Genomic DNA, 55,935 nt, shown 5'->3' with positions numbered 1-55,935 from the left:
GCTGGGCATCGTCTCCGGCGCCGTGGCCGGCCTGGTCGCGGTGACGCCCGCCGCCGGCACCGCCGGCCCCGGCGGCGCGCTGGTGCTGGGCCTGGTCGCCGGCGTGGTGTGCTTCTTCAGCGCCACCCGCCTCAAGCACAAGCTGGGCTACGACGACTCGCTCGACGTGTTCGGCGTGCACGCCGTGGCCGGCATCCTCGGTGGCCTGCTCACCGGCCCGCTGGCCTCGCCGGCGCTGGGCGGCTTCGGCACCGTGAGCTCGCCGCTGGCGCAGCTGTGGGTGCAGGCCAAGGGCGTGGGCTTCACCGTGGTGTGGAGCGCCGTGCTCAGCCTGGTGCTGCTCAAGCTGATCGACTGGACGCTGGGCCTGCGCGTCACCGAGGAGCAGGAACAGGTCGGCCTCGACCTCTCCCTGCACGAGGAGCGCGGCTACAACCTGTCCTGACGACAAGGCCCTCCCCGGCGTGTAGCCGGGGAGGGCCGGATGGGATGGAGCGCCACCGCAAGGCTTCGCCCCATCCGCGGCGGGAGGCATGCGGCGCGCTACAGGCGCCCGTCCACCGCGTCCTGCGGCAGCACCGACTTCACGTCGTACAAGACCGCGCCCGGCTTGCCGTAGGCGCGGATTTTTTCGGGCCCCCACCGCTCGAACTCGCGGTGGGCCACCGCCACGATCACGGCGTCGTAGACGCCCGCGGGGATCTCGGCGACCGGCCGCACGCGGTACTCGCGCTCGGCCTCGCCCGCGTCGATCCACGGGTCGTACACGTCCACCTGCGCGCGCGAGGATTCCAGCTCGCGCACGATGTCCACCACGCGCGTGTTGCGCAGGTCCGGGCAGTTCTCCTTGAAGGCGAAGCCGAGCACCAGCACGCGCGCGTCCACGATGTGCAGGCGCCGCTCGCTCATCAGGCGGATCACCCGGTCGGCCACGTAGGTGCCCATGCGGCTGTTGATGCGCCGCGCGGCCAGGATCAGCTCCGGGTGGTAGCCGGTGACCTCGGCCTTGTGGGTGAGGTAGTACGGGTCCACGCCGATGCAGTGCCCGCCCACCAGGCCGGGCCGGAAGCGCAGGAAGTTCCACTTGGTGCCGGCGGCGGCCAGCACTTCCTCGGTGTCTATCCCCAGGCGGTGGAAGATCAGCGCCAGCTCGTTGACCAGGGCGATGTTGACGTCGCGCTGCACGTTCTCGATCACCTTGGCCGACTCGGCCACGCGGATCGAGGAGGTCTTGTGCGTGCCGGCGCGGATGATGGTGCGGTAGAGCGCGTCCACCCGCTCGGCCGTCTCGGGCGTGGAGCCGGAGGTGAGCTTGACGATATCGGTGACGCGGCGCGCGTGCTCGCCCGGGTTGATGCGCTCCGGGCTGTAGCCGCAGAAGAAATCGGTATTGAAGGCCAGCCCCGAGCCGGCCTCCAGGATCGGCACGCACACCTCCTCGGTGGTGCCGGGATACACGGTGGACTCGAACACCACCACGTCGCCGCGCTTGAGCAGGCCGCCCAGCATGCGGCAGGCCGCTTCCAAGGGCTTGAGGTCCGGCCGCTGCGCCTCGTCGATCGGCGTGGGCACGGTGACGATATAGACATTGCAGCCGGCGAGGTCTTCCACCCGGTCGCTGAAGCGCAGGCGCGTGGCGGCGGCAAGCTGCTCGGCCGACGTCTCCAGCGTATGGTCGCGCCCTTCGCGCAGCTCGGCCACGCGGGCGATCTGGATGTCGAAGCCGACGGTGTCGAAATGGCGGCCGAACTCCACCGCCAGCGGCAACCCCACGTAGCCCAGGCCGATGACGCCGAGGTGGGGGTCTGGGGAAAGGTCCATTGCGCGATCCGATGCAGGCCAAAGCGGCAAGCGTACACGCTGCGGAGCGCGGCTGCGCCGATCGGAGGGGATGAAATGCGCCGCTGCAGGAGGGCCGTATTTCGACTTTGGCAGCAGCGCTTCGGGGGAAGTACGAGCTTTGCTTCCTCTCCCCTCCAGAGCACGCGGGGGCGCCATGGATGGCGCCGGCTTTGAAGAGCGAAGAGAAGACCGGGGTGAGAAACCGGTGCTCGCGATGAAGCTCGCCCGAAGCTGGGGCATGGCGACCGCGTCCCCTCACCCCAACCCTCTCCCCGGCGGGGAGAGGGCGTCAGGTGGCGAAGCGCAGGCCAGGCCGCGCTCCGCCGCCGCGATCAGGCGAGGCTTACGGACGAACCGCCATCACCTCGATCTCCACCAGCGCCGACGGGTTCACCAGCGCGGCCACCTGCATGGCCGAGCGCGACGGCAGGTTGGGCTGTTCCTTGGTGCCGAAGAACTGGCTGTAGCCTTCCATGAAGCCGGCGAAGTCGAGCTTGCCTTCCTTGTTCTTGTCGGCCACCAGGAACACCTGCATCTTCACCACGTCACCCATGGTGAGGTGCATGGCTTCCAGCTGCTTCTTGATGTTGTTGAGCGCGCCGACGGTCTGCGCCTTGGTGTCGAGCACCTCGGCCGGGGCGTTGGCGCCCTTGGCGTCCTTCGGCATGGAGGCCATCTGGCCGCTCAGGTAGACCACGGCCTTGCCCGCCGGCACTTCGACGGCGGCGGCGATCGGGTACTTGCTGTTGGGGATCTTGTAGCGGGTCACGTCCGCCGCGCCGGCGGCGAGCGGCGCGAGCATCAGCAGCGAGAGGGCGGGGAAGGCGAGCTTGCGCATGGGAAATTCCTTGTGTGGGTTGGGGGTGGAAACCGGCCGGTGCGGCGGTCAGTGCGGCGGCTGGCGCAGCGCCGTGACGTCCGCCGTGACGTCCGCCGTGCTGATGCTGTCCGTGTAGCTGTTGCCGAAGTGCGAGCGGATGTAGTTGACCACGCTCGCCACCTGCTCGTCGGTCAGCGTGACGATGCCGAAGGCCTTGCCGCCCGTACCCGGGCGCTCGGCGAAGGCGGGCATGTCGCGGCGCCCGTGCAGCACGGTGAGCGCCAGGTACGGCGCGGAGACCACCGCCGGGTTGCCGGCGAAGTTGGGGTAGCGCCCCGCGCCCACCGCGCCCTTGCCGTCGGGCATGTGGCAGCCCTGGCAGATGTGGGTGTAGATCTGCTCGCCGTTGGCGGTCTTGAGGGTGGAGGCGTTGTAGATGCCGGCGCTGTCCGCCTGCGCCGCCCCGGCCGCGCCGAGGCCGAACGCCAGGCCGAGCGCCAGCGCGGCACGCCCTGCGAGTGAACGGTTCGTCTTCATGCCTTGGCCCCTCCCGCGAGCGCGCGCTGGTGCAGCCGGCCGATGGCGTCCAGCGCGGAAGTCACCGCACCCTCCTGCCAGGCAGGAATATACGACGCATGCTCGCCGGCGAGCACGATGCGCCCGTCGACCGCGCACAGGTTGTCGTAGTGCTTGGCGCGCGCCTCCTCCGACCACAGGCCGAAGCAGCCCAGGGTGAAGGGCGAGCGGTGCCAGGCCATGGCCACGCCGTTGTCGAACTCCTGCTTGTACTGCGGGTGGATCTGGCTGCCGTACTCCACCGCCCGCTGCACGCGCTCCTCGGGCGGCATGGCGGTGAACTCCATTGCGTCCAGGCCCCAGATGTAGGCGCCCAGCAGCACGCCCTTGCCGCGGCTGTGGTAGCCGGTGCTCGGGTAGCTGATGTTGGTGATCGGCAGGTCGGTGTAGCTGATGCCGCCGTAGATGTGCTCGTCCTCTTCCCAGAAGCGGCGCTTGAACTGCAGGCCGACCTTGATCGAGGCCGCGTACGGCACCGCGTTGATCGCGTCCACCATCGGCTGGCCCACGTTCATCGGGATCTGGCCGAGGATGGAGAGCGGGATGGTGTTCACGCACCAGTCGGCGCGGGCGGTGAGCTTGCTGCCCGGCTTGGTGGTGTCCTCGTAGGTGGCGGTGACGCCGCTCTCGTCCTGGTGGATGTCGATGACCTTGGCGTTGTAGCGGATCAGCGGCCCCAGCTCACGCGCGAAGGCCTGGCCGATCTGCCCCATGCCGCCCACCGGCTGGAACAGCGTGGTCTGCATCTCGTAGTTGTCGCCCACCGGCAGCATCGCCCACAGGCCCGAGCCGAGCACGTCCTTGAAGGACATCGGCTCGGATGTCACCGGCCGCGCGGTGAGGCCGCCGCCCGGCTCCTTCTCGTAGCCGCGGCGGTTGCTGCTGGTCTCGCCCTTCACGTAGGCGTAGTTCTTGTCGAGCGCGCCCCACTCGCGCAGCGAGGCGAGCAGCTTCTCCTGGTCTTCCTTGTCGACCAGCTGGTCGAGCTTGCGGGTGTTGGTGGCCTTGGCGAGCAGCTCGGCCACGTGGCCGTGGTAGTCCGCGCGCATGTTGCGGAAGCGCTGCGGCTTGCCGCCGAACGCCTTGCTGCTGTGCACGTAGGCGTTGTAGTTGACCTGCACGAAGGCCTCGAGCGGTACGCCGAGCACCTTGCAGTAATGGAGGATGCCGTGGTGGTGGTAGGGGAGCCGCCACGGACCGGGGTTGATGTACAGGCCCGGATCGAACTTGCAGTGCTGGGTGAAGCCGCCCAGCTCGGTATAGGTATCGCCGCTGTGGATGGTCCAGTTGCGGCCGCCGGCGCGGGCGTTGTACTCGAGCACCTGCACCTTGTAGCCGGCCTTGCGCAGCTCGTAGGCCGCCACCATGCCGGCGATGCCGGCGCCGAGGACCAGTACCGAGGCGCCCTTGGGCGCGCCCTGCAATCCGGCCGGCTGGCGGAAGGTGGATTCCGCCGCAAAACCCAGGCTGCTCATCGCCTGGTACATCGCCGCGCTGCCTGCCGTGACGCCGATCATCCTCAGCAGGTCGCGGCGCGTCATCGAACGACAGCCATCCGTACCCATCAACATGCGCCCCGTTTCAAACGTGCCACTTTTGAACCCCTTTTTGTGTTGAAGCAGCCCCGGCAGGGCCGGGGCTGCGCTGGAACGATACTGCTGTCGCCCCCCTTACCAGTGGTAGCCCACCTTGCCATACACGTAGGCGCCGAAGAAGCCGAACGGCGACATGGTCGGGTACGGCATCTGGTTGGTCTGGTTGTTGTAGTAGCTGTTCTTCTCCGGGTAGGTGTTGAACACGTTGTCCGCGCCCAGCGTGAAGCTCCAGCGGTCGTGGTTGTACGTGGCCGCCAGGTCCAGCAGCCAGCGCGCGCCATAGCGCTGGTCGAACGTGGTGTTGAGTCCGTTCGGATACAGCGGCGTGGTCGTCCTGCCCGCGTGGCCGGCATCGGCGTAGCGGGTCACCGCGCCGTAACGGGTCAGCGTGGCGTTGAACGACCAGGGCCCCTGGCTGTAGTTCTCGTTGAGAACCAGCTTGCTGTTCGGCCCGCCGTGTTCGTACACCCCTTTGATAAGGGAACGCGAATACAGCCGGCTGGTCAAGGGCACGTTGGGGAACTGCGCCTGCACCGCCGCCAGGCTCGGCGGGATGGAGTTGTAGCCGGTGACCTTGTTGCCGGTGACGTTGAAGCTCAGCGTGCTGCGCAGGTTGCCGCCGTTGGCGAAGGCGTAGTCGTAGTCGGCCACCAGGTCCGCGCCGCGGGTGCGGGTGTCGAAGCCGTTCATCATGTACTGCACCGAGGCGTAGCTGGCGTAGTCGCCGTGCTGGGCCAGGATGTTCTGGATGTAGCTGCTGTAGCCCGGGTAGCTCGCCGACACCGTGGGGATCGAGCCGGATAGCGTGATGCGGTCGCTGATGTCGATCTGGTACACGTCCAGGGTCAGGTTGAGGTTGTCGATCGGGCTCCACACCATGCCGAGGGAGTAGTTGTTCGACTTCTCGGGCTTGAGCGGCCGCGCGCCCAGGGTCTGCGCCAGCGCGTTGGTGACCGGGAAGATGCCGCCGTTGTAGAGGCCGGCCACCGGCACGCCCTGCTCCACCGTGTAGCTGGTGGACACCACCACCGAGTAGTAGGACTGCGCCAGCGACGGCGCCTTGAAGCCCGAGGACACCGACCCGCGCAGCGCGAAGTTGTCGGTGAAGTCGTAGCGCAGCGACAGCGCGCCGTTGGTGGTGCGTCCGAAGTCGGAGTACTTCTCGTGGCGGCCGGCCAGCGATACGCCCAGCTTGTCGGTGAGGTTGGTCTCCAGGCTCACGTAGCCGGCCACGCTGTGGCGGCCCCAGTCACCGGCCGACTGCGGGCTGTAGCCCGAGTAGCCCTGGGCGCCGGCCTGTGGCACGCCCGAGTTGGGCGCGGTGCCGCGGGTGGTGGTGGCGTAGTAGGAGGCCACGTCGCCCGCATCCAGGCTATAGGTCTCGCGCAGGTACTGGGCGCCGAAGGCCAACGTCACCGAGTTGGGCAGCCAGGAGAGGCTGAAGTCCTTGGTGATGTCGGCCGTCAGCACCTGCTGCTTGTTGCGGAAGGTGCCGTCGTAGAAGTCGCCGCCGTTGGGGTTGGTGCCGAAGTCCTGGTAGTAGGCGCGGTTGATGCTGCCCACGGTGTACATGGAGAGCTTGTTGCGGCCATAGTTGGCGCCCACGTCCCAGCGCCAGCCGTCGCCGATCTCGCCGCGCAGGCCGAGCACCAGTTCGTTGTCCTGGGTCTTGTTCTCCAGCGCCGGGTTGTAGCCCTGCGGGTACAGCGCCCACTCCGGGTAGCCCACGTAGCCGTTGGCCGGGGAGCCGATCTGCCTGCTGCTGTAGTCCCGGTAGCGCAGGTAGGGGTAGCGGTAGTTCATCTTGGCCACGCTGTCGCGCCAGGTGTTCACCGCCATGAAGTACAGTTCGAGGTTCGAGGTGATGTTGTAGCTGCCGTTGAGGTTGAAGCTCTTGTGCTGCACGCTCGGCGTGCTGCCCTGGCCCGGCGAGCCGATCTCGGGCGCGAAGATGTTCGGCTGGCTGCGGCTGATGCGGCCGTCGTAGCCCTTCTCGGCGTCGAAGCGCACCCAGCCCTTGTCGCCCAGCGGCAGGCCGAAGTTGGCCGAACCGAGGTACTTGCGGCCGTCGCCGGCGCTGTACTGGCCGCCGGTGAAGTCGAGCGCGCCGCCCTTGGCGCCCTTCTTCAGCACCACGTTGACCACGCCGGCGATGGCGTCGGAGCCGTACAGCGCGGCGGCGCCGTCGCGCAGCACCTCGATGTGGTCCACCGCCGACAGCGGCAGGGTCTGGAAGTCCACCGGCGCGGTGCCGTAGCCCTGGCCGCTGGTGTTGATGTAGGAAGGGGTGTGGTAGCGCTTGCCGTCCACCAGCACCAGCACCAGGTCCGGCGACAGGCCGCGCATGGACATCGGGCGCTGCGAGCCGGAGGCGTCCGAGCCCGCGTAGAGCGGGAAGTTCAGCGACGGCTCCAGGCGCGACAGCGCGGTGGCCACGTCGGTGGCACCGGTGCTCTTGAGCGCCTCGGCGGAGAGCACGTCCACCGGTGCCAGCGAGGTGCTGGCGGTGCGCTCGCTCGAGTGCGTGCCGGTGGTCACCGTCACCGTCTGCATGTTGCTGGTCTTCTTCGGGTCGGCCGCCACGTCGGCCTTGTCATCCGCCAGCGCGCTCCCCGCGACGGCCCACTGCGACAGCGCCAGCAGCACCGCCGCCGACAACTGCGAAAAAGTCGGACGTTTCTTCATCTCGCTCCCCACCACGTTGATTCCACTGAAACCAGGCATTCAAAAATTCCCCTCGCAAGCGTTCTGTTCACCAGTTTCGACTGGCCGTCTGGACGGCCATGGCACGAACACCCGATTCCCTCCGGAGCGCTCCGCGCCTCTTGGGCAGGTTCGTCCGACCGCCTGCCCCGTCCCCATCCGCCGCGTCCCCACGCTGGCCCGGACGGGTCGTCTCGCTTGTCCAACCCAGGACGGTTGTTCCGATGCCTTGCCGCGCCCTGCGCCCCGGCGCCGCCGGCACGGGGCGGCTCCTCACCGGCGCTTCGCACTCGCGGACACGAAGGCGCACGCGCCCGCGACCGGCCTTGCTCCGCCGATCGGACTCGTTCCATGACTGGAAAAACGCAGGATTCAAGGCGCCCCATGAGCAAGCCCGGCCGCGAAATGGACGGCCAAACTTGTCAACGTCTCGATAGCGAGATCACCACATTTACCTAACGACTGTCGAGCCGATGCGACAAATCACCACGCAACATCCTGCGAGGCTGCGCCAATGCTTGTCATCACAGCTATAACCGGGTCGCGGACCAAGCCCCGGAAAGACCCCGCGCGACGCCCTGAAGGAATGTGCGATCCGCGACACCGATGCCGATGCCGATGCGCACATGTCCGCGCCGCCGGCGAGGCCCCCGGCCCCCGACGCACGCCCGGCCTCGCGGCACTGCCGCCCATCCGGCGCGCGGCCTGCCGGACAGCGGCCAGACCGGCATGACGGGGCTTCGGCCGTCGTACTAAGCTTGATCGTATCGTCCCCGCTCCCGACCGCATGCAAGCTGCCAACGAACGCGCCACGGCCCGCCTGGCCTGGGCCCGCACCGCCACCGGCGACCCGGCGCTGGCCCTCGAGCCGGCCTCCAGCGACGCCAGCTTCCGCAGCTACTGGCGCGGCGCCAGCCAGGGCCGCAGCCTGATCGTGATGGACTCCCCGCCCGCGCAGGAGGACCCGCGCCCGTGGGTGGAGATCGGCGCGCGCCTGGCCGCCGCCGGGCTGCACGTGCCGGCGATCTACGCGCAGGACCTGGAACAAGGCTTCCTGCTGATCGAGGACCTGGGTTCGCGGCTGTACCTGTCCGCGCTCGACGCCCACAGCGCGGACCGCCTCTACGGCGAGGCCATGGACGCGCTGCTGCGCATGCAGGCGCACGCGGACGTGCGCGGCCTGCCGCCCTACGACTACGCCTTCCTCAGCCGCGAGCTGGAGATCATGCCGGAGTGGTTCCTCGGCCGGCACCTCGGCCGGCTGCCGGACGCCGGCGAGTGGGACGTGCTGGAGGCCGCCTTCCGCGTGCTGCTGGACAACGCGCTGGAACAGCCGCAGGGCTTCGTGCACCGCGACTACCACAGCCGCAACCTGCTGGTGCTGGAGCGCGGCGGCCCGGGCATCATCGACTTCCAGGGTGCGTTGGTCGGGCCGCTCACCTACGACCTCGCCTCGCTGCTGCGCGACGCCTACGTCGCCTGGGACGAGGAACGTATCGACGGCTGGGTCGAGAGCTACCGGCTGCGCCTGAAGGCCACCCACCTGATCGGCACCGAAGTGGACCACGCGCGCTTCATGCGCTGGTTCGACCTCGCCGGCCTGCAGCGCCACATCAAGGTGCTCGGCCTCTTCTGCCGCCTGTACTACCGCGACGGCAAGCTCGGCTACCTGGCCGACCTGCCGCGCGTGTACGACTACGTGGTCCGCGTGGCCAGCCGCCACCACGAGCTGGGCGCCTTCGTCGAACTGCTGAAGCGGCGCGTGGCCGGCCGCGACCTCGGCCGGCCCGACCTCGCATGAGGCACGCCCTGATCTTCGCCGCCGGCCTCGGCGAGCGCATGCGCCCGCTCACCGAGCGCACGCCCAAGCCGCTGCTCGAGGTGGGCGGCAAGCCGCTGATCGCCTGGCACCTGGAGAAACTCGCCGCCATCGGCGTGCACTACGTGGTGATCAACACCTCGCACCTGGCCGAGCAGTTCCCCGACACGCTGGGCGACGGCAGCCGCTGGGGCCTGCGCATCCGCTACGCCTACGAAGGCCCGACGCCGCTGGAAACCGGCGGCGGCCTGCTCAACGCCCTGCCCCTGCTCGGCCCCGAGCCCTTCCTCGCCGTCAACGGCGACGTGTGGACCGACGCCGACTTCGCCGCCCTGCCCGCCGAACCGGCCGACCTCGCCCACCTGCTGCTGGTGGACAACCCGCCCCAGCATCCCGGCGGCGACTTCCATCTCGACCCGCACGGCCGCGTGCACGGCGAGGGCGAGCCGAAGCTCACCTTCGCCGGCATCGGCGTGTACCGGCGCGAACTGCTGGACGGCTGGCGCGAGGTGCTCGGCAACCGGGCCGCCGAGGGCGGCGCGCGACCGCGCTTCAGCACGGTACCGCTGCTGCGCGCGGCGATGGCGCGGGGCGAAGTCGCAGGCACGCACCATCGCGGCGAGTGGACCGACGTGGGCACGGTCGAGCGCCTGCGTGCACTGGATGCCCGGCTGCGCGCGCCGGCGCATTGAACCCCACCAAATTGTAAGGAGCGCGCCTTGCGCGCGACCGACCATCACGGTGACGGGCCGGGTCGCGCGCAAGGCGCGCTACAACAGCCGGCGCGGATCAGGGCGAGGCGGGCGGCAGCCCCGGCGGACCGGCCTCGGGCGCCGGCGAAGCCGGCCCGGCATCGGCCGGACGGATGGCGGGCGGCGTCGGCAGGCCGGCCGCCGGCGCGTCTGCCCGCACCAGCTCCTGCGACAACGCCGCATCCTCCGCCTGGCGGGTCATCACGATGATGCTGATGCGGCGGTTCACCGGGTCGCCCGGGTGCGCCTTGTCGAACGGCACCGAGGCGGCCAGGCCCACCACCCGCGCCACCTTGTCGTCGCGCAGGCCGCCGTCGAGCAGCGCGCGGCGCGCCGCGTTGGCGCGGTCGGCCGAGAGTTCCCAGTTGCCGTAGCCGCGGCCGCCGCCGTAGGGCGCGTCGTCGGTGTGGCCGGAGAGGCTGATCTTGTTCGGCACGCTGGCGATGAAGCCGGCCAGCTCGTGCAGGATCTCGGCCGTGTAGGGCTTGAGCTGCGCGCTGCCGAGGTCGAACATCGGGCGGTTGAGCTTGTCCACCACCTGGATGCGCAGCCCTTCCGGGGTGATGTCGAGCAGCAGCTGGTCCTTGAACGGCGCCAGCGCCTGGCTGTGCTGGATCGCCGCCTTGAGCTGCTGCATCAGCTCCTCCAGCCGCGTGCGCTCCCGCTGGCGCGCCTCTTTCTCGACCTCGCGGCGCTCCCTCGCGGCGGCCACGGCGTTGCGGGTGTCCTGCCCCGGCCCGCGCGGCGGGCTCATCGCGCCGTTGAGCTGGATCAGGCTGTCGCTGGCGCCGCCCGGCCCCATCCTGCCCGGCGGCGCCACGGTGGACTGGCCCGGCGTCATGCTGGGGTTCTTGAAGTATTCGGAGATCGCCGCACGCTGCTCGCGGGTGCCCACGCCGAGCAGCCACATCACCAGGAAGAAGGCCATCATCGCGGTGACGAAGTCGGCATAGGCCACCTTCCACGCGCCGCCGTGATGCCCGCCGCGGCGCGACCGCCGCGCGCGGCGCACCACGATCAGTGGCGGCTCGCCGCCCTCCTTGCCGCCTGCGCTCATGCGCCCGCCCGGGCGCCGTCCAGGTGCGCCTCCAGGTCCTGGAAGCTCGGCCGCTGCTGCGCCGAGAGCGACTTGCGGGCGAACTCCACCGCCACCTTCGGGTTGTAGCCGCGCAGGCTGGCGAGCAGCGCCACCTTCACGCATTCGTAGGCGCGGCCATCCTCCTGCACGCGGCTCTCCATCGCCGCCGCCAGCGGGCCGACGAAGCCGTAGCAGAGCAGGATGCCGAGGAAGGTGCCCACCAGCGCGCCGGCGATGTGCTCGCCGATGCGGCTGGTGTCGCCGTCGAGCTGCGACATGGTGGTGACGATGCCGAGCACCGCCGCCACGATGCCGAAGCCGGGCAGCGAGTCGGCCACCTTCATCACCGCCAGCGCCGGCGCCTCGGCCTCCTCGCGGTGCGCCTCCAGTTCCACGTCGAGCAGTTGCTCGAGCTCGTGCGGGTTGATGCTGCCGCCGACGATCAGGCGCAGGCAGTCGGTGATGAACTCGACCAGGTGCTGGTCCTTGAGCAGCCGCGGGTAGGCGGAGAACAGCCTGCTCGCGGCCGGGTCCTCGATGTGCGCCTCCAGGCCCAGCACGCCTTCCTTGCGCATCACGCCGAAGATGCCGTAGAGCAGCGCCAGCAGGTCCACGTAGTCCTGCTTGCGGTAGGCCGGCCCCTTGAGGAGGCCGAGCGCCTCGCGCAGCACCTGGCGCACGACCTTGCCCGGCGTGGCGCTCAGGAAGGCGCCCAGCGCGCCGCCGCCGATGATCATCAGCTCGTAGGGCTGCCACAGCGCCAGCGCCTGGCCGTGCGCCAGCAAAAAGCCGCCGAACACGCAGGCCAGCACCAGCAAAAAACCGATCACGATAAGCATGCGGACGTCCGCCCCCGTACCTGTACTCCCATCCGGACCGTTGTAACGGCCGCACGGGGCGGATATTGAGCGCCGGACGCAAAAAGGGCCGCCCGAGGGCAGCCCTTCTTGCGCCGGCGTCGCGGACGGCGGATCGCTACTGCTTCACCGCGCCCAGCATCAGCACCTTGAACACGGCGGCCAGCACGATCGCCGCCACCACGCCACCGATCCACAGCAGCACGAACCAGCCGGCCTTGCGCCAGCGCGAAGGTCCGGCCGGCGCGCTCATCAGTGGTACCCCGGGTCGTCGTGGCGCACCTTGCCGCGGAACACCCAGTACGACATGGCGCTGTAGCACAGGATGACCGGCAGCACGATGGCCACGCCCACCAGCGCGAACAGCTGGCTGGTGTGCGGTGAGGAGGCCGACCAGATGTCCAGCGACGGCGGGATGATGTTCGGGAAGATGCTGATCACCAGGCCGCTGAAGCCGAGGAACAGCAGGCCCAGGGTGAGCAGGAACGGCTGGTACTCATGGCGCAGGCGCACCGCGCGGAACACGCCCCACACGCAGGCCAGCACCAGCACCGGCACCGGCAGGAAGGCGTAGAACAGCGGGCCGAACCAGCGCGCGGCCACGCTCGGCTGGCCGAGCACGGTCCACAGGCTGACCACGCCGATCACGCCCAGCAGCACCGCCGCCAGCGGCTTCATCAGCGCGAACATCTTGCGCTGCAGCTCGCCCTCGACCTTCATGATCAGCCAGCCGCAGCCCAGCGTGGCGTAGGTGACCAGGAGGCCCAGGCCGCAGAACAGGCTGAACGGCGAGACCCAGTCGAACTCGCCACCGGCGAAGCGCTCGTCGACGATGTGGATGCCCTGCAGCAGCGTGCCCACCACCATGCCCTGGCAGAAGGTGGCCAGAGCCGAGCCGCCCATGAAGGCGATGTCCCACAGATGGCGCGTACGCGTCGCCTTGGAACGCAGCTCGAAGGCCACGCCGCGGAAGATCAGGCCGGCCAGCATGAAGATCAGCGGCAGGTAGGTGGCTGGCAGCAGGGTCGAGTAGACCACCGGGAAGGCGGCGTACAGGCCCGCGCCGCCGAGCACCATCCAGGTCTCGTTGCCGTCCCACACGGGGGCGACGGTGTTGATCATCAACTGCCGCTCGCGGTCGTCGTCGAAGAACGGGAACAGCAGGCCGATGCCAAGATCGAAGCCGTCGAGCAGCACGTAGATGAACACGCCCAGCGCAATGATCGCCGCCCAGACGATAGGTAGATCGATATGCATGTGTGGATCCTCAGTCGTCGATGGCGTCGTTGGGGCGCGAGATCAGCATGCGGTGCTCCAGCGCCGGATGGCCGGCCGCAACGGCCTCGTGCCCGCCGTGCGCGTCGGCGTGGCTCACGTCCTCGCCTTCGAGCTGCGGGCCTTTGCGCATCAGCTTGAGCATGTAGTAGATGCCGGTGCCGAACACCGCGAAGTAGATCACCACGAAGATCAGCAGCGAGGTGCCGAGCTGCTGCGCGCTCAGCGGCGCCACGCCGTCGGCGGTGCGCATCACGCCGTACACCACCCACGGCTGGCGGCCCACCTCGGTGGTGATCCAGCCGGCCAGCAGCGCCACCAGGCCGGACGGGCCCATGCACAGCACGAAACGCTGGAACCAGCGCGCCTCATAGAGCTTCTGCCCGCGGCGCAGCAGCACGCCCAGCAGCGACATCAGCAGCATCAGCATGCCCAGGCCCGCCATCACGCGGAACGACCAGAACACGATGGGCGAATAGGGGCGGTCTTCCGGCGCGAACTCCTTCAGGCCCTTGATCTCGCCGTCCCAGCTGTGGGCCAGGATCAGGCTGCCCAGGTGCGGAATCTTCACCGCGTACTTGGTCTCCTCCGCTTCCATGTCGGGCCAGCCGACGAGGTTGAGCGCGGTGCCGCCCTTCTCGGTCTCCCACAGGCCCTCGATCGCGGCGATCTTGGCCGGCTGGTGCTCGCGCGTGTTCAGGCCGTGCGCGTCGCCCACGATGATCTGGATCGGGGTAAGCAGCAGCAGGATCCACAGCGCCATCGAGAAGGTCTTCTTCACGCCCTCGTCGCGGCGCCCCTTGAGCAGGTGCCAGGCGCCGCAGGCGGCGACCAGGAAGCCGGCCACGATGAAGGCGGCGATCGCCATGTGGGCGAGGCGGTAGGGGAAGGACGGGTTGAACACGATCTTCAGCCAGTCCACCGGGATCACCTTGCCGTTCTCGATGGCGAAGCCCTGCGGGGTCTGCATCCAGCTGTTGGAGGAGAGGATCCAGAAGGTCGAGATCAGTGTGCCGATGGCCACCATCAGGGTGGCGAAGAAGTGCGCCTTGGGGCCCACCTTGTGCCAGCCGAACAGCATGATGCCGAGAAAGCCGGCCTCCAGGAAGAACGCCGTCAGCACCTCGTAGGTGAGCAGCGGGCCGGTGATCGCGCCGGCGAAGTTGGAGAAGCCCGACCAGTTGGTGCCGAACTCGTAGCTCATCACCACGCCCGACACCACGCCCATGCCGAAGCCGACGGCGAAGATCTTCGACCAGAAGAAGAACAGCTCGCGGTAGACCGGCTTGCCGGTCTTCAGCCACAGCCCCTCGAGCACGGCGAGGAAGCTCGCCAGGCCGATGCTGATGGCCGGGAAAATGATGTGGAAGGAAACGGTGAACGCGAACTGCAATCGCGCCAGATGAAGTGCATCCAGGGTGGACATGGCTAACCTCTGTCGCTGCACGGCTGACGCCGGCGGACGAATCATGGGCGGGAAGGAAGTCGCCGGAGCCGAGTCGCTTCGACGGCCAACGCTTAAATGTTAGTGAAGGCGCTTCACCGTGAAGCTCGCCTGCGACATTGCGCCCGCCCCTGCACGCCCCCCGGAATTGATCCAACGCAAGACGACTATTCGGCAAATGCCGTCAACAAAGTGTCGCGGCGGCGGGTAAAAAAACGGGCCGCTTGTGCGGCCCGTGATGGTGCTTGCGTTCGCTGTCCTGCGGCGAAGCGCCTCAGGGGCGCCGCGCCAGCTCCGGGTCTTCCTTGCTGCGCGGCATCAGGTCCTGCTTGGACACGCCCAGCCACAGCAGGATCGGGCTCGCCACGAAGATCGAGGACAGCGTGCCCACCACGATGCCGATCAGCATGGTGATGGCGAAGCCGTGGACCACCGGGCCGCCGATCAGGTAGAGCGCCAGCATGGTGATGCCGGTGAACAGCGAGGTGATGATGGTTCGCGACAGCGTGTTGTTGATCGAGCGGTTGAGCACTTCCTCCGGCTCGGCCTTGCGGGCCAGGCGGAACAGCTCGCGGATGCGGTCGAACACCACCACCTTGTCGTTGATCGAGTAGCCGATCACCGCCAGCACCGAGGCCAGCACGGTGAGGTCGAACTCGCGCTGCACCAGCGCGATCACGCCCAGCGTCACCAGCACGTCGTGCACCTCGGTGACGATCGCCGCGATGGCGAAGCGGCGCTCGAAGCGCACCCACAGGTAGATGCCGATGCCGAGGATCACGAACACCGCGGCGATGCTGCCGTCGCTGCGCAGTTCCGCGCCGACCTGGGAACTGACCGAGGAGCGGCTCTTCAGCACCGCGTCTGGGCGCGAGGCCTGCAACGCCTTGCCGATCACGGCGGCCACCCGGTCCAGGTCCACCTTGCCGTCCACGTCGCGCATCGCGGGCGTGGGCTGCATGCGGATGGACATGTCGCGGGTGCCGCCCAGGCTCTGCACCACGGCGGTTTCCATGCCGCCCTGGGCCAGCGCCTCGCGCACCTGCCCCACGTCCGCCGGCTGCTGGTACTGCACCTCCACCAGCACGCCGCCGGTGAAGTCCAGGCCGTAGTTGAGGCCGCGGGTGAAGATCAGCGCCAGCGAGGCCAGCACCAGCAGCACGGCGATGCCGATGCTGAGGCGGCGCATGCCCAGGAAGTTGACGTTGGCGTTGTGGTTGAAAATTTCCATCTATGGGTTCTCTTTGCGAAAGTCCCTTTTCGGAGAAAAGCGGCCATCCTGGCCGCACTTCTGAAAATCAGACCGACAGCGTCTTGAGCTTGCGGTGGCCGTGGATCAGCGCGGTGATCGCGTGCGTCACGGTCACCGAGGTGAACATCGAGGTGAGGATGCCGATCAGCAGCGTCACGCCGAAGCCCTTGATCGGGCCCGAGCCCATCGTGGTCAGCGCCAGCGCGGCGATCAGGTGGGTGACGTTGGCGTCCAGGATGGTGGCCCACGCCTTCTCGTAGCCGGCGCGGATCGCCGCGTGCGGCGTCGAGCCGTTGCGCAACTCCTCGCGGATGCGCTCGCAGATCAGTACGTTGGCGTCGATCGCCATGCCCAGCGTGAGCACGATGCCGGCGATGCCAGGCATGGTCAGCGTCACCCCGATCAGCGACATCACCGCCAGCAGCACCACCAGGTTGAAGAACAGCGCGATGTCCGCCACCAGGCCGAACAGCTTGTAGTACACCGCCGCCGCCAGCAGCACCAGGCCCAGGCCCAGCAGCACCGCGCGGAAGCCCTTGCGGATGTTGTCCTGGCCGAGGCTGGGGCCAATCACCCGCTGCTCGACGATGTCCACCGGCGCCGCCAGCGAACCGCCCTTGAGCAGCAGCGCAAGCTCGGAGGCCTCCTTGGTGGTGGCAAGGCCCGTGGTCTGGAAGTTCTTGCCGAACACGCCCTGCACGGTGGCGTCGGAGATCACCTCCTCCGACACGCGCGGCACGCGGGTCTCCTTGCCGTCCACGATCTTGGTGTCGTAGAGCGTCTCCACGTACACCACGGCCATCGGCTTGCCGACGTTGGCGGTGGTGTAGTCGAGCATCTTGCGCGCGCCGGCGGCGGAGAGCGTCACGTCCACCTTGGGCGCGCCGCTCTGCTGGTCCACGCCCGATGCCGCGTCGGCCAGCTCGTCGCCGGTGACGATGATGCGCTTGCTCACCAGCACCGGCCGGCGGCTGCCGCGCTCGTAGTACAGGCGCGCGTCCGGCGGCACGTTGCCGCTGCGGGCGGCCTCGACCGCGCGCGGGTCGCCGGGGAAGCCGATGCCGGGGTGGTATTCGAGCGTGGCGGTGGCGCCGATGATGCGCTTGGCCTCGGCCGGGTCCTGCACGCCGGCCAGCTCCACCACGATCTGGTTGTCGCCCTGCTGCTGGATCACCGGCTCGGACACGCCCAGCGCATTGATGCGGTTGCGCAGCGTGCCCACGTTCTGCGAGATGGCGCCGAGCGCGAGGTCGCGCAGCTTCTCCGGCTTCACCGCCGCGTTGAGCACGAAGCGGTCGCCGGTGGTGGCGCCGTCCTGCACGTTGAGGTCGGGGTATTCGGCGGCAATCGCCGCGGAAGCCGCGTTGCGGTCCGCGGCCGCGCGCAGCACCACCGCCACGCCCTGCCCGCGCTGGCTGTTGCGGGCCACCGAGTCGTAGCGGATGTTCTTCTGGCGCAGCAGGCTGCGGATGTCGTCCGTGTAGCGGTCCTCCTGCTTGTCGATGACCGCGTTCTGGTCCACCGCCATCAGGAAGTGCACGCCGCCCTGCAGGTCGAGGCCGAGCGGCATCGACTTGGCGCCGATCGCGCGCAGCCAGCCCGGCACGGTGGAGGCGAGGTTGAGCGCCACCGTGTAGTTGTCGCCGACCGCGGTGCGGATCACGTCGGAGGCATGCGCCTGCACATCCGCGTTGGCGAAGTCCGCCACCAGGCGGTCGCCGTCGAGGGCGAGGTCGCTATAGGCGACGTTCTGCTGCTTGAGCGCGGCGGCCACCTTCTGCTGCAACGCCGTATCGACGACGGCACCATGGATGGCGGCCACCTGCACCGAGGGCACCGGCGGAAACGCATTGGGCAGCGCGTAGACGATGCCGAACAGCAACACCAGCGCGACCAGCGCGTACTTCCAGCGTGGGAAATCAGTCATGTTCGATCCTTGGGCGACCGTCCGTGATCGCGCGAGCCAGCGGGCGGCCGTCCATGGCCGCACTCTTCGATGAGGATCCCCGTCAGGAGGCCTTCAGCGTGCCCTTGGGCAGCACCTGCGACACGGCGCCCTTCTGCAGCTTGACCTTCACGTTCGGCGCGATTTCCACCGTGATGAAGCTCTCGCCCACTTCTTCCACGCGGCCGGCGATGCCGCCGTTGGTGACCACCTCGTCGCCCTTGGAGAGCGCGGCGACCATGTTGCGATGCTCCTTCTGCCGCTTCATCTGCGGGCGGATCATCAGGAAATACATCAGGCCGAACAGCACGATCAGCGGCAGGAAGGTCAGCAGCGGATTGCCCTGGCCGGCGGCCGGGGCCGCCTGGGCGATCACGATGGGAAGCTGAGAACTCATAGATTTTTGTCTCGCAAGCAATGGCTTAGGCGGGAAAGTCCGCCCAGCATCCAGTAAAAGACCTCCGATTATGCCATGCGGTTCGCGGGAAACGCACCGAACCGCGCCCCGGCGCCGGCGCCCTCGCCGAAGCGCCACGCCTGTCACGAAACCGACACGCGGCCTGCGTAGGGTGCCGCTCGCCACGGCTGCGCAAGATTTTACGAATCCGGCGAAGGGGCTCGCCACACGCGCCAAGGCACCGGGAAAAGACACGGACGCATCCCGGCCGCGCACCGCATCCATGCGGCCGCCCCGCAGGAAAGCCCGCGCAACGCGCCCCCCCTGCCACTGCCACCCAGCGGACCACCCATGAAGAAACGCGCCCTCGCAGCACTCCTTTGCACCCTCGGCGCCGCCACCGGCGGCGACCTGGCCGAAGCCACCGAGCTCGACCTCTACGTCGACAAGAAGACCAAGCAGCTCTTCGCCGAGCCCGGCCCCGGCCGCGTCAAGCTCGGCACCTTCGTGCAGGTGGACGAGCACGGCAAGCTGCCCCAGTCGGCCCTGCCTGTGCCACCCGCGACGGCCCCGGTCGCGCCCGCCGCGCCCCAGCTCGCCCGTGCCGAACCGGCCAAGCCGGCCGCCAGGAAGTGGTACGACCGCATCGGCCTGCGCGGCTACATGCAGATCCGCTACAACCACGAGGTGGGTGGCGACGCCTACGACCTCCGCACCCCGGGCGACCGCTTCGTGGGCGGCAACCAGGGCTTCGGCATCCGCCGCGCCCGCGTGGTGCTGAGCGGCGACCTCAACGACTACGTCTCGCTGTACTTCCAGCCCGACTTCGGCAGCACGCCCACCGGCTCCACCACCTCCAACTTCGCCCAGCTGCGCGACGCCTACGCCGACATCTACCTGGACAGGCAGCGCGAGTTCCGCATCCGCGCCGGCCAGTCCAAGATCCCCTACGGCTGGGAAAACCTGCAGTCCAGCCAGAACCGCCTCTCGCCCGACCGCGCCGACGCGCTCAACTCGGGCCTGCGCGACGAGCGCGACATCGGCGCGCTGTTCTACTACACGCCGCAGGTGGCCCACGAGCGCTTCCAGGACCTGGTGAAGTCTGGCCTGAAGGGCTCGGGCGACTACGGCGTGCTGGGCCTGGGCTTCTACAACGGCCAGGGCGCCAACCGCGCCGAGCGCAACAACAGCCTGCACACCGTGCTGCACGCCACCTACCCGTTCAAGTTCGACAACGGGCAGTACCTGGAGGTGGGCGCCGACGCCTACACCGGCCGCTTCGTGGTCGGCACCGCGCCGGTCAGCCTCGACGGGCGCAGCTTCACGCCCGCCGTGCCCGCCTCGGCCGAAGGCTCCAAGGACCAGCGCGTGGCCGCCCACGTCATCTACTACCCGCAGCCGTTCGGCGTGCAGGCCGAGTGGACGGTGGGCCGCGGGCCGGAACTGGACGTGGCCCGGCGCCGCATTCGCACCAGGTCGCTGCGCGGCGGCTACGTGCAGGCCATGTACAAGGTCGACGGCGCGTTCGGCTCGCTGATGCCCTACCTCAAGTGGCAGACCTACCGCGGCGCCTCGAAATTCGACAACAACGCGCCGCGCATGAAGGTGGACGAGATCGAGGCCGGCGTGGAATGGCAACCCTCCAGCGCGCTGGAGATCGCCCTCGCCTACGCCAACATGCGCCGCACCAACACCACGGCGGCGCCGTACCGGCAGGTCGACGGCGACCTGCTGCGGTTGCAGCTGCAAGTGAACTACTGAAAACCCACCCTCCCGCCTCCGAATGTAAGGAGCGCGCTTGCGCGCGACCGTGGCGCTGCAAGCCCATCGCGCCGGCCGGTCGCGCGCAAGCGCGCCTCCTACAGCAGCGGCGCACCCCGCAAGGAACCGGGGTGGGCGCGGGGCCGCTAGGCGACGGCCCCTTGCCGGCGCGCGTAGAACGCCGCCACGAAATCCTCCAGCGTGCCGGCGGCGATCGCCTCGCGCAGCCCCGCCATCAGCCGCTGGTAGTGCCGCAGGTTGTGCATGGTGGCGAGCTGGCTGGCGAGGATCTCGTTGCAGCGGTCGAGGTGGCGCAGGTAGGCGCGGGAGAAGCCGTTGGCGCAGGCGTAGCAGTCGCAGCCCTCCTCGATCACCCGCGTGTCCATGGCGTACTTGGCGTTGCGGATGCGCAGCGTGCCCTCGGGCACGAACAGGAAGCCGTTGCGCGCGTTGCGGGTGGGCATCACGCAGTCGAACATGTCGATGCCGCGGCGCACCGCCTCCACGATGTCCTCCGGCCGGCCCACGCCCATCAGGTAGCGCGGCTTGTCCTTGGGCAGCAGCGGCAGGGTGAAGTCCAGCGTGTGGTTGCGCTCGGCCTCCGGCTCACCCACCGCCAGGCCACCCACCGCGTAGCCGTCGAAGCCGATCCCCACCAGCCCCTCGGCCGAGCGGCGGCGCAGCGGCTCGTACACGCTGCCCTGCACGATGCCGAACAGCGCATTGGGGTTCTTCAGGTCGTCGAAGGCACGGCGCGAACGCTCGGCCCAGCGCAGAGACAGCTCCATCGAGTCGCCCGCCACCTTCTCGGTGGCCGGGTACGGCGTGCACTCGTCGAAGATCATCACCACGTCCGAGTCCAGCACCGTCTGGATCTTCATCGAGACTTCCGGTGACAGGAACACCTTGGAGCCGTCCACCGGCGAGGCGAAGGTCACGCCCTCCTCGGCCAGCTTGCGCTTGTGCGCCAGCGAGAACACCTGGAAACCGCCCGAGTCGGTGAGGATGGGCTTGTCCCAGCCGATGAAGCGGTGCAGCCCCTCGAACTGCTCGACGATCTGAAGCCCCGGCCGCAGGAACAGGTGGAAGGTGTTGCCGAGGATGATCTCGGCCCCGATGTCGGTGATGTCGCGCGGCGTCATCGCTTTCACCGAGCCGTAGGTGCCCACCGGCATGAAGGCCGGCGTCTCCACCGTGCCGCGGTCGAAGTGGAGGCGCCCGCGGCGGGCGCGGCCGTCGGTGGCGAGCAGGTCGAAGGTCATGGCAGTCATCCGCCCATTATCGCCGGTCGTGGCCGGCGCTGTCCCGGCCGCGCTGACGCACCCGCGCGCTCAGAACCTGCCAAGACCCTCCCCTGCGTGTAGGGGAGGGTTGGGGAGGGGTGAACCCTTGCCTCGCGGCTAGCACCCTCCCGGCATCCCCCTGTAAGCAGGCGTGATGAGTCATGCGACGTCAACGAAGAAGACTTTTGAACAGGTTCTCAGCCGCCTTGCGGCAGGATCAGCATCGCATCGCCGTAGGAGAAGAAGCGGTAGCGCCCGGCCACCGCGTGGCGGTAGGCCTCCAGGATGAAGTCGCGCCCGGCCAGCGCCGAGACCAGCATCAGCAGCGTCGACTGCGGCAGGTGGAAGTTGGTGATCAGCGCGTCGATGCTGGTGATGCGGTAGCCGGGGAAGATGAAGATCTGCGTCTCGCCGGCGAAAGGCTTCAACTCGCCGTCCACCGTGGCGCTCTCCAGCGCGCGCACCACCGTGGTGCCCACCGCGACCACCCGCCCGCCGGCGGCGCGCGTGCGGCGGATCTGCTCGACCAGCCCCGCGCCCACGTTGAGCCACTCGCGGTGCATCTGGTGGTTCTTGATGTCGTCCGCGCGCACCGGCTGGAAGGTGCCGGCGCCTACGTGCAGGGTCACGTAGCCGAAGTCCACGCCGCGTTCGCGCAACTCGGCCAGCATCCCTTCGTCGAAGTGCAGGCCCGCGGTGGGCGCCGCCACCGCGCCCGGCTCGCGCGCGAACACGGTCTGGTAGCGCTCCTCGTCGCTGTGGTCGGCATGGCGCGCGATGTACGGCGGCAGCGGCATCTCGCCGAGCTTCGGCAGCAGCTTCTCCAGCGGCTCGGGCGAGGCGAAGCGCAGCTGGAAGAAGGCGCCCTCGCGTCCCAGCACCACCGCCATGCTGCCGTCGGCCAGCTCGATCCGCCCGCCCGCCTTCGGCTTCTTGCTCACGCCCAACTGCACCGTCGCCTCGTGCGCGCCGGTGACCCGCTCGATCAGGATCTCCACCGCCCCGCCGCTCTCCTTGCGCCCGTAGAGGCGCGCCGGCAGCACGCGGGTGTCGTTGAACACCAGCAGGTCGCCCGCGCGCAGGAACTGCGGCAACTCGCGGAACCGGCGGTCGGCCAGCGCCTGCCCGGGCACGTCGAGCACCAGCAGCCGGCTGGCCGAACGCTCGGCCAACGGCGCCTGCGCGATCAGCTCGGGCGGCAGTTCGTAATCGAAATCGGATTTCTTCAAGACGGGCGCTTCGCGGCTCGGGAACAGTCAGCGAAGCATTATCCCGCAGCGTGGCGTGGAGCGCGAAGTTCGGGAATCGGGAAAGCGTAAAGCGGCGCCCCCACAAAGCGCCGCCCCGCTCTTTACCTATTCCCAACTCCCGATTCCCAGCCCTAGAGCCACCCCTTCTGCCGCGCCAGCCGGTACGCCTCGATGCGGTTGGCCACGCCGAGCTTGCCGATGGCCTCGGAGAGGTAGTTGCGCACGGTGCCGTGGGAGAGTTTGAGGCGGACGGCGATGTCGCCGGCGGGGAGGCCCTCGCCGGCGAGGCGCAGCACCTGGCGTTCGCGGTCGTTGAGCGGGTCGGCCTCGGACCACGCCTCCAGCGCCAGTTGCGGGTCGATCGCGCGGCCGCCGCGGTGCACCTTGCGCAGCGCCTCGGCGAGGTTCTCCGCCGGCGCGTCCTTGAGCAGATAGCCGGCCACGCCGGCATCGAGCGCGCGACGCAGGAAGCCCGGCCGCGCGAAGGTGGTGACGATGACCACCTTCACCGGCAACTCGTGCCGTTGCGCGCGCTGCGCCAGCTCCAGCCCGGTGAGGCCGGGCATCTCGATGTCGGTGACCAGCACGTCGGGCTTGAGCCGCTGCAGCTCGCGCCAGGCCGCCTCGCCGTCGGCGGCCGAGCCCAGCACCTCGATGTCGCTCTCCAGGTTGAGCAGCGCGGACAGTGCGCCGCGCACCATCGCCTGGTCCTCGGCCAGCAGCACGCGGATCATGCGCGGCTCCCGGCAACATGCAGCGACATGGATTCCCCTCTCGCCGGCGCGGCGGCCTGCGCAGGCAGCGGCACGCACAGCGACAACACCGTGCCGCGCCGCGGCGGCGAGTCGATGCGCAGCGTGCCGCCCAGCGTGCGCACGCGCTCGCGCATGCCGCCGACGCCGTTGCCGTGCGCGGACAGGCCGCCGCGCCCGTTGTCGCTGATGCGCATCTGGAAGCTTCCCTCGTCAATGGAGCTTTGTACTTGGGCCACCGTGGCCCTGGCATGGCGATGGATATTGGTGACGGCCTCCCGCAACACCAGCGCCAGCGCCGCCTCGATCGCCTCGGGCAGGTGCAGGTTGTCCGGCAGCGCGCCGTCGAACTGCACGCCGGAGGCTTCCAGCATCAGCCGCGCGGACATCAGTTCCGCCGCCAGGTCGCTGCGGCGCATGCCGGTGACGGCCGTGCGGACTTCGGCCAGGGCGTGCCGCGCCACGCGCTCCACCTCCTCCATCTCGCGCTGGGCACGCGGCGGGTCGGCGAGCGCCAGCCGGCGCGCCAGTTCCGACTTGATCGTCACCAGCGACAGCGTGTGGCCGAGCAGGTCGTGCAGGTCGCGGCCGATGCGCTCGCGTTCGGCCAGCGTGGCGAGCCGGCGCACTTCCTCCTGCGACAGGCGCAGGGCCGCGTCGCGCCGCAGGGCGTGGATGCCGATGGTGCTGCCCAGCCAGCAAAAAAAGCCGACCGTTGCGAGTATCGCGATGATGCCTGACGGCAAAGCCCCGAACCCGGCCACTACCACGGAAACCAGCATGATGAGCGCGGACGACGCCAGCCCCTGTCGCCATGAGGGCAGATGCCCCAGGACCATGCAGGCCATGATCGGATAGAAGAAGGCCGCTGCATTGACGCGCAGCAAGACCAGCCCCAGGACCGTCATGCCGGCCGCATACCATCCCAGCCGGGACAGTGGCCCGAGGTAGGCCTGCGCATGGAAATAGAGGAAGAACGGCAGCGACAGCAGCGTGGGGCCGAACCACGCCCACGCAAAGCCTTTTGCCAGCAGCGGCATATAGATCGCCATGCCCGGCATCAGCACGAGCATCCTCATCTGCCAGCGCAAGGGCAGCGGTGAGCCGAGCTGCCCCATCAGCGAATCCGGCCGCGGTGTCGACACATAGTCCGTCAAGCGTTTCATAGCGCCTGCCCCTCCTGGGACGGCCAGGGAATCGCCTTGCCTGCGATGTCGTCCGCAGGCTTCGGCGACGCATTCTGCGCCGCCTGCTCCCGCATCACCGTGACGGGCACCGGCATCTGGATGCGCAACCGCGTGCCCTGCCCCCGCGGCGAGTCGATCTCCAGCATGCCGCCCAGCGCCCGCACGCGCTCGCGCATGCCGCACAAGCCGTTGCCGTCCTGCGTGATGCCGCCGCGCCCGTCGTCCGCCACCGTCACGCGCAGCGCGGCGCCCTCGCGCGCCCAGTGCACCCAGGCGCGGCTCGCCTCGGCATGCCGCGCCACGTTGGTCACCGCCTCGCGCAGCAGCAGCGCCAGTGCGCGCTCGGTGTCGGCGGGCAGGCCGGGCGGCGGCGGCGCGTAGTCCAGGTGCACACCGGAGGCGCCGAGCAGCAGGCGCGCGGAGGCCAGCTCGGCGGCGAGGTCGGTGGCGCGGATACCGGTAACTGCGGCGCGCACCTCGGCCAGCGCATGGCGCGCCACCTGCTCCGCCTCCTCCATCTCGCGCCGGGCCGCCTCGCTGTCGCGGTCGAACAGCCGGCGCGAGAGTTCCAGCTTCAGGGTGATCAGCGACAGCGTGTGGCCGAGCAGGTCGTGCAGGTCGCGGCCGATGCGCTCGCGCTCGGCAGTGGCGGCGAGGCGGCGCACCTCTTCCTGGGAGAGCCGCAGTTCGACCTCCTTGTCGTTGCTCAGGCGCTCGGCGTTGACGATCAGGCCGACGATGACGGTAGTGATCGGGATCGAGACCAGCGACTGCCAGGCGTAGTGCAGCAGCATGCACTCCGCCCACATCGCGGTGTTCAGCACCAGCAGCCACGCCATGTAGCGCCACAACGGCACGCTGCACGAGCACAGCAGCACGCAGCCGTAGACGAAGTAGGTCAAGGCGCTGGGATACCAGGGCGCCAGCAGCATGCCGAGCAGCACCAGCACGAGCGCGTAGCGGATCACGTAGCGGCGCGGCGCGGCCAGGGCCTTGAAGAACAGCCACAGGAACAGCGGATAGCTCGTCGCGGTGAGCACCGCCCAGCGCAGGCTCCAGCCCTCGCTGTTGAACACCGGCACCACGAACACCCAGAACGACCACAGCAAATGCGCCGACTCGGTCCACATTGAGCGCCCGCGATGCACGCTGCGCGTCATGGCCGAGTCCGGCGCAGGCTTGAACCAACGGGCGGGCAACTGGCGCAGGGTTTCCATGGCGGCGGTTCCCGGGGGCGTGGCGGGCCGCTCAACCATAGCGGCGCAAGCGCCGCGCGGCCACCAGCAGGCACGCCGCGGTGAAGCCGGCCAGGGCGGCGACGTGGCCCCATGCGCTGCCCGCATGGCCTAGGCCCACCGCCTGCAACGCCAACTGGTCGAGGTGATAGCTGGGCCACACCGGCGCGAGCCGCTGCAGCACGCCCGGCAGGATCGACAACGGAAACCACAGCCCCGACAGGAAGGCCATCGGCAGGTAGACCAGGTTGACCGTGCCCGGACCGCCCTGCCCCTTGGCCAGGCTGCCGATCAGCATGCCCAGCGCGCCGAACGGCAGCACGCCCAGCGTGCCGGTGACGAGCAGCCGCACCATCTGCGATGGGTGCAAGCCGGCATGGGCCAGGCAGCCGGCCATTGCCAGCAATAGCAGCGAAACCACGGCCGCCATCAGCAGCGCCATCGCCATCTTGCCGAGCAGGTAGGCCAGCGGCGGCATCGGCATGGCGCGCTTGAGCATGAGCAGGCCGTCGCCCCGCTCCATTGCCAGCGAGACACCGAAGCCGAACAAGCCCGGCGCCATCACCCCGAAGGTGGCGTAGCTGGCGAGCAGGTAGCGCGGCGCATCCGGTCCGTTGGCATGGGCGAGCACGATGCCGAACAGCAGGTAGAACAGGCACGGCATGAGCAGCAGCGGCAGCATGAAGTTCGGCATGCGCAGGTAACGCAGGATCTCGGCGCGCGCCTCCTCCCGGTAGGCGCCGAGCACGCGGCGCCAGGGCATGGCTGCGGCGGCCGCCGCGTGGCCGATGGCAGATGCCTGGGACACGGTGGTGTTCATCGCTCAGGCGACCTCGCGGGTGAGTTCGGTGAAGGCTTCGGCCAGGCCGGCGCGCTGCACTTCCAGTTCGCGCAGGGCCGGGTCGGCATCGAGCAGGCGGCGCACGACCTGCTCCGCCGCCGTGGTGACGATGCGCAGGCGATCGCCGTCGCGCTCGGCGACGCTCACCTGGCTCCAGGCCGCGACGGCCGTGGCGTCGAGGTCGCTGAGGCAGCGAATGCGCGTTCGGGCGACCTGCGCGCGCAGCGCGTCCACGCTGCCCTCGCCGACCAGGCGCCCGCGCGCCAGCACGCACACGCGGTCGGCCAGCGCCTCGGCCTCTTCGAGGTAGTGCGTGGTGAGCACGATCGCGCAACCCTCCTCCGTGCGCAGGCGGCGGATCGCCGCCCACAGCTTCTGCCGCGCCTCGATGTCCATGCCCACGGTGGGCTCGTCGAGGAACAGCAGCCGCGGCCGCCCGCACAGCGCCAGCGCGAACTGCACGCGCCGCTGCTGGCCGCCGGAGAGGTTGCCGTAGCGGCGCCCGAGCAGGTCGGCGATGCCGGCAAGTTCCGCGCTTTCGGCCAGCGGCCGCGGGTGGGGGTAGTAGCTCGCGGCCAGCCGCAGCAATTCGCCCACGCGCAGGGTGGCCGGCAGCGCGGCGCTCTGCAGCATCACGCCGATGTGCCGGCGCGCCGCCAACTGCTGCGGGTCGCGGCCGAACAATTCGACCCGCCCGGCATCCGCGCGGATCAATCCCAGCAACAGCCCGATGCTGGTGCTCTTGCCCGCGCCGTTGGGCCCCAGCAAGGCAAGTATTTCGCCGCGCTGCAGCGCGAGATCGAGGCCGTCCAGGGCGCGCTGCGGACCGTAGCGTTTCACGGCGCCGGCGAGCCGGGCGACGGCGGCGGACGGATCGGGCATGATGGGCTCCTCCTTGCACCGCAGCGTAGGCAAGCGTCGGCGGCGGCGGCAGTTTCCGCCGTCAGCGGCCGCGCATGACAGCCGTCATGCGGGGGTTACGGGGGCCGGACGGCACGGGTATGCTCGGGGCATTCAAGGCCCTTCGCGCCGCCGCGGCACCGGGGCCCGCATGGAATCCTGCGTGTCGCCGGACGATGCGCATCGTCGCAACCGCCGCTGCCGTGCTCCTGTGGCCACGCAGACGGCCCGAGGAGGATGTCATGGGCGTGATCGAACAGCTGCGCGAACTGCGCACCTTCGGCGGCAAGCCGCTCACCGTGGGCCTGGACGACGCCACTATCGAGCGCCTGGCCGCGCGCCATCCCGAGCTCGGGCAGGCCGTCGCCGAGGCGGCGGAGCGCCACCACGCGCTGCGCGCGGAGCTGGGCGCATTCCTCAAGCTGGACGAGGCGGAACAGCTCGCGCAGGCGCAGGCGGGTTTCGTCAATTTCTATCCCGACGATGCGATCAACCCCTACCTGCCGGCCGCCGCGCGCGGGCCGTGGGTCGTGACGCTGAAGGGCGCGGTGGTGCACGACAACGGCGGCTACGGCATGCTCGGCTTCGGCCACAACGAGCCGGCCATCCTCGACGCGCTGGCGCGGCCGCAGGTGATGGCCAACGTGATGACGCCGAGCGTGGCGCAGCTGCGCTTCACCGAGGCGCTCCGGCGCGAGGTGGGCCACACGCGCGGCGGCTGTCCGTATGCGCGCTTCCTGTGCCTCAACTCCGGCTCCGAGGCGGTGAGCCTGGCCGGGCGCTTCGCCGACGTGAACGCCAAGCTGATGACCGACGAGGGCGGCGCCCACGCGGGGCGCCGGATCAAGCGCATCGCCGTGCGCGGCGCCTTCCACGGCCGCACCGAGCTGCCGGCGCTGTATTCGGATTCCACCCGCAAGACCTACCTGCAATACCTCGCCAGCTTCCGGCAGCACAACGAGGCGCTGATCATCGTCGAGCCGTACAACGTCGAGCAGCTCAGGCAGGCCTTCGCCGAGGCCGAGCGCCAGGGCTGGCACATCGAGGCGATGTTCCTCGAGCCCGTGATGGGCGAAGGGGACCCCGGCCGCGCGGTGACGCCCGAGTTCTACGCCGCCGCGCGCGAACTCACCCGCGCCCACGGCACCCTGCTGCTGGTCGACTCGATCCAGGCCGGGCTGCGCGCGCACGGCGTGCTGTCGATCATGGACTACCCGGGCTTCGAGCGCTTCGAGGCGCCGGACATGGAGACCTACTCCAAGGCACTCAACGCCGGCCAGTACCCGCTCTCGGTGCTGGCGGTGAACGAGCGCACCGCCGCGCTCTACCGCAAGGGCATCTACGGCAACACCATGACCGCCAACCCGCGCGCGCTGGAAGTGGCCTGCGCCACGCTCGGCCTGCTCACCGAGGACGTGCGCCGCAACATCCGCGAGCGCGGCCGCGAGTTCGTGGACCGGCTCAACGCGCTGAAGGCGGAACTCGGCGGACTGATCACCAAGGTGCAGGGCACGGGCCTCTTGTTCTCCTGCGAGCTGGCGCCGCAGTTCAAGTGCTACGGGCGCGGCTCCACCGAGGAATACCTGCGCGAGCACGGCGTGGGGGTGATCCACGGCGGCGCCAACTCGCTGCGCTTCACCCCGCACTTCCGCGTGGGCGCGGACGAGGTGGAGCTGGTGATCGCCCACGTGCGCCGGGCCCTGCTCGAAGGCCCCCGCAAGCAGGCCGCCGAGGCGGCTTGAGCCTTCCGCTCCGCGATAGGGCGCCCCCTCGGGTGCGCCTTTTTCGTTGCATGAATGCCGGCCCGCACGCGACAACCTGCGTCCCCGCGCCGGCCGGCGGCAACGGTAGACTCCAGGCGCCGGCGACCGCCGGTCACTTCAAGGAGGGTAACCCTATGTCGCTTCGATTCCGCCTGCTGGCCGCCGGCGCGGCGCTGGTCCTGGCCGCCAACGCCGCGATGGCCGCGGACACCGCGCCGAAGAAGCCGCTCACCGCCCAGCAGCAGCGCATGGCCGACTGCAGCAAGCAGTCCGCCGGCAAGAAGGGCGCCGAGCACAAGGCGTTCGTGAGCAGCTGCCTCAAGGGCGAGGCCGCCGCCGCACCGGCCGCCAAGCAGACCCAGCAGGAGAAGATGAAGAGCTGCAACGTCGACGCCAAGACCAAGGCGCTCACCGGCGATGCGCGCAAGAGCTTCATGAGCAATTGTCTGAAGGGCAGCCCGTCGCCGTAACGCGCCTCGCCCCTGCCGCGGATGCCGGCGCGACCCGGCATCCGCGCAACGCCCCGGGACCACCGGGCGCGCAGCGCCTCCTTCGCACCAACGCACATGGACGACGCGGGCTACCGGGAACCCCGTCCCAGGCCCTAAGCTTCGAGCCTGCCGCGACGCATCACGCGCCGCCCCCTCCGCAGGCACCCAGGCATGAAGATCGTCGAAGTCCGCCACCCGCTCATTCAGCACAAGCTCGGCCTGATGCGCCGCGCCGGCATCAGCACCAAGGAATTCCGCGAGCTGGCCTCCGAGGTCGCCGCGCTGCTCACCTACGAGGCCACCTCCGACCTGGAGACCGTCGAGGAGCAGATCCAGGGCTGGGCCGGCCCGATCGAGGTGCGGCGGATCAAGGGCAAGAAGGTCACCATCGTGCCGGTGCTGCGCGCGGGCCTGGGCATGTTGCCCGGCGTGCTGGACATGATTCCGGCGGCCAAGGTAAGCGTGGTTGGCCTGCAGCGCGACGAGGAGACGCTCAAGCCCATCGCCTACTACGAGAAGCTCACCGGCCGCATGGACGAGCGCATCGCGCTGATCGTGGACCCCATGCTCGCCACCGCCGGCACCCTGGTCGCCACCGTGGACATGCTCAAGGCGGCCGGCTGCAAGCGCATCAAGGGGCTGTTCCTGGTGGCGGCGCCGGAGGGCCTGGCGCACGTGGAGGCCACCCACCCGGACATCGAGATCTACACCGCCTCGATCGACCAGGGGCTCAACGCGCAGGGCTACATCCTGCCCGGCCTGGGTGACGCCGGCGACAAGATCTTCGGCACCAAGCAGCTGCCGACGGACTGACGCGACGCCTCCCCGCAAGACGGATGCCAGCCCATAGCCGCGCGTCTGCGTGCAGCATGCTGCCCGCGCAGCTGGCGCGCCAAACACGCCCTGATTCATGCGTCATTGCGCTCTGGCGCGCTCCTGTCATGCCCGGCTTCTCGGCACAGCGCGAGGCGTCCCCGACACTGCGCGCCGCTTCGCAAAACTGTCGCAAATTCCTGTTAGCGTGCGGGGGTTGGATCGCCAACCATCCTGGGGAAAGGATCATGCTCGGAACGCTCTCACGGCGCGGCCGCTGGCTCGCGCTGCTCGGTCTCTTCTCGTCTTTCGCGGCCCAGGCCGCCGACCTCTCGATCAGCCAGCTCCGCGTGCGCGGCCCGTCCGGCGGCAACGACGAATTCGTCGAGCTGTACAACGGCGGCGCCGCGGCGCTCGACCTCGCCGGCTACAAGTTCAACGCATCCAACGCCAGCGGCACCACCGGCACGCGCCTGAGCTTCCCTGCCGGCACGCGCATAGCGCCGGGCTGCCACCTGCTGCTGACCAACGGCGCCAGCGGCGGCTACTCCGGCAGCGTGGCGGGCGACCTGAAATATGCCACCGGCGTCACCGACGACGGCGGCCTGGCCATCCTCGATGCCGGCGGCGCCGTCGTCGACCAGGTGGGCCTCGGCGCCGACTCGGCCTACAAGGCCGGCACGCCCCTGGCCTCGCTGGGCGGCACCAATGCGGACAAGGGCTACGCGCGGCGCGAGAACGCCGCCGGCGTGCCGCAGAACAGCGGCGACAACAGCGCCGACTTCGTGCCGGTGAGCCCCACCGCTCCGCGCAACAGCGCCGGCGCCTGCGCGGTGCAGAACCTCTCGCTCGCCATCGCCGACGCCACCGCCACCGTGCACGGCGCCGCCGACGTGGCGCTGCCCTTCACCGTCACGCTCAGCCAGCCGGCACCCTCCGGCGGGGTGAGCGTGCACGTGCGCACCGAGGATGACACCGCCAGCGCCGCCGCGGGCGACTACGAGGCGCTCGACACCACCCTCGACTTCGCCGCCGGCGCCACCCAGGCGCAGGTCAGCGTGACCGTGCACGGGCGCACCACCGCCAGCGCGGACAAGACCTTCCTGGTTCACCTGAGCGCCCCCACCGGCGGCGCCACGCTGGCCGACGGCGACGCCATCGGCGCCATCCTCTACGACATCCCGGTGGCCGCCGAGATCTGGCAGATCACCGGCACCGGCCAGACCTCGCCGCTGCTGGGCAAATCCGTGCTCACCCACGGCAACGTGGTCACCGCGGTCGGCCCCGCCGGCTTCACCATGCAGTCGCCGGACGCCAGGGCCGATGCCGACCCGCTCACCTCCAACGGCATCTACGTGTTCACCGGCGGCGCGCCGGCGGTGCGCGTGGGCGACGTGGTGGACGTGGCCGCCAAGGTGGACGACTACTACCACCTCACCGAACTCAAGAACCCCACCGTCAGCGTGACCGCCAGCGGCGCCGCGCTGCCCGCGCCGGTGGTGTTCGACGCGCGCACGCCCTCGCCCGACCCCGCGCAGCTCTCCTGCGGCGCCACCAACTTCCAGTGCTTCGTGGGCATGCGGGTGAAGATCGAGCACGGCCTGGTCAACACCGGCAACAAGCGCTTCAGCAGCCTGCCCTACGCCGAGGTGAGCATCACCGCCAGCGGCCGCCGCTCGCTGCGCCTGCCCGGCGTGCGCTACGGCGTGCCGGTGCCCGCGGGCGTGGAGCTGCCCAACTGGAGCGGCAACCCGGAAGTGTTCAAGATGAACACCGCCGACTTCGGCGCCGTGCCGCTCAACACGCCGTTCAACGCCGGCACCAGCTTCCGCGCCGAAGGCATCGTCTCCTACGACTTCGGCGCCTACACCTTCATCCCCACCGCGTTCGAGGTGACGGACGCCGCACCGATCCCGCGCCCGGTCGCGCCGGTGCCGCCCGCGGCGCTGCGCATCGGCGCCTTCAACACCGAGCGCTTCTGCGACAGCGTGTTCGACACCACCTACACCTGCAGCGGCGACAGCAAGGAGCCCACGGCAGACGAGGTGGCGCTCAAGACCCGGCGGCTCGCCAGCTACATCGGCAGCGTGCTCAAGCTGCCCGACGTGCTGTCGGTGGAAGAGGTGGAGACGCTGCCGATCCTGCAGGGCCTCGCCAAGCAGCTCGGCGACGACTACCCGGCGAAGTACGAGGCCTACCTCGTGCCCGGCCACGACCCGAGCGGCATCAACGTGGGCTTCCTCGTGCGTACCGACCGCGTGCACGTGCTCGCCGTGCAGCAGCTCGCCGCCGAGGAAACCTGGCTGGACAACGGCCAGAGCGCCTACGTGCACGACCACCCGCCGCTGCGGCTCACGGCGCAGGCCGGCCCGCAGCGCTTCGAGGTGATCGCGGTGCATCCGAAGGCCCGCACCAACGTCGACAAGAACGACGCCAGCGCCGACCGCGACCGCCAGAAGCGCTTCGTGCAGGCCAAGTCGATCGCCGCCCAGGTGCAGGCGCTGCAGAGCGCCCGTCCCTCGGTGCCGCTGCTGGTGGTGGGCGATTTCAACGCCTACCAGTTCAGCGACGGCTGGACCGACGTGGTGGGGCTGATCTCCGGCCGCTACCAGGACAGCCAGAACCTGCTCAAGCTCGGCGACAACATCGTGCATCCGGCGCTGTGGAACGCGGTGGAATCGGTGCCGGCGAACGACCGCTACTCGTTCCTCTACACCGAGAACTTCGGCGAGATCCAGGGCTACACCAAGGCCGGCACCGGTAATCCCGGCCGCACGGTGCCCACCGTGCAGGTGCTCGACCACGCCCTGCTCAACCGCGCCGCGCAGCGCCGCTTCATCCGCATGCAGTACGGCCGCGCCGACCTCGACGCCCCGGCGCAGACCGAGGCCGACGCCGCCAGCGCCGCGGACTGGACCCGCGCCGTCGGCGTCTCCGACCACGACGGCTTCGTGGTCGACCTGCTGGTGCCGGCACTGCACGGCTGGCACGGCGGCGCCGACTTCGGCCACGGGCAGGGCCGCGACGACGACGTGCCGAACAAGCGGCACTGAGCGCCAGCCGCCCGACAAACGAAGAAGGCCGCGTCCCAGGACGCGGCCTTTTTTCTTGCCGGCGCGCGGCTTGCGCTGGCGCGACTCAGCCGCGGAAGCGGTCCGTCGCCTCGACCAGCTCGTGCAGGTTGCCCGGCTCGAAGGCGGAATGGCCGGCGTCCTGCACGATGCGTAGATCGGCCTCGGGCCAGGCGCGGTGGAGGTCCCACGCGCTGCGCATCGGGCACACCACGTCGTAGCGCCCCTGCACGATCACTGCGGGAATGCGGCGGATGCGCGCCACATTGCGCAGCAGCTGGTCGTCGTGCTCGAAGAAGCCGCCGTGCACGAAGTAGTGGCACTCGATGCGGGCGAAGGCCAGCGCGAATTCGTCCTCGCCGCTGGCGACGATGTGCGCGGGGTCCTGGTAGAGGTAGCTGGTGGCCGCCTCCCACACCGACCAGGCCTGCGCAGCGGCGAGGCGCACGGCCGGGTCGGGGCTGGTGAGCCGGCGGTGGTAGGCGCTGATCAGATCGCCGCGCTCGGCCTCGGGGATAGCGGCGAGATAGGCCTCCCACGCATCCGGGTAAAGCGCGTCGCAGCCTTTCTGATAGAACCACTCCAGCTCCCAGCGGCGCAGCATGAAGATGCCGCGCAGCACCAGCTCGGTGACCCGGTCCGGATGCGTCTGCGCATAGGCCAGCGCCAGCGTCGAGCCCCAGGAGCCGCCGAACACCTGCCAGCGGTCGAGCCCCAAGTGCCCGCGCAGCCGCTCGATGTCGGCCACCAGGTCCCAGGTGGTGTTCTCGCGCAGCTCGGCATGCGGCTTGGAGAGCCCGCAGCCGCGCTGGTCGAACAGCACGATGCGGTAGACGGCCGGGTCGAAGAACTGCCGGCAGCGCGGGTTGGTGCCGCCGCCCGGCCCGCCGTGCAGGAACACCACCGGCTTGCCGTGCGGGTTGCCGCTCTGCTCGTAGTACAGCGTGTGCAGGGGCGACACCGCGAGGAAGCCGCGGCCGTAGGGCTCGATCGGCGGGTACAGCTCGCGGCGCGGGGCGGCCGTCTGGTTCATGCGTGGCTCCAGGGCTTCAAGGCGCCTCTAGTGTAAGAGCGTCCCTGCCGCCAATGCGCGCGGGGGCATGCGGGAGCGCGCCTTGCGCGCGACCGCGGGCCGGCGGCGTCACCGCTGCGCAGGCTTTTCGCGCGCCGGCGCGCTCCTGCACACACGCCGCCGGCTAGTCGAACAGCTTGCCCGGATTGAGCAGGCCCTTGGGATCGAACACCTGGCGCACGCCGCGCATCAGCGCCACCTCCGCCTCGCTGCGCGTGCTGCCCAGGTAGGGCTTCTTCACCAGGCCGATGCCGTGCTCGGCGGAGATGCTGCCGCCGTGCGCCTTGAGGGTCGCGGCGAGCAGCTTGGTGACGTGCTCGCACTGCGCGATGAAGTCGGCATCGGCGAGGTCGGCGGGCTTGAGCACGTTGATGTGCAGGTTGCCGTCGCCGATGTGGCCGAACCACACCACCTCGAAGTGCGGGTACTCGCGCCCCAGCAGCGCCTGCATTTCATGGAGGAAGGCCGGCACCGCGCCGATGCGCACCGACACGTCGTTCTTGTACGGCTTGTGTGCGGCCAGGCTCTCGGTGATGCCCTCGCGCAACCGCCACAGCGCGGCGGCCTGGGCCTCGCTCTGCGCGATCGCGCCGTCCTCGATCCAGCCCTGCTCCACGGCGTGCTCGAACGCGGCCAGCGCGGCCTCCTGCGCGCGCTCGTCGGCGGCGTCGAACTCGGTCACCACGTAGTAGGGATGCTCGCCGTCCAGCGCGCGCTGAGCGCCGTGCGCGAGCACGTGGCGCAGCGCCACGTCGGTGAAGAACTCGAACGCCTGCAACGACAGGCGCGAACGGAACAGCGCGAACACCTCCATCAGCGCGTCCATGTGCGGCAGCGCCAGCAGCATCACCTGCGAGGGCGGCGGCGGGTCGGTGAGCCGGAGCGTGGCCTCCACCACCACGCCCAGCGTGCCTTCCGAGCCGATCAGCAGCTGGCGGAAGTCATAGCCGCTGGAGTTCTTCACCAGCGCACGGTTGAGCTCCAGCAACTCACCGTTGCCGGCCACCACCTTGAGCCCGGCGATCCACTCGCGGGTGTTGCCGTAGCGGATCACCCGGATGCCGCCGGCGTTGGTGGCGATGTTGCCGCCGATGGAGCAGGAGCCACGCGCGGCGAAGTCCACCGGGTAGATCAGGCCCTGCGCCTTCGCCGCCTCCTGCACCGCCTGCAGCGGCATGCCCGCCTCCACGGTGAGCGTGCGGTCGGCCGGGTCGAAGCCGAGCACGCGGTTCATCCGCTCCAGGCTCAACACCAGCTCGCCGTTGGCCGCCACCGCGCCGCCGGAGAGGCCGGTGCGGCCACCCGAGGGCACCAGGGCCACGCCATGTTCGTTGGCCCAGCGCACGATGCCCTGCACCTCCTCCACGCTAGTGGGCAGCGCGACCGCCAGCGGCGCGGGCGTCCAGCGGCGGGTCCAGTCGCGACCGTAGTGCTCGAGTTCGGCGGGCGCGGTGAAAAGTCGCAGTCCGGGGAGCTGCTCGGCGAGCGAGGCGAGGCGGGGGTCGGTCATGGCGGCTCCGGATCGGGCCATCCAGACTGCCAGCGGGCGCGGGCCGGGTCCAGTACCGCACGCAGCACATCGCGCCATATCTGGCTATAGTTCGCATTCTTCCGTTTTCCACCGCCGTTTGGCCTTCCAAATGAAAACCTCGTTTCCCAAGCAAGACATCAAGGTGCTGCTGCTGGAGGGCGTCAGCCAGAGCGCCCTGGAGAGCTTCCAGCGCGCCGGCTACACCCAGATCGAATTCCACGAGAAATCGCTGCCCGAGGACGAGCTGAAGGCGCGCATCGCCGACGCGCACATCGTCGGCATCCGCTCGCGCACGCACCTCACCGCCGACGTGTTCGCGCATGCGCGCCGGTTGATCACGGTGGGCTGCTTCTGCATCGGCACCAACCAGGTCGACCTCGAGGCCGCGGAGAAGCTCGGCATCCCGGTGTTCAACGCGCCCTACTCCAACACGCGCAGCGTGGCCGAGCTGGTGATCGCGGAGGCCATCATGCTGTTGCGCGGCATCCCGCAGAAGAGCGCGCTGTGCCACCGCGGCGGCTGGGCCAAGTCGGCCGCCGGCAGCTACGAGGCGCGCGACAAGGTGATCGGCATCGTCGGCTACGGCCACATCGGCACCCAGGTGGGCGTGCTGGCGGAAAGCCTCGGCATGCGGGTGATCTACTACGACATCGAGGCCAAGCTCGCGCTCGGCAACGCCCGCGCCGCCATCGACCTCGACGACCTGCTGGCGCGCTCGGACGTGGTCACCCTGCACGTGCCGCAAACGCCTTCCACCAAGCTGATGATCGGCCCCGAGCAGCTGGCGAAGATGCGCCAGGGCGCGCTGCTGATCAACGCCTCGCGCGGCACCGTGGTGGACATCGACGCGCTGGCCGGGGCGCTGCGCAGCGGCCACCTGGCCGGCGCCGCGATCGACGTGTTCCCGGTCGAGCCCAAGGGCAACGGCGACGCCTTCGTCTCGCCGCTGATCGGCCTGGACAACGTGATCCTCACCCCGCACATCGGCGGCAGCACGCTGGAGGCGCAGGACAACATCGGCATCGAGGTGGCGAACAAGCTGGTGCGCTACAGCGACAACGGCTCCACCCTGTCGGCGGTGAACTTCCCCGAGGTGTCGCTGCCGGAGCATCTCAAGAGCCGTCGCCTGCTGCACATCCACAAGAACGCGCCCGGCGTGCTCTCGCGCATCAACGAGCTGTTCTCGGCCGGCAACATCAACATCGACGCGCAGTTCCTGCAGACCGACGCCGAGCTTGGCTACGTGGTGCTCGACGTGACCGCCGACGAGGCGCAGGCGGTGGAGCTCAAGGAGCGGATGGCGGCGATCCCTGGGACGCTGCGTACGCGCGTGCTGTACTGAGCGCCCCGCTTACCGCCGTCGCCGGCGCTCGCCGGGACGGCGGGCAGGCCCGCGGGAAGCCCGCACGGCTCGAAAAGCAAAAAACGGCGCCCGCGGCGCCGTTTTTTTCTGTGTCTTCCGGATTGGTCGGGGTGGCGGGATTCGAACCCACGACCCCCTGCCCCCCAGGCAGATGCGCTACCAGGCTGCGCTACACCCCGACGCCGGAAAGACGAGAAGTCTAACAGCTTACCGCCCGCGGGCGGAAGCCTCGCAAGGCATTCGCCCTCAGCGGCGCAGCAGGCCGAGGATCTCTTCCAGCTCCATGCGCACCTGGCGCACGATCTGGTGCGAGATGCTCGCCTCCATGCGCGCCTGCGGGCCTTCCAGCCGGGCGCGGGCGCCGGTGATGGTGAAGCCCTCGTCGTACAGCAGCGCGCGGATCTGACGGATCATCAGCACGTCGTGGCGCTGGTAGTAGCGGCGGTTGCCGCGGCGCTTGACCGGGTTCAGCGCCGGGAACTCCTGCTCCCAGTAGCGCAGCACGTGCGGCTTCACGCCGCACAGGTCGCTCACTTCACCGATGGTGAAGTAGCGCTTGGCCGGAATGGCGGGCAGTTCGGTGTTATTCCCTTGGTCCAGCATAGCCCTCGACCCGCACCTTGAGTTTCTGTCCCGGCCGGAACGTCACCACCCGGCGCGCCGAGATCGGGATCTCCTTGCCGGTCTTGGGGTTGCGCCCCGGTCGCTGGTTCTTTTCCCGCAGGTCGAAGTTGCCGAAGCCGGACAGCTTCACCTGCTCACCCTTTTCCAGCGCCTCGCGAACCACCTCGAAATAGGCGTCCACGAACTCTTTCGCTTCGCGCTTGTTGAGGCCCACCTCGAGGAAGAGGCGCTCTGCCATTTCCGCCTTGGTCAGCGCCATGTCACCCTCGTAGTCTTGCCTTGCATGCCTTCTCCAGCGCAGAGACCGCCTCGCGCACGCAGCGGTCGGCGTCGTCGTCGGTTAGCGTGCGCGAAGCGTCCTGCAAAATCAAGCCCATAGCGAGACTCTTTCGGCCCTCTTCGACACCCTTGCCGCTGTAGCGATCGAACAGCCGCAGCTCCTTCAGCGCCTCGCCGAGACTGCCGCGCACGGCCTGCTCGATCTGTGACCAGCCGACCGTTTCCGGCACCTCCACCGCGATGTCGCGGCGCACCGACGGGAAGCGCGGCACCGGCTGCGCCCGCGGCAGGCGGCGGGCCAGCAGCGGCTCCAGGGCCAGCTCCAGCACGTGCACGTCCGGCCCCAGGTCCAGCGCCTTGGCCAGCTGCGGATGCAGCGCGCCGAGGTAGCCGGCCGTCTCGCCGTCACGCACGACGCGCGCGCCGCGGCCGGGATGCAGCCAGCCCGGCAGGTCGTCGGCATGCAGCGACCAGCGGCCGGGCTCGCCGCCCCAGGCGATCAGCGCGTCGAGGTCACCCTTGAGGTCGAAGAAATCGAGCGTGCGCGCGGGCTCGCCCCATTGCTCGGCGCGCGCGGCGCCGCTGGCGACGATGGCCAGGCTGGGCGTTTCCAGCGGCGCCGGCTTGGACGTCTGGACGTCCGGACGCCCGTCGCGGCGGAAGACCCGGCCGAACTCGAACAGCCGCACCCGCTCCTGCTGCCGCGCACGGTTGCGCGAGAGCGCTGCCACCAGGCCCGGCAGCAGCGAGGGCCGCATCACTGCCAGGTCCGCCGAAAGCGGATTCGCCAGCGGCACCAACGCCTCGTCGAGCCCCCAGCGCCGCAGCAGCTCCTCGCTGACGAAGGCCAGGTTCACCGCCTCGTAGTAGCCGCGCGCGGCGAGCTGCTCGCGCACGGCCAGCTCGCCCAGGCGCGCTTCCGGCTCGGTCGCCAGGGTCAGCGCGCCGGCCGGCGAATGGGTGGGGATGCGGTCGTAGCCGTGGATGCGGGCGACCTCTTCGATGAGGTCTTCCTCGCGCTCGATGTCGAAGCGGCTGCTCGGCGCGGTGATGCGCCAGCCGTCCGCCGCGGCCTCCACCCGCATGCCCAGCGCGGTGAAGATGCGCGCGACCTCCTCATCGGCCACCGTCACGCCCAGTACGCGCGCCAGGCGCGCGCGGCGCAAGGCCACCGGCTGCGGCGCAGGCAGGTCCTCCGGTCGCTCGGCCACCAGCGCGGGGCCGGCCTTGCCGCCGGCGATCGCCAGCAGCAGCTCGGTGGCGCGATCCAGCGCCCGGCGCGGCAGCGCGGGGTCGACGCCGCGCTCGAAGCGGTGCGAGGCGTCGGTGTGCAGGCCAAGCTTGCGCGCACGGCCCATGATCGCCGCCGGCGCGAAGTGCGCGGCCTCGAGGAATACGTTGCGGGTGGCGTCGGTGACGCGCGAGTGGTAGCCGCCCATGATGCCGGCCACCGCCAGCGCCTCGCGCTCGTCGGCGATGACCAGGAACTCCTCGCCCAGCCGCACCGCCTTGCTGCCGTCGAGCAGGTCCAGCTTCTCGCCCGTCCGCGCGTGGCGCACCACGATGTCGCCGTGCAGCGCGTCGTTGTCGAAGGCATGCAGCGGCTGGCCCAGCTCCAGCATCACGTAGTTGGTGATGTCGACCACCGCGCTGACCGGGCGCAGGCCCGCGCGGCGCAGCCGCTCGGCCAGCCACAGCGGCGTGCGCGCGGCCGGGTCGATGCCCTCGACGATGCGGCCGAGGTAGCGCGGCGCGTCCTTGCCGGCTTCGAGACGGATGCCGCGGCGCGCGGCGCTCTCCACCGCGATCGACGGCGGGGCCGGGGCCTTCACCGCGCTGCCGAACAGCGCCGCCACGTCGTGGGCGAGGCCGAGCAGGCCCAGGCAGTCGGGGCGGTTCGGGGTGAGCTTGAGTTCGATGCTGGCGTCGGGCAGGCCCAGGTAGTCGGCCAGCGGCCGGCCCACCGGCGCATCGGCCGGCAGTTCGAGCAGGCCGGAAGCGTCGGCGTCGAGGCCCAGCTCCTTGGCCGAGCACAGCATGCCGAACGATTCCACGCCGCGCAGCTTGGCCGCCTTGATCGCGATGCCGCCCGGCAGCGTCGCGCCGACGGTGGCGAGCGGCACCTTGATGCCCACCCGCGCGTTCGGCGCGCCGCACACGATCTGCAGCGGCTCGCCCTGCCCCGCGTCGACCTTGCACACCTGCAGGCGGTCGGCCTCGGGGTGTTTCTCGGCGGCGACGATCTCGGCCACCACCACGCCGGTCAGGCCCTCGCCCAGCGGGGTCAGCTCTTCCACTTCCAGCCCGGCCATGGTCAGCGCATGCGCCAGCGCGACACGGTCGGCCTCGATCTCGACCAGCTCGCGCAGCCAGTTCTCGGAAAATTTCATGTTTGGGTCCGGGAATAGGGAATCGGGAATAGAGAATTAGGGACGGCGCGTTGCGGGAGTTCGGGCAGTTCGTGAGAAAGGGTGGACAAGCGGCACGCCGCCTTTCCAATTCCCCATTCCCGATTCCCTGCTCCCGCTCTTCAAGCAAACTGCTTGAGGAACCGCAAATCGTTCTCGAAGAACGCGCGCAGGTCCGACACGCCGTAGCGCAGCATGGCGAAGCGCTCCACGCCCAGGCCGAAGGCGAAGCCGGTGTAGCGCTCCGGGTCGATGCCGCAGTTCTTCAGCACGTTGGGGTGCACCATGCCGCAGCCGAGCACTTCCAGCCAGCGCTCGCTACCGTCCTCGGCGTCCCAGCGGATGTCCACCTCGGCCGAGGGCTCGGTGAAGGGGAAGTAGCTGGGGCGAAAGCGCATCTCGAAGTCGCGCTCGAAGAAGGCGCGGATGAACTCGGCCAGCGTGCCCTTGAGGTCGGCGAAGCTCGAAGTCTCGTCCACCAGCAGGCCCTCGATCTGGTGGAACATCGGCGAGTGGGTCTGGTCCGAATCGCTGCGGTAGACCTTGCCGGGCGCGATGATGCGGATCGGCGGCTGGCGGCCGACCATCGAGCGGATCTGCACCGGCGAGGTGTGCGTGCGCAGCAGGCGGCCGTCGCCGAAGTAGAAGGTGTCGTGCATGGCGCGCGCCGGGTGGTGCGGCGGGAAGTTCAGCGCCTCGAAGTTGTGCCAGTCGTCCTCGATCTCCGGGCCGTCGGCGCGCTGGTAACCCAGCCGCGCGAAGATCGCCGCGATGCGCTCCAGCGCGCGGGTGATCGGGTGGATGCCGCCGCGCTCGCCGTCGCGGCCGGGCAGCGTGATGTCGATGCGCTCCTCGGCCAGGCGGCGGTCCAGCACGGCCTGCTCCAGCGCCTGCTTGCGCGCGGCCAGCGCGTCGGCGAGGCGCTCCTTGACCCGGTTCACCTCGGCGCCACGCGCCTTGCGCTCGTCCGGCGCCAGCGCGCCGAGCGACTTGAGCGCCGCGGTGACGATGCCGCTCTTGCCGAGCAGCCCCACGCGCAGCGCGTCGAGCGACTCCAGCGTGTCGGCCTTGTCGATGTCAACCAGCGCCTGGGAAGCGCGGCTGTCCAGATCGTCCATCGATGCGATTCCTTTGTAAGGCAGGGAATCGGGAATGGGGAATCGGGATCAGGAAAGGCGCGCCACAAGGCTTTCGCGCTTCCCTATTCCCCATTCCCTATTCCCTGGGCCGGTAGGCCCCAAATAAAACGGGGAGGAGGCGTTGGCCTCCTCCCCGCGGATGTTCGCTCTTCCGAGAAGTGCGGCCAAGGATGGCCGCCTCTTGATCTTCGCGATCAAGGATGAGCGCACGAATTACGCCGCCAGACTGGCCTTCGCCTTCTCGGCGATCGCGCCGAACGCCTTGATGTCGTGCACGGCGATGTCCGCCAGCACCTTGCGGTCGACGGTGATGCCGGCCTTCGACAGGCCGTTGATCAGGCGACTGTAGGACAGGCCGAACTGACGGGCGGCGGCATTGATGCGCACGATCCACAGGGCGCGGAACTGGCGCTTCTTCTGCTTGCGGCCGATGTAGGCGTACTGGCCGGCCTTGATGACGGCCTGGTTCGCTACGCGGAAGACCTTGCGGCGGGCGTTGTAGTAGCCCTTCGCGCGGCCGATGATCTTCTTGTGACGACGACGGGCGGTAACACCGCGCTTGACACGAGCCATGGTGGTTTCCTCCTCGCCTTAGACGTACGGCAACATGCGGGCCACACTCTTGGTGTCGCACGCCTTGACGTGGTTGGTCGCGCGCAGGTTGCGCTTACGCTTGGTCGACTTCTTGGTCAGAATGTGCGACTTGAAGGCGTGACCGGCCTTGAACTTGCCGGAAGCGGTCTTGCGAAAACGCTTCGCCGCCGCCCGGTTGGTCTTGATCTTGGGCATGGGAATGCTCCGTATTCGGGTTTCTGACTGATGCGGCGGCGGCCGTGTGCAGGCCACGCTTTCCATCCTGCCGCGATCGGTGCACGACCCTTCCTTGTGGGTCGAACCGGCGATTATAGGGAGAAACGTGACGGGATGCCAGCGTCCGCGACGGGGCCGGAACGGCGACCGCCCCTCCCCCCCCCCCTGGCTGGGAAGGAAACGCATGCCGCCAGGCGGGTTCGCCCCGCGCAAACGAAACGGCGGCCCCGAAGGCCGCCGTTTCGCACCGATCACTTCTTCTTGGGCCCGATCATCATGACCATCTGGCGCCCTTCCAGCCGGGGGAAAGACTCGACCACGCCGGCCTCGCCCACGTCCTCCTGGATCTTCCTGGCCAGGTTCTGGCCCAGATCCTGGTGCGACATCTCGCGGCCGCGGAAGCGGATGGTGACCTTGACCTTGTCGCCCTCCTCGAGGAAGCGAAGCATGTTGCGCAGCTTGATCTGGTAGTCGCCCACGTCCGTCACCGGACGGAACTTCACTTCCTTGATCTCGATCTGCTTCTGCTTCTTCTTGGCCGCCTGGGCCTTCTTCTGCTGCTCGAACTTGAACTTGCCGTAATCCATGATGCGGCAGACCGGCGGATCGCCGTTCGGCTGGATCTCGACCAGGTCGAGCCCCGCCTCTTCGGCCACACGCAGCGCCTCGTCGCGGGTAAGAATGCCAAGCTGCTCCGAATCCGGTCCGATCACGCGCACACGCGGTACGCGGATCTCATGGTTGCGGCGGTTGCCCTTGCTGTCGGTGGTAGCGATACCACTATCCTCCAGAAGAAGTTTCGATGACGGCCGGGCGGCGCTTAGCGCCGCGCCTCGGCCTCCAGACGTTCGATGAAGGCGGCCAACGGCACACTGCCGAGGTCTTCACCGGTACGGGTACGCACAGAAACGGTCCCCGCCTCTTTTTCGCGGTCACCAACCACGAGCAAGTAGGGAACCTTCTGCAACGTATGCTCGCGGATTTTATAGCCGACCTTTTCGTTGCGCAAATCCGCCTGCGCACGGAAGCCTTTGTCGACAAGGGTTTGCGCCACCTGCCGCACGTAGTCGGCCTGAGCGTCGGTGATGCTGAACACCGCCGCCTGCACCGGGGCCAGCCAGGGCGGCAGGTTGCCGGCGTGGTGCTCGATCAGGATGCCGATGAAACGCTCCATCGAGCCGACGATGGCCCGGTGCAGCATCACCGGGTGCTTGCGCTGGCTGTGCTCGTCCACGTACTCGGCGCCGAGGCGCTCGGGCATCATGAAATCCACCTGCATGGTACCGACCTGCCAGCCGCGGCCGATCGAATCGCGCATGTGGTACTCGATCTTGGGGCCGTAGAAGGCGCCCTCGCCAGGCAGCTCCTCCCACTGTACGCCGGCGGCGCGCAACGCGGCGCGCAGCGCGTCTTCGGCCGTGTCCCACACCTCGTCGGAGCCGATGCGCTTGTCCGGGCGCAGGGCGATCTTGAGCGCGATGTCCTCGAAGCCGAAGTCGACGTAGACCTTCATCGCCTGCCGGTGGAAGGCCGTCACCTCCGGCTCGATCTGCTCGGGCGTGCAGAACACGTGGCCGTCGTCCTGGGTGAAGGCGCGCACGCGCATCAGGCCGTGCAGCGCGCCGGAGGGCTCATTGCGATGGCAGGCGCCGAACTCGCCGTAGCGGATCGGCAGGTCGCGGTAGCTGTGCAGCCCGGCGTTGTACACCTGCACGTGGCCGGGGCAGTTCATCGGCTTGAGCGCGTACTCGTGCTTCTCCGACTCGGTGAAGAACATGTTCTCCTGGTAGTTGTCCCAGTGGCCGGACTTCTTCCACAGCGACACGTCCAGCACCTGCGGGCAGCGCACCTCCTGGTAGCCGCTCTTCTTGTACACGCCGCGCATGTACTGCTCGACCTGCTGCCAGATCGCCCAGCCCTTGGGGTGCCAGAACACCATGCCCGGGCCCTCCTCCTGCTGGTGGAAGAGGTCCTGCGCCTTGCCGATCTTGCGGTGGTCGCGCTTCTCGGCCTCTTCCAGCTGGTGCAGGTAGGCCTTGAGGTCCTTGTCGTTGAGCCAGGCGGTACCGTAGATGCGCGTGAGCATCGCGTTGCTGGAATCGCCGCGCCAGTAGGCACCGGCCACCTTCATCAGCTTGAACGCGCGCAGCCTGCCGGTGTTGGGCACGTGCGGGCCGCGGCACAGGTCGGTGAACTCGCCCTGGGTGTAGAGCGAGAGCGCCTCGCTGGCCGGGATCGATTCGATGATCTCGGCCTTGTACGCCTCGCCCAGCCCGCGGAAGAACGCCACCGCCTCGTCGCGCGACTTCACGCTGCGCGTGACCGGCAGCGCCTCCTTGACGATCTTGTGCATCTCCGCCTCGATCTTCTCCAGATCCTCGGGCGTGAACGGGCGCTCGTAGGCGAAGTCGTAGTAGAAGCCGTTGTCGATCACCGGGCCGATGGTGACCTGCGCGCCCGGATACAGGCGCTGCACCGCCTGCGCCAGCAGGTGCGCGGTGGAGTGGCGCAGGATGTCCAGCGCGTCGGGGCTTTTCTCGGTGACGATCTCGACCTTGGCGTCGTGGTCGATCGGGAAGCTGGCGTCCACCAGTTTGCCGTCCACCTTGCCGGCCAGGGTAGCCTTGGCCAGGCCGGCGCCGATGGAGGCGGCCAGGTCCTGCACGGTAACGGGGTGCTCGAACGGCCGCTTGCTGCCGTCGGGTAGCGTGATTTCGATCATGTCCATACCTGAGGAAGGCGCTCTGCGGAGCGCGTTCTTCGTGAAGAGTCCGGCCATGGATGGCCGGCTTTGCTTTCGTCCGCAGGGAGTGCGGACACAAAAAAGAGCGCCATGCGCCCTCGGTGCAACGGCAAGGCGTGGCGCGACCTAGCGATGGAAGGATGTAGTTGCCATGTCGCACACTCGGCCGGCGCCTTCGCGCGGGCCACCTCGTCTCCGGATCCTGGCGGCGAAACGCTACCCAGCATGGCACGTACTGTCAATTCGGGCCATCCCCGGCGGGCGCAGGGGCTAAAATGGCGGTTGCTCCCCCTTTTGCAAGGAAACCCGATGCGCATCCTCGTCACCGGCACGGCCGGCTTCATCGGCGCCGCCCTGGCCGAGCGCCTGCTGGCCCGTGGCGACGAGGTGCTGGGCATCGACAACCACAACGACTACTACGACCCGGCGCTGAAGGAAGCCCGCCTGGCGCGCTTCGCCGACCACCCGCGCTACACGCACCGCCGCGCCGACCTCGCCAACGCCGCCGCGGTGAACGCCGCCTTCACCGAGTTCCAGCCGCAGCGCGTCGCCAACCTCGCCGCCCAGGCCGGCGTGCGCTATTCGCTGAAGAACCCGCAGGCCTACGTGCAGAGCAACCTGGTCGGCTTCGTGAACATCCTCGAGGCCTGCCGCCACGGCGGCGTGGAGCACCTGGTCTATGCCTCCTCCAGCTCGGTATACGGCGCCAACCGCAAGCTGCCGTTCGCGGTGGAGGACGCGGTAGACCACCCGGTGAGCCTGTACGCGGCCACCAAGAAATCCAACGAGCTGATGGCGCATGCCTACAGCCACCTCTACGCCCTGCCCACCACCGGCCTGCGCTTCTTCACCGTGTACGGGCCGTGGGGGCGGCCGGACATGTCGCCGATGCTGTTCGCCGACCGCATCAGCCGCGGCGAGCCCATCGACGTGTTCAACCACGGCCAACACAGCCGCGACTTCACCTACATCGACGACATCGTCGAAGGCGTGATCCGCACACTGGATCACCCCGCCCAGCCCGACCCCGCCTACGACGCCGAAGCCCCGAACCCCGGCACGTCCGCGGCGCCCTACCGCGTCTACAACATCGGCAACGACCAGCCGGTGCCGCTGCTGCGCTTCATCGAGCTGCTGGAGCAGCACCTCGGCCGCACGGTGGAGAAGCGCCTGCTGCCGATGCAGCCGGGCGACGTGCCCGACACCTGGGCCGACGTCTCCGCGCTGCGCCGCGACGTGGGCTACGCGCCGGACACCTCGATCGAGGACGGCGTGGCGCGCTTCGTCGACTGGTATCGCAGCTACCACGGCCTGGGCTGACGCCCGCCCTTCCCCGTCGGCCGGACCTCGCACGCCCCGCCGCACCGCCTTTTTATATCGATTCAGGAGTTCGGCATGCCCCAGAAGATCGTCCTCGTCACCGGCGCCAGCAGCGGCTTCGGACTGGCCATCGCTCAACGCTTCGCCCGCCGCGGCGACAAGGTGATCGCCACCGCCCGCCGGCTGGATCGGCTGGAACAACTGGCCGCAGAGAACCCGAACGTGCTCCCCCTCGCCATGGACGTCACCGATCGCGCACAGGTGGCCGCCGCCCTGGAGACGCTGCCCGAGGACTGGCGCGCGATCGACGTGCTGGTCAACAACGCCGGCCTCGCCCTGGGCCTGGCGCCCGCGCCGCAGGCCAGCCTGGACCAGTGGGACACGATGATCGCCACCAACTGCGCCGGCCTCGCCACGGTGACGCGGCTGGTGCTGCCGGGCATGGTCGAGCGCGGGCGCGGCCAGATCATCAACATCGGCTCCACCGCCGGCTCCATCCCCTACGCCGGCGGCAACGTCTACGGCGCCACCAAGGCCTTCGTGCACCAGTTCACCAACAACCTCAACGCGGACCTGGTCGGCAGCGGCGTGCACGCCACCTGCGTGGAGCCGGGGCTGGCGGGAGGCACGGAGTTCTCGCAAGTGCGCTTCGACGGCGATGCGGACAAGGCCGCGGCCGTCTACAAGGACGTGCAGCCGCTGACCGCCGAGGACATCGCCGACGCCGTGGAATGGGTCGCCGACCGCCCGCCCCACGTCACCATCAACTACATGGTGATGATGCCGGACAGCCAGTCCTTCGGCGGCCAGGTGGTCAAGCGCGGCGGCGCGAAGTAAGAGCCCGTCCACGATCTCCCTGCGGGTGCCCGCGAGGGAAGGCGTGCTGTGTGGTTGAAGCCCCATCGCACCCTGGCCGGCCAAAGGCCGGCCAGATCGCGCCAACGTTTCGCTTCAAAAACCCGGGCGTGCGGCGCTGGGTTCCGGCCTACGCCGGCATGACAAGCATGGGCGGAGTCGCTGCGCTTCCCCGCACACATGGCTGTCGCAAGACCCGCTCCATGGTCCCAGCGCGTCAAGATCGCGAACAGGCTCCAGAGGCCCGCTCAGAACGGCCTGGCGATCACCAGGTAGATCACCGCAAGCAGCAGCAGCACCGGCAGCTCGTTGAACATCCGCAGGGTGCGCGCGGCCGGCAGCGGCGCGCCCGTGCCGCTGCGCTTCACCAGCCGGCCGGTGACGATGAAGTAGACCAGCAGCAGCACGACCAGACCCAGCTTGGCGTGCAGCCAATGCCCCGCCCCGATCACGTCGGGCATCGGCAGGAAACGCCAGCCCTGCCACAGCAGCAGGCCGAACACGAAGGCCAGCCCGAACATGATGTGGCCGAAGCGGTACAGTCGCCGCCCCATCAGCTCGAGCCGCTGCCGCACTGCCGGCTCCGCACCGGCTTCCACGATGTTCACCAGGATCCGCGGCAGGTAGAACACCGCCGCCATCCAGGCGATCACGAAGAGCAGGTGGAAGGTCTTGATCCACACGTAGGTCATGGCGGCGTCCGGCAAAGGAATCGCGGGATTGTGGCAGCAAAGACCCGCCGCTCAAACCGCATACCCCGCATCGGTACACCGGCATGCGAGGGATGCCGCCGCCCGCGCACAGCGCGGCGGCACCCTCGCGGAACGCTCAGAAGCGCGCGCGCAGGTAGAACGCCGGACCGTCGGAGTCGAGGTTCAACTTGGCCCTGGCATTGCGATAGTTCTTGGTGAGATGCAGGCGCGAAGCGGCGTACTCCAGCCCGAAGCCGACGTTCCGCCACGGAAACCACTCGACGCCAAGCGAGCCGTTCCAGATGTGGCCGCTGACGTTGCCGCCGCTCTTCTTCACGCCCGAAGCATCCACGTACAGGCGCCACTGGTCGTTGAAGGCATGCCGCCAGCCGAGGGTGAGCACGGGCGCCCACTCGCTGTCGTCGTAGCCGACCGAGGCCGATGCGTCCTGGCCGGCGGCCCGGGCGTCGCCGCGCACGCGGAAGTTGACCTTGTAATAGGCCGCGCCCAGGCCCACGCCGAACACGTCGCTGGCATGGCCGAACCACCACTTGTAGGCGGCCGAACCGAAGTCGTAGTCCACGTCGCCCTCGATCCGCGCCCTGGCATCAGTGCCCAGCGCGGGAATCGGCTGGCTGTAGTCGCTGGTGCGGTTGCGGTGGATCTGGTAATAGTCGAACGAGAAGCCCTGGCTGTCGCCGAGCAGAAAATCCGCACGCAGGCGCGGGTTGGTGCTGTGCCGTTCCAGCCCGAGGTCGCTCTCGAAGTCGAGCTTGCCATTGACCCCGGCGTAGGCCCTGCGGCCGCCCACGTTGAGGTCGGTGTCGTTGCTCGCGTAATAGCCGCCGACCCACAGGCTCACGCGATCCAGGGCGGGGGACTTCTGCGCGGAAGCATCGAAACAGGTGGTGCCGAGGACGGCGGCCAAGGCCAGGGATGAGGGTCTGCGCATGCATGGCTTACGCATCGTACGGCCTCCTTCCGTTGATGGTGCAAAGCACCGTAAGTGATGCAGCGCCGCCTTGTCTAGACAGTTATATCCCCATGAAAGTACGCGCGCGCATGGCCATCATGGCAATGCACCGACAATGGCGCGCCCGGCCCGCGGACGCATGCCCGCGCCCCTTCCCTGCGCGCACAAAGACGAAGGCCGCCCCTTCCGGGACGGCCTTCGCGTATTCGAACTGGTGGGCGGTACAAGGATCGAACTTGTGACCCCTTCCATGTCAAGGAAGTGCTCTACCGCTGAGCTAACCGCCCTCGAAAACCGCACGGCAAGCCGCGCGAGCCGCGCAGTATACGCAAGCCGCCGCTGGCCGGCAACCACCGGGGCGCTCAGCGCAAGGCCTGCTCGCGCAGCTGGTGGATCTGGTCGCGCAGCTTGGCCGCATCCTCGAACTCGAGGTTCTGGGCGTGCCGGTACATCTGCGCCTCGAGCTTCTTGATCATCGCCGCGGCCTGCTGGGTGCTGAGCGCCGCGTAGTCGGCCGCCTGCTCGGCCACCGCCCTGGCCCGCGTGCCCTTGGCGTTGCGGCCGCCACGCGAGGCGCCCTCGCTGCGCGCGCCTTCCATGATGTCGGCGATGCGCCGCACCACGGTGGCCGGCGTGATGCCGTGCTCGGCGTTGTAGACGACCTGCTTCTCGCGACGGCGGGCGGTCTCGTCCATCGCCGCCTGCATCGAGCGGGTGATCTCGTCCGCATAGAGGATGGCCTTGCCGCGCACGTTGCGCGCCGCGCGGCCGATGGTCTGGATCAGCGAGCCGGTGGAACGCAGGAAGCCTTCCTTGTCGGCGTCGAGGATCGCCACCAGCGACACCTCCGGCATGTCCAGGCCCTCGCGCAGCAGGTTGATGCCCACCAGCACGTCGAACTCGCCCAGGCGCAGGTCGCGGATGATCTCGGTGCGCTCCACCGTCTCGATGTCCGAATGCAGGTAGCGCACCTTCACGTCGTGCTCGGAGAGGTATTCGGTGAGGTTCTCCGCCATGCGCTTGGTCAGCGTGGTGACCAGCACGCGGTCGCCCATCGCAATGCGCTTGCGGGCCTCGCCCAGCAGGTCGTCGACCTGGGTGCGCACCGGGCGCACTTCCACTTCCGGATCGACCAGGCCGGTCGGGCGCACCACCAGCTCGACCACCGCGTCGCCGGACTTCTCCAGCTCGTATTTCGCCGGCGTGGCCGAGACGAAGATGGTGCGCGGCGCGCGGCGCTCCCATTCCTCGAAGCGCAGCGGGCGGTTGTCCATCGCCGAGGGCAGCCGGAAGCCGTACTCGACCAGGTTCTCCTTGCGCGAGCGGTCGCCCTTGTACATCGCGCCGAGCTGCGGCACGGTCACGTGCGACTCGTCCACCACCAGCAGCGCATCCGGCGGCAGGTAGTCGAAAAGCGTAGGCGGCGGTTCGCCCGGCGCGCGCCGGGTGAGGTGGCGCGAGTAGTTCTCGATGCCCTGGCAGTAGCCCACCTCGGCCATCATCTCGACGTCGAAGCGGGTGCGCTGGTCCAGCCGCTGCGCCTCGACCAGCTTGTTGTCCTGGTAGAGCCGCTCCAGCCGCTCGGACAATTCCAGCTTGATCGTGTCGATCGCGTTCAGCACGCTCTCGCGCGTCGAGGCGTAGTGCGTGCGCGGGTAGACCGTGTAGCGCGGCACCTTGCGCAGGGTTTCGCCGGTGAGCGGGTCGAACAGGGCGAGCTTCTCCACCTCGCCGTCGAACAGCTCGATGCGCAGCGCCTCGGTTTCCGACTCCGCCGGGAACACGTCGATGATCTCGCCGCGCACGCGGTAGGTACCGCGGCGCAGTTCCATCTCGTTGCGGGTGTATTGCAGCTCGGTGAGCTGGTGGATCAGGCGGCGCTGGTCGATGCGCTCGCCGGTGGAGAGGATCAGGCGCAGGCTGAGGTAGTCATCCGGATCGCCCAGGCCGTAGATCGCCGACACCGTGGCCACGATCAACGAATCCTTGCGCGACAGCAGCGCCTTGGTCGCGGCCAGGCGCATCTGTTCGATGTGATCGTTGATCGAGGCGTCCTTCTCGATGAACGTGTCCGAGGCCACCACGTAGGCCTCGGGCTGGTAGTAGTCGTAGTAGCTGACGAAGTACTCCACCGCGTTGTGCGGGAAGAACTCCTTGAACTCGCCGTAGAGCTGCGCCGCCAGTGTCTTGTTCGGCGCCAGCACGATGGTCGGCCGTTGCACCCGCTCGATCACGTTGGCGATGGTGAAGGTCTTGCCCGAACCGGTGACGCCGAGCAGGGTCTGCGCCGCCAGGCCGGCCTCGAAGCCGTCCGCCAGGCGGCGGATCGCCCCGGGCTGATCGCCCGAGGGCTTGTAGGGGGAAACGAGCTCGAAGCGTTCGGTCATGGCTGACGAGATGCGGGCGGGAATGGGCATTTTAAATCGCTCCTGCTGACAACCCCTGTCAGCAAGCCCCGACGCTTCCGCAGCCCGCCCTCCGCTCCCGCCTCGCCACCGCGGCGGACTAGCATGGCCGCAACCCAGGGAGGGGACCATGAAGCAGGAGCTCACCTACGCCGGACGCCGCGGCCGGGCCGGATTCACGCTGGTCGAACAGATCATGGCGCTGGCCGTCGCCGCCGTGCTCGCCTGCATGGCGGCCCCATCGCTGCACGCCATGCTGGTGCGCACCCAGCTCCGGACAGCCCAGATGGACTACTACTCCGCGCTGCAATACGCCCGGACCAGCGCCATCCTGCAGCAGCGCCGCATGCTGCTCTGCCCCAGCCGCGACGGCCGGCGCTGCAGCGACGAAACCGACTGGACCGCCGGCTGGCTGGTCGGCCCCGACCAGGACCGCGACAACCAGCCCGACGGCGCCCCGCTGCGCGTCGGCCAGGATCACGGCCGGCGCATCCGGGTCGCCAGCACGATCGGGCGCCGCAGCATGCACTTCCAGCCGGACGGTAGCGCCGAAGGCAGCAACCTCACCCTGCTGTTCTGCCCGTCCTCCGGCGCCGCGGCGCAAGCCCTCAGCCTGAAAGTCTCCAATGCCGGGCGGGTCCGCGCCGCGCCGGCCGCCCCCGGCGACTGCGCCAGCCGGCCGCCCTGAGCAGCCGGTTCCCTAAACCGGTCCGGCCTTTACAGTCCGCTCGCAAATTTTGCTAGGATTTTGGCGAAGGGCTGCGCAGGGGCAGTCCGGAGTACCCCGTCATGGTATGGCTGCTGACGGGTGTCGCAACGGGATGCGGCTCCCTCTTCCTCGCAGGGATGCGGTCGACCATCAGGCACATCAGGCACCGACGGAAACCACCGCCGCCGGTCCACACGTCGCAACTCGTTTCCTGGTCCTCCGAAGCCCGGACGCGGCGCGAGGACGAGCTTGCGCGAAGCCGCGCCCGTCCGCTGCAGCAGGATGGCGCCATCTTCTGATGGGATGGTGATGGGCTGGCGCGACCGCATCGCCCCGCGATGCCGGCATAAGCGAGAACCGGCACCCCGCTTCGGATACGAAAAAGGCCTTGCATCGCTGCAAGGCCGATGTTGGACTCGAAAAGTCACTCCATCCATAACCTACAAGCCATCCGCTCACTTCGCTGCCTACAACCTGATCCGGTTGGGTGGTATTGGCGAGTGATGGGAGCCGTCGCCGACCTGACTGATCACAAGAGACGTGCGTCCGCCGGGGTGAAAATCACACCCTGCGGATATCGCGGCGACCGCCATGCCATAGATCATGGCTATCAAGAGCGGTGCGGAACCGTGCCTCTCAACAGCCTGCTGGCCGTGGTGATCGCCATCGCACCCCACTGCCTCCGTTCCAAACGCGAGCAAGCCAAGGTGAAACCCAACCCATTGATTTCGCTTATTTGCACTACCAGTCAAATCCACGGACTCGGGGTAATTGTGTGATTTCCGCAGATTTGATCAGTAGTGCAAGCGCAGTTGGGCAATCATTAGGATGTCGCCTTCGGCCTTGTAGACGATGCGATGTTCGTCATTGATGCGCCGGGACCAATAGCCGACCAAGGCATGACGCAACGGCTCGGGCTTGCCGATGCCCTGGAACGGGTCGCGCTGGATCGCTTTGATCAGGTCATTGATGCGTTTCAACAGCTTCTTGTCGGCCTGTTGCCAGTAGAGGTAGTCCTCCCAGGCGTTATCCGAGAACTGGAGAATCACTCCGCCAGTTCCCGCACTTGGCCCCTCCCGGCCTCAAGCTGTGCGATCGATTCCAGCAGACGCTGGGCGTTCTTCGGGCTGCGCAGCAGGTAGGCGGTTTCTTCCATCGCCTTGTAGTCGTCCAGGGACAGCATGACGACCGATTGCTGCTTGGCGCTGCGGGTGATGATGACCGGCTCGTGGTCGTTGGTCACACGGTCCATCGTGTCGGCCAGTGCGGCACGCACGGCGGTGTAGGTGATGGTATCCATGTCAGTCTCAGTTGGTTCGCATGTACGGGATACTGTACGTCAATAACAATAACTGGTCAATGAATAATCAACCCATCAGCGCCTCGACGTCCGGCTAAATCCCCCTTTTTCCGGTGATTTGAACCCTGCCATCGGCTTCAGGTACTCCGCAACGCCACCACGTTGCCCGTTCCCGCGCGTAGGCCATCCAAAGTAGTCGGCCCAGGCCTGCATCATCTTCCGCCGGTCGCCCAGGTAGCTGGCCCGGTTGTAAGCGGCCCGAACCTTGTTGCGCTCTGCATGGGCCAACTGGCGCTCGATCACATCCGGTGGCCAGCCCATTTCGTTGAGGCGCGTGCTGGCCAGCGCACGGAAGCCGTGGCCGGTCATGGTCTGGCTGTCATAGCCCAGGCGGCGCAGCGCCGCGTTTACGGTGTTCTCCGACATGGGCCGGCTGGCGGTGCGGGCGCCGGGGAACAGGCAGCGTCCCGAGCCGGTCAGCGCTTCTGCCGGTGGGCGGTTTCATGGTGGCCGCCGGTCTCGATGCGGCGCAGGCAGGCCAGAACGTCAGGCGGCTCGATCGCCGTGATGGGCAACTTGCCAAACCAGGGGAAAACCAGCACCTGGAAGTTGCGCTCCGCCTTGGCGAAGGTGGTAGGCGCCAGCCGCTTGCGCTGCCCCTCCAGCCATTCCTCGACCACGGCCTGGAACGTGTGCTGCACCTGCAGCCTGACGCGCGCCTTGGCGGCCTGCCGGTCCGCCGTGGGGCCTCCTCTGCCCTCCTGGACAACTCGGCGGGCCTCCCGGTGGCGCTGGCGGGCCTCTGCGGCCGAAACCTCTCCGTAGAGCCCGTAGGAGAGCGTCGTCTCCTTGCCGGCGAACCGGTAGCGGTAGATCCAGTGCTTGGCACCTGTGGGCTGCACCAGCAGGAACAGGCTATCGCCGTCCGCCACGCGGTAAGGCTTGTCCCGGGGTTGCAGTGCCCGAATGGCTTTGTCGGTCAGCATGTTGCGCCCGTCTGTGGGTAAAGAATCCGGCTGCGGCGGGGTAAACCCGTCTTTACCCACATCGTTACCCGCACAGCATGTGGGCTGGAACGGGATGACATGACACCCCTTGGACACAAAAAAACCCGCCGAAGCGGGGTTTGGTGCGGTTTGCGGGACTTCCTGGGATGCCCTGAAACCTATAGATGGCGCCCGATGTTGGACTCGAACCAACGACCCCCTGATTAACAGTTTGCTGCTAAATCAATATGTTAGGAAAAGCCTAGCGAAGCTGACCGAAGGCCCGAGAAGCTGAAAGCAGTTTGCAATCATAAGCTTAGCGAAGTCTGACGAAAGGTCGGCGAGCTGAGCGGTGTACCGCTGGTGTACCGAAATCCCAAGCTTCGATCACCTTGGAAAGAGGCGCTTCTCACGCCAAATGCCACATCCCCCCTATGCTCTGCAAGCCACGCGGTTTCACGCCGCTAGCCGTTCGCGGAACTCGTCTTTCCTCGACCACGGTAGCGGGTTGATCTCGTAGCTTGTTAGCGCCTCGGTCACCGCTTCACCGATCGAGTGGTCGCGATCATTGAGCACCGCATAGGCGATGGAGCCGGCCGGGCGTGACTCCTTCGTGTCTACCCATGCAAACGCCGTGTTCTGGGCGTTGTCCTTGTTGGGGTTGTTGATCACCCGCAGAATGCGTTCTGGCTGGCTTCGCGATTTGGGGATAGCAAAGTCAAACTGGTGCGTGTACCGACTGTGCCCTACAAAGCTGACACGCGGCATATAGCGAATGTCCGCACCATCGAGCCACAGCGCTACATCCTCGAAGAAAAAGTTCTCCACGTTGGTACGCGCCACGTAGAACAGGTCGTTGACGGCCAGGACCGCCTGAAGCAACGAATGCTTGCGCAACGCGAATGTCTCCGGCGTTGCCTTGACTTCCAGAGCCGCCCCTTCGCCCATCTGCACTCCGAACCCGTTCAGCGTCGACTGCAGAAGCGCCTTGCGGCGCGTTGTGTCTAGGGATGCTCTGATCTAT

The 55,935-nt window shown here is 68.8% G+C and carries 49 protein-coding genes, 2 tRNA genes and 1 pseudogene (1 of these 52 only partly in view); 12 read left to right on the top strand and 40 right to left on the bottom strand.

The genetic code is table 11. From position 1 onward, the window contains the following. Window positions 1-445, top strand: partial view of an ammonium transporter gene (locus ACH65_RS07975; RefSeq protein ID WP_049622050.1) — the final stretch only. Its footprint begins 890 nt before the window's first position; the window shows 445 of its 1,335 coding nt (coding positions 891-1,335); its start codon lies off the left edge, out of view; it ends in the stop codon at window positions 443-445. 98 nt (window positions 446-543) lie between these two features. Here ACH65_RS07975 and ACH65_RS07970 read toward each other — a convergent pair whose 3' ends face one another. The 5 genes from ACH65_RS07970 to ACH65_RS07950 form a co-directional block, all read right to left on the bottom strand. After that, window positions 544-1,821, bottom strand: coding sequence for a nucleotide sugar dehydrogenase (locus tag ACH65_RS07970; protein ID WP_049622049.1), 1,278 nt, complete (start codon window positions 1,819-1,821; stop codon window positions 544-546). Window positions 1,822-2,185: 364 nt separating this feature from the next. Beyond that, window positions 2,186-2,680 (bottom strand): RidA family protein, encoded by a 495-nt coding sequence (locus tag ACH65_RS07965; protein ID WP_049622048.1) that lies wholly within the window; start codon window positions 2,678-2,680, stop codon window positions 2,186-2,188. Between the two features lie 48 nt (window positions 2,681-2,728). After that, window positions 2,729-3,199 carry a c-type cytochrome gene (locus ACH65_RS07960; protein ID WP_053096208.1) on the bottom strand — a complete coding sequence of 157 codons (471 nt, stop codon included), beginning with the start codon at window positions 3,197-3,199 and terminating at the stop codon, window positions 2,729-2,731. Then, window positions 3,196-4,779, bottom strand: coding sequence for a flavin monoamine oxidase family protein (locus ACH65_RS07955; RefSeq protein ID WP_153242521.1), 1,584 nt, complete (start codon window positions 4,777-4,779; stop codon window positions 3,196-3,198). The genes ACH65_RS07960 and ACH65_RS07955 overlap by 4 nt, the downstream gene beginning before the upstream one ends. A 129-nt stretch (window positions 4,780-4,908) precedes the next feature. Further along, complete coding sequence (locus ACH65_RS07950; RefSeq protein WP_049622047.1) at window positions 4,909-7,518, bottom strand: TonB-dependent receptor plug domain-containing protein; 2,610 nt, start codon at window positions 7,516-7,518, stop codon at window positions 4,909-4,911. An 805-nt stretch (window positions 7,519-8,323) separates the two neighbouring features. On the opposite strand from ACH65_RS07950, the gene ACH65_RS07945 reads away from it, so the two are divergent. Together ACH65_RS07945 and murU are read left to right on the top strand one after the other, a co-directional pair. Then, the gene (locus ACH65_RS07945; RefSeq protein WP_049622046.1) at window positions 8,324-9,337 is read left to right on the top strand and encodes an aminoglycoside phosphotransferase family protein; all 1,014 of its coding nucleotides are present in this window, start codon (window positions 8,324-8,326) and stop codon (window positions 9,335-9,337) included. Next, a complete protein-coding gene (murU, locus tag ACH65_RS07940; RefSeq protein WP_049622045.1) occupies window positions 9,334-10,047 on the top strand; it encodes an N-acetylmuramate alpha-1-phosphate uridylyltransferase MurU in 714 nt (237 codons plus the stop codon). The genes ACH65_RS07945 and murU overlap by 4 nt, the downstream gene beginning before the upstream one ends. 97 nt (window positions 10,048-10,144) lie before the next feature. Here murU and motB read toward each other — a convergent pair whose 3' ends face one another. From motB to yajC, 8 genes are all read right to left on the bottom strand, one after another. Continuing rightward, on the bottom strand, window positions 10,145-11,164 hold the full coding sequence (gene motB / locus ACH65_RS07935) for a flagellar motor protein MotB (RefSeq protein ID WP_082190201.1): 1,020 nt from the start codon (window positions 11,162-11,164) through the stop codon (window positions 10,145-10,147). Beyond that, the gene (gene motA, locus ACH65_RS07930; RefSeq protein ID WP_049622044.1) at window positions 11,161-12,024 is read right to left on the bottom strand and encodes a flagellar motor stator protein MotA; all 864 of its coding nucleotides are present in this window, start codon (window positions 12,022-12,024) and stop codon (window positions 11,161-11,163) included. Before motA ends, motB begins: the two co-directional genes overlap by 4 nt. Window positions 12,025-12,160: 136 nt before the next feature. Further along, window positions 12,161-12,295: a DUF2474 family protein gene (locus ACH65_RS19755; protein WP_153242520.1), complete on the bottom strand. Its 135-nt coding sequence runs from the start codon at window positions 12,293-12,295 to the stop codon at window positions 12,161-12,163. Next, window positions 12,295-13,299: a cytochrome d ubiquinol oxidase subunit II gene (gene cydB, locus ACH65_RS07925; protein ID WP_049622043.1), complete on the bottom strand. Its 1,005-nt coding sequence runs from the start codon at window positions 13,297-13,299 to the stop codon at window positions 12,295-12,297. Before cydB ends, ACH65_RS19755 begins: the two co-directional genes overlap by 1 nt. A gap of 10 nt (window positions 13,300-13,309) precedes the next feature. Continuing rightward, window positions 13,310-14,734, bottom strand: coding sequence for a cytochrome ubiquinol oxidase subunit I (locus ACH65_RS07920; protein WP_425478274.1), 1,425 nt, complete (start codon window positions 14,732-14,734; stop codon window positions 13,310-13,312). A 301-nt stretch (window positions 14,735-15,035) separates the two neighbouring features. Continuing rightward, window positions 15,036-15,992, bottom strand: coding sequence for a protein translocase subunit SecF (gene secF / locus ACH65_RS07915; protein ID WP_049622041.1), 957 nt, complete (start codon window positions 15,990-15,992; stop codon window positions 15,036-15,038). 67 nt (window positions 15,993-16,059) lie between these two features. Further along, entirely contained in the window at window positions 16,060-17,940 is a 1,881-nt protein-coding gene (secD, locus tag ACH65_RS07910) for a protein translocase subunit SecD (protein WP_049622040.1), read from the bottom strand. 82 nt (window positions 17,941-18,022) lie between these two features. Next, window positions 18,023-18,355: a preprotein translocase subunit YajC gene (gene yajC / locus ACH65_RS07905; protein ID WP_049622039.1), complete on the bottom strand. Its 333-nt coding sequence runs from the start codon at window positions 18,353-18,355 to the stop codon at window positions 18,023-18,025. A gap of 351 nt (window positions 18,356-18,706) precedes the next feature. Between yajC and ACH65_RS07900 the strand changes: the two genes are divergently transcribed. After that, window positions 18,707-20,116 (top strand): porin, encoded by a 1,410-nt coding sequence (locus ACH65_RS07900; RefSeq protein WP_049622038.1) that lies wholly within the window; start codon window positions 18,707-18,709, stop codon window positions 20,114-20,116. 146 nt (window positions 20,117-20,262) lie between these two features. Here ACH65_RS07900 and tgt read toward each other — a convergent pair whose 3' ends face one another. From tgt to ACH65_RS07865, 7 genes are all read right to left on the bottom strand, one after another. Then, window positions 20,263-21,387: a tRNA guanosine(34) transglycosylase Tgt gene (gene tgt, locus ACH65_RS07895; RefSeq protein WP_202594167.1), complete on the bottom strand. Its 1,125-nt coding sequence runs from the start codon at window positions 21,385-21,387 to the stop codon at window positions 20,263-20,265. Between the two features lie 209 nt (window positions 21,388-21,596). Next, the gene (gene queA / locus ACH65_RS07890) at window positions 21,597-22,628 is read right to left on the bottom strand and encodes a tRNA preQ1(34) S-adenosylmethionine ribosyltransferase-isomerase QueA (protein WP_049622036.1); all 1,032 of its coding nucleotides are present in this window, start codon (window positions 22,626-22,628) and stop codon (window positions 21,597-21,599) included. Between the two features lie 152 nt (window positions 22,629-22,780). Beyond that, window positions 22,781-23,383 carry a response regulator transcription factor gene (locus tag ACH65_RS07885; protein ID WP_049622035.1) on the bottom strand — a complete coding sequence of 201 codons (603 nt, stop codon included), beginning with the start codon at window positions 23,381-23,383 and terminating at the stop codon, window positions 22,781-22,783. Beyond that, window positions 23,380-24,567 carry a sensor histidine kinase gene (locus ACH65_RS07880; RefSeq protein WP_049622034.1) on the bottom strand — a complete coding sequence of 396 codons (1,188 nt, stop codon included), beginning with the start codon at window positions 24,565-24,567 and terminating at the stop codon, window positions 23,380-23,382. Before ACH65_RS07880 ends, ACH65_RS07885 begins: the two co-directional genes overlap by 4 nt. Then, a complete protein-coding gene (locus ACH65_RS07875) occupies window positions 24,564-25,805 on the bottom strand; it encodes a sensor histidine kinase (RefSeq protein WP_064504833.1) in 1,242 nt (413 codons plus the stop codon). Before ACH65_RS07875 ends, ACH65_RS07880 begins: the two co-directional genes overlap by 4 nt. Before the next feature lie 31 nt (window positions 25,806-25,836). Beyond that, the gene (locus ACH65_RS07870; protein WP_049622033.1) at window positions 25,837-26,643 is read right to left on the bottom strand and encodes an ABC transporter permease; all 807 of its coding nucleotides are present in this window, start codon (window positions 26,641-26,643) and stop codon (window positions 25,837-25,839) included. Window positions 26,644-26,646: 3 nt separating this feature from the next. Beyond that, the gene (locus tag ACH65_RS07865; protein WP_049622032.1) at window positions 26,647-27,546 is read right to left on the bottom strand and encodes an ABC transporter ATP-binding protein; all 900 of its coding nucleotides are present in this window, start codon (window positions 27,544-27,546) and stop codon (window positions 26,647-26,649) included. Window positions 27,547-27,806: 260 nt separating this feature from the next. On the opposite strand from ACH65_RS07865, the gene ACH65_RS07860 reads away from it, so the two are divergent. From ACH65_RS07860 to ACH65_RS07845, 4 genes are all read left to right on the top strand, one after another. Then, window positions 27,807-29,306 (top strand): aminotransferase class III-fold pyridoxal phosphate-dependent enzyme, encoded by a 1,500-nt coding sequence (locus ACH65_RS07860; protein WP_049622031.1) that lies wholly within the window; start codon window positions 27,807-27,809, stop codon window positions 29,304-29,306. Window positions 29,307-29,461: 155 nt separating this feature from the next. Next, window positions 29,462-29,797, top strand: a complete 336-nt coding sequence (locus ACH65_RS07855) for a PsiF family protein (protein WP_049622030.1) — start codon at window positions 29,462-29,464, stop codon at window positions 29,795-29,797. A 192-nt stretch (window positions 29,798-29,989) separates the two neighbouring features. Next, entirely contained in the window at window positions 29,990-30,631 is a 642-nt protein-coding gene (upp, locus tag ACH65_RS07850) for a uracil phosphoribosyltransferase (protein WP_049622029.1), read from the top strand. Between the two features lie 248 nt (window positions 30,632-30,879). Further along, the gene (locus tag ACH65_RS07845) at window positions 30,880-33,684 is read left to right on the top strand and encodes a lamin tail domain-containing protein (RefSeq protein WP_082190200.1); all 2,805 of its coding nucleotides are present in this window, start codon (window positions 30,880-30,882) and stop codon (window positions 33,682-33,684) included. Window positions 33,685-33,769: 85 nt separating this feature from the next. Here the strand turns inward: ACH65_RS07845 and pip are convergent, their stop codons facing one another. Then, a complete protein-coding gene (gene pip, locus ACH65_RS07840) occupies window positions 33,770-34,735 on the bottom strand; it encodes a prolyl aminopeptidase (RefSeq protein ID WP_049622028.1) in 966 nt (321 codons plus the stop codon). Between the two features lie 163 nt (window positions 34,736-34,898). Beyond that, window positions 34,899-36,284 (bottom strand): FAD-binding oxidoreductase, encoded by a 1,386-nt coding sequence (locus ACH65_RS07835; protein WP_049622027.1) that lies wholly within the window; start codon window positions 36,282-36,284, stop codon window positions 34,899-34,901. 130 nt (window positions 36,285-36,414) lie between these two features. On the opposite strand from ACH65_RS07835, the gene serA reads away from it, so the two are divergent. Continuing rightward, window positions 36,415-37,647: a phosphoglycerate dehydrogenase gene (serA, locus tag ACH65_RS07830; protein WP_049622026.1), complete on the top strand. Its 1,233-nt coding sequence runs from the start codon at window positions 36,415-36,417 to the stop codon at window positions 37,645-37,647. Window positions 37,648-37,770: 123 nt separating this feature from the next. Here the strand turns inward: serA and ACH65_RS07825 are convergent. The 9 genes from ACH65_RS07825 to thrS all read right to left on the bottom strand — a co-directional run bounded on the left by ACH65_RS07825 (window position 37,771) and on the right by thrS (window position 45,650). Beyond that, a tRNA-Pro gene (locus ACH65_RS07825) sits at window positions 37,771-37,847 on the bottom strand. 67 nt (window positions 37,848-37,914) lie between these two features. Then, complete coding sequence (locus tag ACH65_RS07820; protein ID WP_049622025.1) at window positions 37,915-38,271, bottom strand: MerR family transcriptional regulator; 357 nt, start codon at window positions 38,269-38,271, stop codon at window positions 37,915-37,917. Next, window positions 38,252-38,551, bottom strand: coding sequence for an integration host factor subunit alpha (locus ACH65_RS07815; protein ID WP_049622024.1), 300 nt, complete (start codon window positions 38,549-38,551; stop codon window positions 38,252-38,254). The genes ACH65_RS07820 and ACH65_RS07815 overlap by 20 nt, the downstream gene beginning before the upstream one ends. A gap of 1 nt (window position 38,552) precedes the next feature. Beyond that, window positions 38,553-40,961 carry a phenylalanine--tRNA ligase subunit beta gene (gene pheT / locus ACH65_RS07810; protein ID WP_049622023.1) on the bottom strand — a complete coding sequence of 803 codons (2,409 nt, stop codon included), beginning with the start codon at window positions 40,959-40,961 and terminating at the stop codon, window positions 38,553-38,555. A gap of 140 nt (window positions 40,962-41,101) precedes the next feature. After that, window positions 41,102-42,097, bottom strand: a complete 996-nt coding sequence (gene pheS / locus ACH65_RS07805; protein WP_049622022.1) for a phenylalanine--tRNA ligase subunit alpha — start codon at window positions 42,095-42,097, stop codon at window positions 41,102-41,104. 234 nt (window positions 42,098-42,331) lie between these two features. Then, on the bottom strand, window positions 42,332-42,691 hold the full coding sequence (gene rplT, locus ACH65_RS07800; protein ID WP_026635108.1) for a 50S ribosomal protein L20: 360 nt from the start codon (window positions 42,689-42,691) through the stop codon (window positions 42,332-42,334). Between the two features lie 18 nt (window positions 42,692-42,709). Continuing rightward, window positions 42,710-42,907: a 50S ribosomal protein L35 gene (gene rpmI / locus ACH65_RS07795; RefSeq protein WP_049622021.1), complete on the bottom strand. Its 198-nt coding sequence runs from the start codon at window positions 42,905-42,907 to the stop codon at window positions 42,710-42,712. Window positions 42,908-43,179: 272 nt separating this feature from the next. Further along, a complete protein-coding gene (infC, locus tag ACH65_RS07790; RefSeq protein ID WP_336884803.1) occupies window positions 43,180-43,704 on the bottom strand; it encodes a translation initiation factor IF-3 in 525 nt (174 codons plus the stop codon). 44 nt (window positions 43,705-43,748) lie between these two features. Further along, window positions 43,749-45,650, bottom strand: coding sequence for a threonine--tRNA ligase (gene thrS, locus ACH65_RS07785; RefSeq protein ID WP_049622092.1), 1,902 nt, complete (start codon window positions 45,648-45,650; stop codon window positions 43,749-43,751). Window positions 45,651-45,980: 330 nt separating this feature from the next. Between thrS and ACH65_RS07780 the strand changes: the two genes are divergently transcribed. Both ACH65_RS07780 and ACH65_RS07775 read left to right on the top strand, forming a co-directional pair. Next, a complete protein-coding gene (locus ACH65_RS07780; RefSeq protein WP_049622019.1) occupies window positions 45,981-46,991 on the top strand; it encodes an NAD-dependent epimerase in 1,011 nt (336 codons plus the stop codon). A 75-nt stretch (window positions 46,992-47,066) separates the two neighbouring features. Then, entirely contained in the window at window positions 47,067-47,828 is a 762-nt protein-coding gene (locus ACH65_RS07775; protein WP_049622018.1) for an SDR family NAD(P)-dependent oxidoreductase, read from the top strand. 266 nt (window positions 47,829-48,094) lie between these two features. Here the strand turns inward: ACH65_RS07775 and ACH65_RS07770 are convergent, their stop codons facing one another. The 4 genes from ACH65_RS07770 to uvrB form a co-directional block, all read right to left on the bottom strand. Further along, complete coding sequence (locus tag ACH65_RS07770; protein WP_049622017.1) at window positions 48,095-48,538, bottom strand: CopD family protein; 444 nt, start codon at window positions 48,536-48,538, stop codon at window positions 48,095-48,097. 136 nt (window positions 48,539-48,674) lie between these two features. Continuing rightward, window positions 48,675-49,490, bottom strand: a complete 816-nt coding sequence (locus ACH65_RS07765; RefSeq protein ID WP_202594166.1) for a porin family protein — start codon at window positions 49,488-49,490, stop codon at window positions 48,675-48,677. Window positions 49,491-49,723: 233 nt separating this feature from the next. Next, window positions 49,724-49,798, bottom strand: a tRNA-Val gene (locus ACH65_RS07760). Between the two features lie 75 nt (window positions 49,799-49,873). Next, a complete protein-coding gene (gene uvrB, locus ACH65_RS07755) occupies window positions 49,874-51,898 on the bottom strand; it encodes an excinuclease ABC subunit UvrB (RefSeq protein ID WP_049622015.1) in 2,025 nt (674 codons plus the stop codon). Window positions 51,899-52,046: 148 nt separating this feature from the next. Between uvrB and ACH65_RS07750 the strand changes: the two genes are divergently transcribed. After that, window positions 52,047-52,604 (top strand): GspH/FimT family pseudopilin, encoded by a 558-nt coding sequence (locus ACH65_RS07750; protein ID WP_082190198.1) that lies wholly within the window; start codon window positions 52,047-52,049, stop codon window positions 52,602-52,604. An 815-nt stretch (window positions 52,605-53,419) separates the two neighbouring features. Here ACH65_RS07750 and ACH65_RS07745 read toward each other — a convergent pair. From ACH65_RS07745 to ACH65_RS07725, 5 genes and pseudogenes are all read right to left on the bottom strand, one after another. Beyond that, complete coding sequence (locus ACH65_RS07745) at window positions 53,420-53,674, bottom strand: Txe/YoeB family addiction module toxin (protein ID WP_049622014.1); 255 nt, start codon at window positions 53,672-53,674, stop codon at window positions 53,420-53,422. Then, complete coding sequence (locus ACH65_RS07740) at window positions 53,671-53,925, bottom strand: type II toxin-antitoxin system Phd/YefM family antitoxin (RefSeq protein ID WP_049622013.1); 255 nt, start codon at window positions 53,923-53,925, stop codon at window positions 53,671-53,673. The genes ACH65_RS07745 and ACH65_RS07740 overlap by 4 nt, the downstream gene beginning before the upstream one ends. Window positions 53,926-54,062: 137 nt before the next feature. Continuing rightward, window positions 54,063-54,405, bottom strand: a pseudogene (locus tag ACH65_RS20785) (tyrosine-type recombinase/integrase); the annotation flags it as partial. Then, window positions 54,402-54,911, bottom strand: a complete 510-nt coding sequence (locus ACH65_RS20780; protein WP_049622011.1) for a tyrosine-type recombinase/integrase — start codon at window positions 54,909-54,911, stop codon at window positions 54,402-54,404. The pseudogene ACH65_RS20785 and the gene ACH65_RS20780, both read right to left, overlap by 4 nt. A 456-nt stretch (window positions 54,912-55,367) precedes the next feature. Next, window positions 55,368-55,931: a DUF1829 domain-containing protein gene (locus tag ACH65_RS07725; RefSeq protein WP_153242518.1), complete on the bottom strand. Its 564-nt coding sequence runs from the start codon at window positions 55,929-55,931 to the stop codon at window positions 55,368-55,370. Window positions 55,932-55,935 lie beyond the last annotated feature (4 nt).

This window comes from Frateuria defendens (genome assembly GCF_001182895.1).
GTDB lineage: Bacteria > Pseudomonadota > Gammaproteobacteria > Xanthomonadales > Rhodanobacteraceae > Frateuria_B > Frateuria_B defendens.
This window is presented reverse-complemented; position numbering and strand designations above follow the sequence as displayed.

What these genes read in the sequence shown, in the direction of transcription:
- ACH65_RS07970 (WP_049622049.1), bottom strand. Translation starts at nt 1,821, where the DNA reads ATGGACCTTTCCCCAGACCCCCACCTCGGCGTCATCGGCCTGGGCTAC.
- ACH65_RS07965 (WP_049622048.1), bottom strand. Translation starts at nt 2,680, where the DNA reads ATGCGCAAGCTCGCCTTCCCCGCCCTCTCGCTGCTGATGCTCGCGCCG.
- ACH65_RS07960 (WP_053096208.1), bottom strand. Translation starts at nt 3,199, where the DNA reads ATGAAGACGAACCGTTCACTCGCAGGGCGTGCCGCGCTGGCGCTCGGC.
- ACH65_RS07955 (WP_153242521.1), bottom strand. Translation starts at nt 4,779, where the DNA reads ATGACGCGCCGCGACCTGCTGAGGATGATCGGCGTCACGGCAGGCAGC.
- ACH65_RS07950 (WP_049622047.1), bottom strand. Translation starts at nt 7,518, where the DNA reads ATGAAGAAACGTCCGACTTTTTCGCAGTTGTCGGCGGCGGTGCTGCTG.
- ACH65_RS07945 (WP_049622046.1), top strand. Translation starts at nt 8,324, where the DNA reads ATGCAAGCTGCCAACGAACGCGCCACGGCCCGCCTGGCCTGGGCCCGC.
- murU (WP_049622045.1), top strand. Translation starts at nt 9,334, where the DNA reads ATGAGGCACGCCCTGATCTTCGCCGCCGGCCTCGGCGAGCGCATGCGC.
- motB (WP_082190201.1), bottom strand. Translation starts at nt 11,164, where the DNA reads ATGAGCGCAGGCGGCAAGGAGGGCGGCGAGCCGCCACTGATCGTGGTG.
- motA (WP_049622044.1), bottom strand. Translation starts at nt 12,024, where the DNA reads ATGCTTATCGTGATCGGTTTTTTGCTGGTGCTGGCCTGCGTGTTCGGC.
- ACH65_RS19755 (WP_153242520.1), bottom strand. Translation starts at nt 12,295, where the DNA reads ATGAGCGCGCCGGCCGGACCTTCGCGCTGGCGCAAGGCCGGCTGGTTC.
- cydB (WP_049622043.1), bottom strand. Translation starts at nt 13,299, where the DNA reads ATGCATATCGATCTACCTATCGTCTGGGCGGCGATCATTGCGCTGGGC.
- secF (WP_049622041.1), bottom strand. Translation starts at nt 15,992, where the DNA reads ATGGAAATTTTCAACCACAACGCCAACGTCAACTTCCTGGGCATGCGC.
- secD (WP_049622040.1), bottom strand. Translation starts at nt 17,940, where the DNA reads ATGACTGATTTCCCACGCTGGAAGTACGCGCTGGTCGCGCTGGTGTTG.
- yajC (WP_049622039.1), bottom strand. Translation starts at nt 18,355, where the DNA reads ATGAGTTCTCAGCTTCCCATCGTGATCGCCCAGGCGGCCCCGGCCGCC.
- ACH65_RS07900 (WP_049622038.1), top strand. Translation starts at nt 18,707, where the DNA reads ATGAAGAAACGCGCCCTCGCAGCACTCCTTTGCACCCTCGGCGCCGCC.
- tgt (WP_202594167.1), bottom strand. Translation starts at nt 21,387, where the DNA reads ATGACTGCCATGACCTTCGACCTGCTCGCCACCGACGGCCGCGCCCGC.
- ACH65_RS07885 (WP_049622035.1), bottom strand. Translation starts at nt 23,383, where the DNA reads ATGATCCGCGTGCTGCTGGCCGAGGACCAGGCGATGGTGCGCGGCGCA.
- ACH65_RS07880 (WP_049622034.1), bottom strand. Translation starts at nt 24,567, where the DNA reads ATGAAACGCTTGACGGACTATGTGTCGACACCGCGGCCGGATTCGCTG.
- ACH65_RS07875 (WP_064504833.1), bottom strand. Translation starts at nt 25,805, where the DNA reads ATGGAAACCCTGCGCCAGTTGCCCGCCCGTTGGTTCAAGCCTGCGCCG.
- ACH65_RS07870 (WP_049622033.1), bottom strand. Translation starts at nt 26,643, where the DNA reads ATGAACACCACCGTGTCCCAGGCATCTGCCATCGGCCACGCGGCGGCC.
- ACH65_RS07865 (WP_049622032.1), bottom strand. Translation starts at nt 27,546, where the DNA reads ATGCCCGATCCGTCCGCCGCCGTCGCCCGGCTCGCCGGCGCCGTGAAA.
- ACH65_RS07860 (WP_049622031.1), top strand. Translation starts at nt 27,807, where the DNA reads ATGGGCGTGATCGAACAGCTGCGCGAACTGCGCACCTTCGGCGGCAAG.
- ACH65_RS07855 (WP_049622030.1), top strand. Translation starts at nt 29,462, where the DNA reads ATGTCGCTTCGATTCCGCCTGCTGGCCGCCGGCGCGGCGCTGGTCCTG.
- upp (WP_049622029.1), top strand. Translation starts at nt 29,990, where the DNA reads ATGAAGATCGTCGAAGTCCGCCACCCGCTCATTCAGCACAAGCTCGGC.
- ACH65_RS07845 (WP_082190200.1), top strand. Translation starts at nt 30,880, where the DNA reads ATGCTCGGAACGCTCTCACGGCGCGGCCGCTGGCTCGCGCTGCTCGGT.
- pip (WP_049622028.1), bottom strand. Translation starts at nt 34,735, where the DNA reads ATGAACCAGACGGCCGCCCCGCGCCGCGAGCTGTACCCGCCGATCGAG.
- ACH65_RS07835 (WP_049622027.1), bottom strand. Translation starts at nt 36,284, where the DNA reads ATGACCGACCCCCGCCTCGCCTCGCTCGCCGAGCAGCTCCCCGGACTG.
- serA (WP_049622026.1), top strand. Translation starts at nt 36,415, where the DNA reads ATGAAAACCTCGTTTCCCAAGCAAGACATCAAGGTGCTGCTGCTGGAG.
- ACH65_RS07820 (WP_049622025.1), bottom strand. Translation starts at nt 38,271, where the DNA reads ATGCTGGACCAAGGGAATAACACCGAACTGCCCGCCATTCCGGCCAAG.
- ACH65_RS07815 (WP_049622024.1), bottom strand. Translation starts at nt 38,551, where the DNA reads ATGGCGCTGACCAAGGCGGAAATGGCAGAGCGCCTCTTCCTCGAGGTG.
- pheT (WP_049622023.1), bottom strand. Translation starts at nt 40,961, where the DNA reads ATGAAATTTTCCGAGAACTGGCTGCGCGAGCTGGTCGAGATCGAGGCC.
- pheS (WP_049622022.1), bottom strand. Translation starts at nt 42,097, where the DNA reads ATGGACGATCTGGACAGCCGCGCTTCCCAGGCGCTGGTTGACATCGAC.
- rplT (WP_026635108.1), bottom strand. Translation starts at nt 42,691, where the DNA reads ATGGCTCGTGTCAAGCGCGGTGTTACCGCCCGTCGTCGTCACAAGAAG.
- rpmI (WP_049622021.1), bottom strand. Translation starts at nt 42,907, where the DNA reads ATGCCCAAGATCAAGACCAACCGGGCGGCGGCGAAGCGTTTTCGCAAG.
- thrS (WP_049622092.1), bottom strand. Translation starts at nt 45,650, where the DNA reads ATGATCGAAATCACGCTACCCGACGGCAGCAAGCGGCCGTTCGAGCAC.
- ACH65_RS07780 (WP_049622019.1), top strand. Translation starts at nt 45,981, where the DNA reads ATGCGCATCCTCGTCACCGGCACGGCCGGCTTCATCGGCGCCGCCCTG.
- ACH65_RS07775 (WP_049622018.1), top strand. Translation starts at nt 47,067, where the DNA reads ATGCCCCAGAAGATCGTCCTCGTCACCGGCGCCAGCAGCGGCTTCGGA.
- ACH65_RS07770 (WP_049622017.1), bottom strand. Translation starts at nt 48,538, where the DNA reads ATGACCTACGTGTGGATCAAGACCTTCCACCTGCTCTTCGTGATCGCC.
- ACH65_RS07765 (WP_202594166.1), bottom strand. Translation starts at nt 49,490, where the DNA reads ATGCGCAGACCCTCATCCCTGGCCTTGGCCGCCGTCCTCGGCACCACC.
- uvrB (WP_049622015.1), bottom strand. Translation starts at nt 51,898, where the DNA reads ATGACCGAACGCTTCGAGCTCGTTTCCCCCTACAAGCCCTCGGGCGAT.
- ACH65_RS07750 (WP_082190198.1), top strand. Translation starts at nt 52,047, where the DNA reads ATGAAGCAGGAGCTCACCTACGCCGGACGCCGCGGCCGGGCCGGATTC.
- ACH65_RS07740 (WP_049622013.1), bottom strand. Translation starts at nt 53,925, where the DNA reads ATGGATACCATCACCTACACCGCCGTGCGTGCCGCACTGGCCGACACG.
- ACH65_RS20780 (WP_049622011.1), bottom strand. Translation starts at nt 54,911, where the DNA reads ATGCTGACCGACAAAGCCATTCGGGCACTGCAACCCCGGGACAAGCCT.